This window comes from Bacillus sp. L_1B0_5 (genome assembly GCF_000836715.1).
GTDB lineage: Bacteria > Bacillota > Bacilli > Bacillales > Bacillaceae_G > Bacillus_A > Bacillus_A thuringiensis_S.
The window spans coordinates 1-57,671 of the sequence record NZ_JXIS01000052.1 but is presented as its reverse complement, the minus strand read 5'-3'; the positions used below and the strand labels follow the sequence as shown (position 1 = coordinate 57,671).

The window sequence follows — 57,671 nt, the reverse complement described above, 5'->3', positions numbered from 1 at the left end:
ACCGAAAACAACGAATCAAAGAAATTGCAGATCATATTGTAAAGCTAAACTTAATCTATCCAACAAGAGTTGGAGTAAGTGGTATTACAGCATCAGGAAAAACAACATTTGCAAACGAACTAGCGGAAGAAATAAAAAAACGAGGATTACCAGTAACACGCGCCAGCATTGATGATTTTCATAATCCAAGAGTGATTCGCTATGCAAAAGGAAAAGAATCTGCAAGAGGGTATTATGAAGATGCACACGATTATACAGCTTTCAAAGAAAGATTATTAATGCCTTTAGGACCTAACGGGAATTTACAGTATGAAACGATTTCTCATAACTTAATAACGGATATGTCTGTACATAATGAGCCGCTATTGGCCACGCAAAACATGATATTAATAGTAGATGGAACGTTTCTATTGAAAAAAGACGTTGCGTATTTATTTGATTACAAAATCTTTGTAGATACAAATTTTGAGATTGCGAGAAAACGTGGTGCTAAGCGGGAAACTGAAGCTTTTGGAAGTTATGAAGAAGCAGAGAAGATGTTTTTGAACAGATATCATGCGGCCTGTAAGATGTATATAGATGAGCATAATCCAAAAGAGTGTGCGAATGTTATAGTTAAGAATAGTGATTTAGGAAATCCAGAAGTTATATTTCATGAAAGAGCGTAATACATAATCAGAAATATATGTATAGCCTTTTGTTTATTGTTATAATTAAATTAATTTTATGAAGCAAATAAAAGGGGATAAGACAATAAAAAACGCAAAAAGGGGACAAGAAATATAATGAATGAAGTACTCGAACTAAAAGAAGAACTACTACAAATTAAAAATAATAATTATGCTGTACCAGAAGACGTAGATGCATATCCATATGCGCAGTGGATGCTAGATTATATCGGATCACCTGATGCTGAACTGCGTGATGATTTGATATATAGTACGCTTCACAAATGGATTACAAATGATGTATTTAGACAAAAAGAGTTACGAGGATTAATGCTGCAAGCAATTAGCCCTGATTATTTATTTTATAAAATTGGTGAAAAGGGAACAGACTCTGTTTTTAAACGTGCATTCTCCGTATTAATTCCACCACTTATTTTATCTGTTCATGAAAGAGAACCACTGTTATCTGAAGAACAACTGTACAGTGTGGCAGAACAAGTGCTGGAATATGTATATTTAGAAGAAGATGTAAGAGGCTACGTAGAAGAAAAAGGCTGGGCACACTCTACTGCACATGCAGCAGATGCGCTCGATGCTTTAGCACGTACAATCCAAAATCGTGAGTTCTCATATGCAATACTAGCTGCCGTTCGTCAGAAGGTACGCTTACATGACTACGTATACATTCACTTTGAGGATGAGAGATTAGTAGCACCAATTATGTCGTTACGTAACCAAAATCTTTTAACTGAAGAAGAGTGGAGCAACTGGTTACATAGTATAGCAACTGTTGAAGACATCCGACATCCGCAGCATGCTATTTTAGTACAAAATATTAGAGCTTTCTTAAGAAGTTTATATTTTAGAGTTTTAGAGACAGAGGGTAATACAGCCTTTACAGATGATGTATTGGAGACTTTGAAAGGGTTGTGTAGGTATTAAAAATACGTTTTTCTAAGAGAAAAGTACATAAAACCACTACATCCCAACCATACTAATAAAATGTGTTGGAGGTGAGTTTTATGGATAAAAAAGACTTTGAAAAAGTTTATAATGATTACTTACATCAAGGAGATGAACGAGCTCAATTTGAAATAGGCCATGAAGTCAATTCAGGAGCAGAACAAATTGTTGCCGTTCGTAAAAATGATGAAGGTGATTTAATTGCTTTTAAAACAAGCAGCGGGAGAGAGTTAGATTATATGACTGCTCTTAATGAAGCAAAATCAGGGAAGTTAGCTCATGTGGACGTATTTCATAAGTATGGTAGAGATATTATACGTAGTGAACCGGATGGTATAAAGGAAAATAACTTAGATAATTTACCTTCATTTTAAAAGGGTAAACCTCAAGAAGAGAATGTTCATTTGGATATTCTCTTCTTTTCTTTCTCTACAAATAGAAGGTTTATTTCTGAAGTGCAATCATACTTTTAAAGAGCACTCTAAATTTCTCTTTATCTTCTGCTGTAAATGGTTTCGGTCCCTTTGTACGCTTACCGCTTTTTCGAACCATTGCACTTAAATATCTTGTTTGTAACAATTGCTCAATGTTTTCATTCGTATACTTATAGCCTTTATGATGTAGTACGATACAGCCTTTTGCTAAAGCGAGCGAAGCAAGACCGTAATCTTGCGTTACAATTAAATCTTCTTTTTTTGCTAACTGCATAATTCGGTAATCTGCAGCATCTGCTCCAGAATCAACATAAATTGTTTCTACACCTTTTGGTTGCTGAGCATTAGAATAATGAGAAAAGCTAGTAACGAGGGTTACAGGGATTTCTGCATTCGTAGCCTCTAAAATAATCACATCTTTTACAGGACAAGCATCTGCATCAACGTAGATTTTCATTTTATCACTCCTAAAACTAGGTTCGTGTTGATAATAATGGTAGATTTTTCTTTTGTCAAACGAGAAAGCTTTATGTAAAGTTATTTTCCACAAACCAAAATAGCTTCACGCAAACGAGAAATACCTTCCTCAATTTGATTAATATTCACTTTTCCATAAGATAAACGAATATAACCATCTTTCGCACCAAAAATACTACCTGGCATAAATGCGATTTCTTGTTTTAAACTTTGCATAATGAGTTGTTTTTCGTTTATAGGTTCTTTTAATTTCCCCCAAATGTATATACCGCCGGTCGGGTTTGAAAAAGAGATTTTATCGTGAAGTTGCTCGTTTAGGGCGTGGACGATAACGTCTCTTTTTTCTGCTAGTTGTTTTCGTAACGGTACGATATGCGACTGAAATGGTACAGTTTCAAAAAATTGTTGCATAAGCCACTGTGGGAAAATGCTCATACCTAATTCCATTTGGTGCCTTGCGTCGGATAACCGTTCGACTACAGACTGCGGAGCGACAAGCCAACCAACTCGTAAGCCTGGTGCAATCATTTTTGATAAGGAATGTACATAAATGACAGTTCCATTTTCATCAATTGATTTCAAAGTAGGGCAAGGTTGTTTCTTTTCTAGCGTAAGTAAACTAGAAGGATCATCTTCAACAATCGCAATTCGTAAGTCTGCGCAAAGTGATAACAGTTTTTTTCTACGGTTTGGATGAAGCATTGTTCCCGTAGGATTTTGGAAGTTTGGATTTAAAAAGATCATTTTTATACGATGCTTTCTATATAATTCTTGCACATCGTCTGGGTTAATACCGTGTTCATCGACAGGTAAAGGGAAAATACGAATACCTGCTGATTGGAATAACGGTAAGGAATAACAGTGTGAAGGACTTTCGAAAGCGACTGCATCACCGGGATTTAATAAACATTGTACGATAAGGTGAAGTGCTTGCTGTGCGCCAGATGTAATCATAATGGATTGCTCAGTCGCTTCAACTTTTAAATATTCCTTCATATATTTTACTACCGCTTGTCTTAGCGGGAGATAGCCTTGCGGATGATCATAACTTAATGAATGTGTTAACGGTTGTTCTCGTAAAATCGTTTGTAGTTGATCGTGCGGATAGAGGTTACAACCGAGCTCTCCGTTTGCGAAATCAATGATATTTTCATTTTGTTGTACTTCCGCACGAATATGGCGAAGTAACGGTAAGTTTGGTAAAAAAGTACCACCTTCTACGAAATTTCTCCAGTTCGGCGTTAATGTTGGAGAAACGCCCCACATATGTGTACTCACACGTGTACCTTTACCAGTCGTACTTTCTACAATTCCCATAGCACGTAGTTCATTATAAGCAGTCGTTACTGTACTTCTGTTTACATTTAACTGCGTAGCTAATTTCCGTTCTGAAGGGAGGAAGCTTCCTGGAGGAAGTTCTCCATATGTAATACGTTTTTCAATAAAGTCAACAACTTGCTGATAAATAGGGATTTTACTGTCACTATCTAGCTTCCATTCCATAAAAAACGCCTCCGTATCTCTTATATACATCCAGTATAGCAAATTGGCTGGGTAAAAAAACAGCCAATTGGACGGTGTTATATCCAGCCAATTTTACTATGCTAAATATGGAAGGGGAGATTCGGATGAAACGATGGCAAATGGAATGGCTCCTAGTATCAGTTGCATTAGTATGGGGAGCAAATTATACAATAGGAAAGTATGGCGTGGCATTTATGTCATCCATTCAATTTAATAGTTTACGATTTTTAGTAGCATCACCGGTATTATTACTTATTACTTTTATAATGGAACGCTCATTACGTATTGAAAGAAAAGATTGGTTACGATTAGTAGCAGTCGGTATCGTTGGTACGACAATGTATCAAACGATGTTTATGCTATCTGTGAAATATACTTCAGCAACGAACGCCTCATTATTAATTGCGATGTCACCTATTTTTACAGGGATATTAGCAGTATTGCACAAACAAGAACGTTTTTCGATGAAGGTACAAATTGGTTCAATAGTAGCGTTTATTGGTGCAGCATTCGTTTTATTAACAGGACATACAGGAGGAACTACTTACGAATATGCGTGGCTCGGAAACATAATTGGATTAGTCGCAGCGATTGCGTGGGGATGGTATCCAATATTAGCGCAACCTCTTATAACAAAATATTCCGCAATGAGAGTCACATCTTGGTCAACTTTAATTGGAATTGTACCTCTCGTTGTATATTGTTTATTCAACGTAAATACATTAACGTGGCCAGTAGACATGCCAAGCTGGGGGTCTCTAGCATATTCAATCGTCTTCGCGACAATCTTCGGACTTGCAATGTGGTATGTCGGTATTAGTAAAATAGGCTCAACGAAAGTAATGGTTTATATGTATCTCGTACCATTGTTCGCAGTTATCTTCGCGGCAGTAACTATCGGAGAGCAAATCAACATGATACAACTCGTTGGCGGACTTATAATCTTTATCGGCTTATATGTTGTAAAAAAGGGTGGAATTCAAAAGCCAGCTCTCAATTTGAAAAAAGTAAGTTAACAATAAAAAGGATCTCTTTCATATAGAAGGAGATTCTTTTGGTTTTTGTAATAAAAGTGCTTGTTCAACAGCCCATTTTTGATGATCATGAATGAGAAGCTCTACAGCAAGTAAAGGAGACATCCACCGCAAAACATGATCTTCCTCACAGTTTTCAGTTTGTGTCTGCACCATGTTCGCAATATAAAAGAACCCATCGTTTAAATAATATGTATCTTCTTTCTCTGCATAAAAATATCGTGCCGCATTACCGATATACTGATCAATTTCAATTGCCCATCCTAATTCCTCTAGTAGTTCACGATGTAAGCATTCATCTTTTGTTTCGGTACCTTCCATACCACCACCAGGTAAAAAATAACGGTCTCCTTTTTGGATAATAACAATCTTTGAAGAAGATGATTGAAAAATAATCGCATAACAACTAGGTCTTAATTCATAATGAACAGTAGGTTTTTTCAAGCCAAACGTGAGTTTTGAAATCATAAAACACGACCTTTCTCTATAAAATACATAAAAGGGATATTAAGGTAAATATAGAATTGTATAAGTATAATCTTAATAGATTGGAGTGGTAACAACATGATAAATCGAAAATGTTCAAGGTGTAAAGAAATTACAGGTACATTGCACGGTGGTAAAAAAATTAAGGAAGAATTTCTATGTGAGGACTGTTTGCAAAAAGGAATTGCGAGCGGTGAAATCGAATTATCACAAGTGGAGCAAGAACAAACTTCGTATCTTTCTATAAAAATATTAAAAATAATGAGTGTGATTTATTTAATAGGATCTATTTTAATGGCTTTTTCAACTGGTCCATTTATACATAACCTGGGGTTTGATGAAATGTCCATTTCAGGATCAGAATTAGGTTTAATAAGTATTGTTATGCTAGGTTCTTTATTCCAGTCTGTTCTTGTATTTTGCGGGATATGGGTATTCATCCTTTTAGTAGAAACGGTCATTAAAATTTATGAAAAAATGAAGTGAGTGAGAGGGAGAAACATATGCGAGTAAGAAACATCAAAGGGGAAGATTATGTAAAAATTCATTCTGTTTTAAATGATTGGTGGGGCGGGAGAGATATGACTGGTATGTTGCCAAAATTGTTTTTCGTTCACTTTCAAGAAACGAGTTTTATTATTGAAGAAGAGGGAGAAACGTTAGGTTTCTTATGCGGTTTTTTTTCACAAACATATAAAGATGAAGCATACGTTCATTTTATCGGTGTGAATCCGAAGTATAGAAGAAGAGGAATTGCATCGACATTGTATTCTTATTTCTTTGATATTGCTCGTGCAAATAACCGTAAAGTTGTAAAAGCAATCACGTCACCAGTAAATAAAAAATCAATACAGTTTCATAGGGAGATTGGCTTTCGAATTGAGGCTGGGGATGATGAAATAGAGGGTGTATCGGTACATACAAATTATGATGGGAATGGTGGTAGTAGAGTATTATTTTTGAAAAATGTGTAAAATTAGGCTAGCACAAAGTTAGCCTTTTTGTTGTGAGGAGCTAGAAATATGGAGAGTAAACAAAGTAGAAATGAGTATTTAAGACGCATACATAAGGTTCAAGATTATATAGAATCAAACATAGACAGTTCACTATCCATTGAAAAGCTAGCGGATATAGCAGGATTTTCGAAGTTTCATTTTCATAGAATTTTTAAAGGAATAGTAGACGAGCCGTTATCACGATATGTAAATCGATTGAAGTTAGAAAGGGCAACAAACCTTCTTACATATCGATTGGATATGACGATTACGGATATCGCTTACCATTTTGGTTTCACAGATTCAGCAGTTTTCTCCCGAACATTTAAAAATTATTACGGTGTAAGTCCGTCTCAATATCGAAATGACAATAGCAAGAATTGCAAAGACGTAAGGTGAATTCCTCAATACAATGAATGTAAGAAGGTTCGAGGAAATGTTGAAATTGTAACAGCGGACGATATAAACGTCGCATACATAAGACATATCGGTACATATGAAGAGTTAACGCTAGCTTTTCCAAACATGATAGAGAAATTATTTCATTACGCAGCAGAGGAAAACTATCATGTATTTGAGGATACGAAAGTATTAACCATTTACCACGATCATCATGAATTTACTGAGGACAATCATTTAAGAACTAGTTTATGTATAACAATTCCCGATGAATCCACAGTAGAAACGAACGACATAGGAATAATGGTAATACCTTCAGGGAAATATGCGGTAGGTCATTTTGAAATACGCCAAGATGAATATAAAGGGGCGTGGGATTACTTATACGGTGAATGGTTGCCAAATAGCGGATATAAACCGAGAGACTCATATCCTTTTGAAGTGTATAAAAATAATCCAGAGCAGCACCCAGAAAAGAAACATATAGTTGATATATATGTACCTATCGAACCTTTTTAATTACAGGTTAAAGGGGAATGAATGATGAAAAATGCTGAAAAGTTAAATCAGATTATAAAAGAAGAATATGAAAATATGAATGGTATGTTAGTAGTGCAGAAAGGTAATGTTATTTTTGAAAAATATTATAACGGTTACGGTCCAGATGATGCATTTCACATAGCGTCAGTCACAAAAACGATAATCTCTGCGCTAATTGGGATATGTATAGATAAGGGCTATATAAAAAGCGTTGATCAAAGAGTAATAGAATTTTTCCCGGAATATAACGTTAATTCATCTGAAGTAACAGTAAGCCATCTTCTAACGATGACAGCTCCACATCCATTCGTAGACTGGCAGGAACCGTTAGAAGAACTATGTACACAACAAGATTGGATACAATATACGTTAAATAGGATAGGAAGCGGCGGAGAAATTGGATCTTTTAAATATTCATCTGCAGGAGCTCATATACTATCAGCGATCATAACGAACGCAACAGGAAAAAATGCGCGTGAATTTGCGAATGAATACTTATTTCAGCCACTGGGCATGAGAGAAATTCCAAACTATAATATGAAAGCATTTGGATTTGATGACTTATTCGGAAAAGATGTGAAAGGATGGGTTCACGATCCAAATGGTATTTCGACGGGCGGCTGGGGACTAACGTTAACGGTTAGAGATATGGCGAAGTTTGCACAGATTTATTTGAATGAAGGTATTCATAATGGAAAACAAATACTATCAAAATCATGGATAAAAGAATCGACAGAAATGAACCAAAATCAATATGGTTATTTATGGCGGTTACGAGAAGAAGAGGGAATCTTTTCATACTGTGCTATGGGTGACGGTGGGAATATGATTTGTTGTATTCCGGAGAAGGATTTGGTTATAGTAATTGCTTCTGAAATTATGCCGAATGCACGGGATAGATGGGAATTGATTGTGAAATATATTCTTCCTTGTATACAGTCAAATCAATAATGATAGCAAAAAGATGGTGTGAATTGGAGTTTCATACCATCTTTTTGTTTTATGACGGAAAGTTCAGGGGAATGTAAGAATAGTGTTAATAAATGTAAATATTAAGTTTTATCGATATATGATTATTTTTTTATGTATAATGAGGACAAGGCCTAAAAATACTTAAATATTTAAGTGAATATTTTAAAAAGGGAGATTAAGGATATATGAAAAGCTTACTTCAAAAAACTTTAGCTGTTACAGGATTAACTGCTTCTTTATTAGGTATGGTTTCTTCCGTTTCATTTGCTTCGATTAGTTGGGATAATAATGCAACGTGGACAGGAAGCGGAGCAAAAGCTAAGGCAACTGCCTATACTGCGAAAAAGAACGAACCTCATTTTTACAAGATGACTGTAAGAGCTAGCTTTGATGATGGGACTTCTAAAGAGTTAGCATTGTATGATGCTAAAATTTCAGATCGTATAAACGTTAGCGTTGCATCCAAAGGACCGGTGACCAGAGGTTATTCGGGTCATGAATGGATAATGGTAGGGGATAGTGCGTACACTTCTAAGGAAATGGTAATTAAATAAAAATCAACAAAAACCGTGAAAAAGGATAAATACCATTTTCACGGTTTTTAAAATGAGGAGGATATATGAATCTAGTATTAAAAGAAATAGTGGTGAACAAAACAATATTCATTATGTTATTTATTGGATTTGTATTGACAATATGGCCAATCCTGATTGCAATATCGACGCGAGATTATTATGATGAGAAATTTTATGATAGTAAGAATGGTTATTTTAATTATTACTATTCTGTTCGACTTACTAATATGGGGGAAATCAATTTCGAACAATTTCAGACGTTAGTAGAATCTGATTTTAAAAACGCTAGTGTGATTACAAATGATATTCATATTACTATTCCGGATATCGGCCACGTAATAATGAATGGTCTCCTTAATAAAAATTGGACTCCACCTTTGTTAAAAGGTTCTCAGATGGGACAAGATGAAAAAAATAGTGTAATAGTGGGGAAGAAAATTTATAAGGATATGGAAACAATAAAATTATTTAATAAGGAATATACAGTTAAAGGCATAGCTGGAGAAAATACTGGATATGAGTATAATATTAAAATTTACGTCTCTCTAAATGACATGCCAAATGAAGTGAAACAGATGATACAAAAAGATAATACATTCCAAATGATTGTTCGTTCTAACGAAAACCCTATCAAGGAAATAGAAACTTTCATACAGCATATGAAACAGAACAATAAAGATATAAATGCCAAAGTAATTAGTGAAAAAGAGAACTATGAGAAGGAAAAAAACTCAAGTGAAGCCGTAGAAGAGTTACTCAGTTTTCCATATAGGCTTTTATGTATAGCTTTCATTACCAGTATAATAGTAAGTTATTATTGGATTTATACGAAGAAAAAAAGTTTGTCGTTAAGGAAAGCTTTGGGAGCAAGTAATGTAAATCTTTTTATTTTTATATTTAGTCAATTATTTTTATGTGCAATCACTGCATCAGCCTGTGCAATATGCATACAATGGATTTTTAGCATTTTGAGTGAAAATATTATAGAGTTTACAAGTTATAGTATTAGTTTACAGTCTACTCATATTGTAATGTGTGTATTTCTTTCACTTACTATAGCTTTTATCCTCTCTGTAATACCATTTGTATATGTGATTAAAAGTGAACCTGCTAAAGCATTAAAGGAGTAAACATGATGAGAATAAAAAGTGCGTTCCTAGCATTAAAAAAGAGATTTCTATTTTCGGTACTTCTTCTAATACAGATTACATTTGGATTAGCAACTATAACGAGTTCAATTAATGTATTTTATAATTTACACCATCTGAATGATAAATCCAGCTCGGTATTAAATGCGGATAAAACATATTTAGTTACTTTTGAAATGACGACAGATAAGTTACAAAGCAATAAATTTAATAAAGAGCAAATTCAAGAAGTTTATAAAACGATTCAACAAAATAAAGATGTGATTTCGTATGGTACATACGAGGCGAGAGTTATTGAAATAGAGTCAAGTAATAGACCATTTCAAAATAGTATGATTACTGATTTGAAACATAAAACGTTTCGCGATGACAGACCTACTATTACAACAATTTTTGTAGATGAAAATTACTATAAAATGTTACAGTTACCTTTAAAATCTGAAGAAGGTTTCTTGCATGAAGATTTTCAAAAAAATAGTGAAGAGAAAACAAAGGTTTTAATGGGTTCATACTTTAAGAAATATTTTCAAGTTGGAGATACAATTAATAATCAATATACAATTACAGGCTTTTTGCCGGAGAATAAATTTATCGTAAATAATAATACGACGAACGCATATTCGAAGTTGGATTACGTAATGATAATACCTATGTCATCTAATAGAGTTGAAAAATATGAAGCAATGTTTTTAAGACTACATCAAAGTACAGTTTTATATTTACGAAAAGATGCAGATGTAAAGAAACTAGAAGAATCAATTCAACTTAAAGGAAACGGCGGTACGTTTTATTTAAAAAATTTGGGTGATGAAATAAATGAAGATGTTACTTTTAACAGCTATTCTGAAATACCTCAACTGATAGTCGGAATCTTATTTATTTTATTCTCAATCGTCGGAATTGTAGTAACGACTATTATTTCTATCTTGATGAGAAAGCGGGAATTTGGTATAAAAATAGCTTTTGGCGAAAGTAAATTTGGAATGTTTATTCAAATTGTTCTAGAGAACATTATTGTAGCAATAGTTGGCTTAGGGATGTCACTAGTTTACTTTTCATGGAGATATGGGGTTCTATTACAAATGTCGAAGGATTTAAAGGAATCAACGGTATTAGACTTTAAATTGAATATGCCTATATTATTTTTAGTATTTCTATTCTTATTATTGATCATCGTTGTCTCAAATGTAATTGTCTTCTTATTTATTAGAAAGCTTGAACCAAAAACATTAATAGGTGGGATGGAATAATGAGTTTAATTGTATTGAAAGACATTAAGAAGGTGTATAGTAACAAGAACCATAATACGTTCGCGTTAAATGGTATAAACTTAACGATAAATAAGGGCGAAATTATAGCGATAATGGGTCGATCAGGGTCGGGGAAAAGTACGCTATTAAATGTTATCGGGTTAATTGATTTGCCAAATGAGGGTGAATATACGTTAAATGAAAAAACATTAACTGAAATTAGAGCAAATAAAGTTCATAAAACAAGAAATGAAATGATCGGATTTATTTTTCAATATTTTGCATTGTTAAAAGAACATACTGTACTGGATAATGTAGCGCTACCACTCACATATAGAAAGCTAAAGCAACGGGAAAGAAAAAATAAGGCGAAGTTCTATTTAGAAAAAGTAGGTTTAAAAGAACATATGCATAAAACACCGGACGAGCTATCAGGTGGACAACAGCAGCGAGTCGCAATTGCAAGAGCGTTAGTAGGTGAACCAGAATTAATTTTGGCTGATGAACCGACCGGAAATTTAGATAGAAAAACAGGAGAAGAAATTATGAACTTGCTATTACAACTGAATGAAGAAGGACGAACGATTATTATTGTAACCCATGATATAGAAGTAGCGAATAAGTGTAATAGAATTATTGAGTTAGTTGATGGGGAAGTTGTGCGGAGTTAGTAATTCAACAATTATATCTAATTTAAGAATCCGTATTGATTAATTTTTCAAGATGGATTCTTTTTATTTGTAGGATTAAAGTAAAATAAAAAATCCCCCGTAACTTTTTATGATAGAAATTCGTTTAACAAAAGAAACGATTTTTAATGATGAATGGGGGAGAACCATGAAAATGTTAATATTAGGTGGTACACGATTTTTAGGAAGAGCTGTTGTAGAAGAGGCTTTGAACAGAGGGCATGAAGTTACATTATTTAACCGCGGAACAAACAAAGAAATTTTTCCTGAAGTGGAGCAGTTAATCGGTGACAGAAATGATGATGTTTCAAGTTTAGTAAATCGAAAATGGGATGTTATCGTGGATACATGTGGGTTTTCTCCGCATCACATTAGAAATGTTGGAGAAGTACTTCAAGATAATATTGAACACTATATATTCATCTCTAGCCTTTCCGTATATAAAGATTGGATTCCGCATGACATAAAAGAAGACTATATATTACAACCTGAACCAACGGAAGAGCAAATAAAGGCTGTAGAAAATGGTGAAATATCTCCTTATGAGCATTATGGTGCACTGAAAGTATTATGTGAAAAAGAAGCAGAGAAGTATTGGCCGGGGCGTGTATTACACGTAAGAGCAGGACTGCTTTCAGGAATGTTTGATTATACAGATCGACTTCCATACTGGATTCAGCGTGTAGTAAAAGGAGGTAAAGTGTTAGTTCCAGGAAGAAAAAATCGTCCAGTGCAATTCGTTGATATAAAAGATGTCGCGAGATTTGGACTCGACATGGCAGAAAATAATAAAGCAGGTACATTCAATATAACAGGTCCGAATGATGAATTGACGATGGAAGAACTATTAAATACGTGTAAAAAGGTTACGAATAGCAATGCTGAATTTGTTTGGGTAGACGAATCGTTTATGAGTGAACATAATGTGCAGCCTTGGACAGAAATGCCTTTATGGATTCCAGAAACTTTTCCATTAGAAGGGGAAACGAAGCCGTGGAAAGGTGGGTTTTCTATTAGTATTGCAAGTGCTGTTAAAGAAGGACTTACTTTTAGAAGTTTAGAACATACAGTTACAGATGTGTATGATTGGATGAAGAGTTTGGACGAATGGGAGTTAAAAGCAGGTATTTCAGTTGAAAGGGAGAAGAAGTTGTTAGAAAAGTGGTATCAATAAATTAAGAATAGCCTTTTATATATAGGTGCTTGAACATAAGGGGGAGAAAAGGTGATGTGGAAAGAGATCATTCACAGTATTTCATCAAACTTAAGTTTGAAAAAACCAGCAACGAAGGATGAACTTGCTGATATACAAAAATGTTTACATGTGGAGTTACCTAATGATTTAAATCAATTATTACAGGAAACAAACGGTATAGAAGGTGAATATGGGGACTTTATTTGGTCTGTTTCAAAAATTAAAACTGAAAATATGAATATGAGAAATATAGTTGATTTTAAGGATTTATACATGCCTTTTGACTGTTTATTATTTTTTGCTGATGGCGGAAATGGTGATTTGTTTGGTTATTCCATTTTGAACGAAATCGTGCAAAGAGATGATATATATGTATGGAATCATGAAAATGATAGTAGAACTTGGGTTGCTCCTTCGTTAGAAACTTTCATGAAGTGGTGGGAAAGTGGGAAGATACCAATTTAAACATAGCATCATGAAAAACGCCTTGTTACGAAAGAAACAAGGCGTTTTTGGCAATTAACAAATCTACCAATCTATCGATTCTTCCCCATACATGTCCCATAACTTAGGAAACATCTTTTTTAATCCTTCTTCGTCATCTTCATTCCATTCTAACTTGATATCAACTTCCTCAGATTTTTCTTCTGTTTCAAACTCTTTTGCTTTCACACTATCAGCTGTGCCAATTTCTCCGTAAAACACAACGTAGTCTTTATACCGCATTAGATAGCAGTAAGACCTCCACCTCAAAATCGAGCAAATACGAGGAAGACCCGTATAAATAAGTTGTATGAATTACATTTATTATTAGATTGTGTTTGTGACTGTATTTTGGGAATTTTCTGTTGATTCGCAATGTGCGATAGTATATATTGTATATAAAGTATATATACAATATTTTTAAAAAGAGGTATTTGCATGCAAATCGTTATTACGAACACTTCAAAGGAACCTATTTATGAACAAATTGGTGTCCAAATAAAAAAACTTATTTTACTAGGTGATTTAAAGCAAGGAGATGCTCTTCCTTCAATGCGTCAGTTAGCAAAAGATTTAAGAGTAAGTATTATTACAACGAAAAGAGCATATGAAGAACTGGAAAAAGACGGTTTTATTTATTCAATTGTCGGAAGGGGGTCCTTTGTAGCAGAACAAAACATTGAAACTATGAAAGAAAAAAAATTAAAGACAGTTGAAGAAAAGTTGTGTGAAGCGATTCAAAATGCTAAGCAAATGGATGTTTCTTTAAATGATCTAAAAGAAATGCTTACAATTTTATACGAGGAGGAAAACTCTTGGAAAACGTAATAGAACTTCAAAATGTCAGTAAATCTTTTAAAGGATTTCAAATTAAAAATTTTTCGATGGAAGTAAAAAAAGGATTTGTTACGGGTTTTATTGGGGGAAATGGATCAGGTAAATCTACAACGATTAAAATGATTATGAATCTAATGAACCCGGATAGTGGAAATGTCTCCTTATTTGGCATGAACTATTCGACTGATGCGAAGCGAATTAAAGAAAGAATTGGTTTCGTTTATGATGACAATGTGTTTTATGATGAACTCACATTAAAGGAAATTACTAAAATTATTGCGCCTGCTTATAAAAAATGGGATTTTAACCAATTTACATATTATAAAGATCTGTTCGAATTACCATTAAATAAAAAAATGAAAACATTCTCCAAAGGAATGAAAATGAAAGCCTCTCTTGCAATTGCCCTTTCACATCATGCTGAACTAATTATTATGGATGAGCCTACTTCCGGACTCGATCCGATATTTAGAAGAGAATTATTGGATGTTTTACAAAATATTATGCAGGATGGTGAGAAAACAATCTTTTTCTCATCACATATTACAACGGATTTAGACCGCATTGCCGATTATATTACATTTATTCAAAATGGGAAGCATATTTTTACAAAAGATATTTATGCCATTGCAGAAGATTATATTTTGGTCAAAGGACCACTAGATATGTTAGATTTTGATACTGAGCGTGAATTTATATCTGTATGTAAGGCAAATACAGGTTTCGAGGGATTGATTGAAAATGTAAATTCTATCGAAACTTTATTTAATAAAGAAGTGGTGATTGAAAAACCAAGTTTAGAGGATATTATGTATTTCATGAAAAAGGGGGAGTCAAGATGCTTAATTTAATTAAAAAGGATTTGATTTTACAAAAAACTTTTTTACCTGCTTATCTCTTATTTCTAGTTACCTATTTGTGGGCCGGCATGGATGTAGCATATGTCATAATCATTTGTAGTGCCGTTTTTGTAATTAACACATATCAATCTGATGATAAAGATAATGCTAATATTTTAGTAAACTCATTACCGTATACTAGGAAGGAAATTATAAGTTCAAAATACGTTGGAACCTTATTTTTTACAATAGTAATCATCCCATTTTGTTTAGTTGGAAAATATTTCATTTTAGACAGCATGGAATTTCAACTTTCCTTAGAAAGTTACATCCTAGGCTTCTTGGCAGTCATGCTGATTACTGCATTTTACATCCCATTTTTTGTTGCATTTAAAGTGAAAACACTTGTACCAGTTTTTATATTTTTATCTATTGGAGTTATATATTTAATGCGAAATACTCCATATTTATTAAATAAATATGCTAATGGCGTACTGACCTTTTTAAAAGAGATTTCAGATTTGAAATTATTTCTTATATTTGCTGTTATAGCAGTGGGGTGCTATGGGATTTCATGGATATTATCTATTCGTATCTATCAGAACAAGGCTCTTTAATAGCAAGTTCTAAAAGGAGGATCATTTAAATGACATCAAAAAAAGGGCGTCCTATTCGAATGCGAAATTGGCTGAAAACTCTTGGAGCATTTTTCGTTATGCAACTAATTTTTATCATCCTTGATATGAATTCGTGGATACCGAACTTCAAGGAAGGAGGAGTTGGGGAGCGTCTCGTTAATTCAGAGTTCTTTACGGAATGGTTCGCTCCTTATAAAACAAAGCAATTTAACGTATTAACGGTAGTTATGGCTATTTTATTATTCCTAAATGTATTAACAAGTGCAATAAAAGACGCTTTTTCTAGAAAAAGAATTAATTAGCACATAAGTTGATCTTGCGTCTTTTTTAATAATGTCTTAACAATATTTAAAAACAACAGGTGAAAGATAGAGTAAAACTCCATTTATTGAAGTTTTACTCTATCTTTCACAACGATTTTCCAAAACTTATTTGATTTTTCAGTTTGCTGGATTAATAACGTTTCCATTCGTACCCTCATAATGTTTTTCTAGTGTGTCCTGTGATTGCATCATATATATACCTGTAATGATAAAGGATAAGTATAATTATCGGAAAGTTCAAAACTTATTGAATGGAATAGAAAAATTTAGTAATCTTATTTGTACAGCACATACATAATAGTTTTATAGCGATTTTAAAATAAAGTATAGGGGGCAATCGGTATGGATCTAACATTTAAAGTTGAAGAAACATGTTTTAATTATCGCGTTGGAGCAATTTGTAAACAGAATAATAAAATACTTATTCTTCAAAACAAAGGGGAAGATTATTGGTATGTACCAGGTGGAAGAGTGAAAATGCTAGAAAATAGTGAAGCTGCGTTAAAACGAGAACTTGCAGAAGAACTAGCTGTTCCTATGAAAGGGAAGAGATTAATATGGACAGTAGAAAATTTCTTTACACTTTCTGAGCGAAAGTTTCATGAGATTAGTTTTTATTATGAAGTAAAGCTACAGGAGTTACCTGCAAATGGAGCGGATCAATATATTTTGGAAGAAGAGGGTGGAATATATCTATTTAAGTGGGTACCGGTAGAAGAGTTACATGCATATAACTTACAGCCAGCGTTTATAAAAGAGAAAGTAAAGGGTATCGCAGTTCATACAGAACATATCGTTTTACAAAAATAAACGTATTCGGAGGGGAAAAGGGTGAAGGGGACTAAAAAAGAAATACATATAGATGATAAAGTAATTCGTTACACACATATCGAAAAAGGTTCCAGTACGGTTTGCTTTATGTTCTCAGGTTCAGGATACAATTACGATAAACCGTTATTTTATTATGCAACGATGTTAATGCTTGAACATAAAATAGATGTTATACATATTCATTATTCCTTTGGTGGACAATTAATGAATAAACCAATGGAAGAAGTAACGAAAGTAATGATGGATGATATTAATCCTGTAATAAATGAAGTATTAAAAGATGAGCAATACAACTATATTATGTTTTTAGGGAAATCACTCGGAACAATTCCGATTGCAAATGATTTAATGAAGAGAGAAGAATTCGCGCAGTCAAAAATGATGCTACTTACACCTTTACTGACGTTTGATACAATTTTTGATTCTATCTTACATAGTCGACACGAAGGGCTTTTAGTTATTGGGGATAAAGATCACCAATACAATGCAGATCAAATTGATCAGTTATATAAAACAACTTTAACGATTGATGTTGTTAAAAACGCAAATCATTCTGTAAATGTTGGGGAATATGAAACAAAGAATTCAATTGAAGCGATAGCAAATATAATAGAAAAGCTTAAAGAAGTTGTTAGGAAAAAATAACTTATCAATACATGCAAAAAGAGGTGCGAATTGCACCTCTTTTACTTTTAATAAGCCTTCAACACATGAAGCAAATAATCTTTCCGGTTCAGCGGATTATAATCAACACGTTTTCGAGTAGGGAAGGGAGCCATAAGCTTTGTGAAACCAGCTGGCTTCGTTGTAAATATGCCTTCTCCTTCTGTAAATGAATGTAGTATTCGTTTGAAACTCTCTGTTTTCGCAACAGGTAATGATCCTGTTAACTGATAAGAATTGTAATTGAATATAGGCTCTGCAAAAGTTGCTGGAACGGCAGCGAGCTTATACATCGCGGTACTAATTGCGTGCTCCGGTACAGTTAATTCAAACTCGTTTATTGGTTCATATACATGTGTTTCAGCTTGCTTTAAAGCATCCATTAATACGAGCGGTGTTAAGTTTCTAAAGTCACTCGCTGTTGTAACAGGACTAGCATAACCGGTATGTGTTAATGTGACGATAATATCTGTAACTTCCCAACCATATAAACCTTGTTTTAACGTTTGAAATACCGTATCTTCAATCGCTTTATGGAATGCTAAAGGTAGTGATCCGAGTTCAACCCCTAAGTGATATGTTACGCCAGAGTTAAGTTCACCACGTTCAACTTTGAATCCGACTGTTGCGTAAAATGGATTCTCTTTTTCACCCATTACTTCAACAGAATTGCCTAAGCCAATTGGTTTCTCGATACATACAACTCGCGTATTTGAAAAAGTAACTTGCAAATTATATTTCTCATAAAGTGTTGTTTCAATTATTTCTTTTTGTACCTCACCGAAAAGGCGAATGTATAGTTCATTATGAACATCATCTTTCCACACTTTAATAAGTGGATCTTCTTCACATAGCTCCATAAGTGCAGCGTATAAATCATGAATTCTTTCTTTTGATACTGCATCAATGGAAGCTTCCATTTGTGGTTCGGCAAAGTGAATATCTTTTATATAATCCGTACGTTCACCAATAATATCACCAATTTTAATATCATTCAGTCCCCACACTTTACAAAATTCACTACTAGGAACGGTAGTAGTTTGAACGGCATCTCCATTATGAAATAGGCACAGTTTTTTAATCTTTTCTTTATGGGATAGAGATTTACAGCGCTGTATATCAACATATTTTCTAACATGTAAGCTACCTGAAAAAACTCTTATATACGCAACCTTTTCTCCAGAAGGTTCACGTTCAATTTTAAAAACAACACCGGATAATGGTTCCTCTTGTGCCGATGTAAGAGCTGGCATTAGGGCCGGAAGTTTTTCAAGTATTTCAGTTACTCCTATACCTGTCATTGCTGAACCGAAAAAGATTGGATACACATTTGCTTGCTGTATTTGCTGTTCTAGTTTTTCTCTTAATAGTGCGTCCGGTATTATTTCGTTATTTACATATGATTCAAGTAATGATTCATTAAATGATGCTAACAGTTCCATACAACCGTCATATGATTTGTATTCAATGATCCGGGCTTCTTTCGTTCCTTCGTTTAGAACAGAATAGAAGGGGAATGCTTCATTTGAAAGAACCTCTTTTATTTGTTTCATAACTTTTTCAGTGTTTGCTCCACTACGATCAATTTTATTAACGAATAAAATAGTCGGTATGTTTAGTTTCTGTAATGTTCGCATTAAAATTTTTGTTTGTGCTTGCACACCTTCAACGGCAGAGATAACTAAAATCGCACCGTCTAGAACGCGGAATGATCGCTCCACTTCAGCGATAAAATCAGCGTGTCCAGGTGTATCAATGACATTTACTTTTACATCATCAATAAAGAAAGAAACGACAGATGCTTTAATCGTAATTCCGCGTTGTCTTTCTAATTCCATTGAGTCAGTTTGTGTATTACCACTATCAACTCGGCCAATTTCTTTAATCACATTCGTTTCATAAAGAATACGCTCAGTCAAACTCGTCTTGCCAGCGTCTACGTGCGCGACAATCCCTATATTTATTGTTGTCATTTGTGAATATCCTCATTTCATTTTCCATTTTCATTTCCTCATTTCTATTTGTGTATTGCCGCATTATCAATCACTCTCCAGTCATTTAAATTATTACTATTATAGTGCAATTAACATTATTTGTAACGCTACAAAGCGCCTTAATTTGGAAAAAATAAAATGAAAACAAAATGCTTGCATTCTAAATCGATATAGATTATATTAATTGACATATCAACTATTGATACATCAAATGTTTTTATTTTGATTGTAAAGGAGGGTTAATTTGACAAGTTCATGCTCAAAAGAAGCGATTATTTTATATAAATTACACTTTCTAAATAAAGAAGTAAGTTCGAAATTTGAAGGGTGTACGGGTATGAGCCAGTCTCGATTAGAGCTTATACTTCAATTATTTGAAGTAGGTGAAATTAGTCAAAAAGCACTTCAGCAAGAAGTGAATATTGATAATGCTGCGATAACAAGGCATTTAAAGCAGCTTGAGGCCAATGAAATGATTGTAAGACGTAAAAATCCAGATGATAACAGAATTACGTTAGTTTCTCTTACTGAAGAGGGACGAAATAAAATTCAGGCGTTTCAAGAGGAAAAAGAACGTTTTGCCGCATCTGCATTTAAAGGATTAAGTGAGGAAGAACGCGATAATCTTTTAAATATGTTAAATCACATTCAAGAAAATATAAAAGAATTATAAAAAAGGGAGAATACAACTATGACTAACTCAGTAAAAACAAATGATTTTAACGAAATTTTAACAGGACGTCGTTCAATTCGTAAGTACGACCCTTCAGTGAAAATTAGCAAAGAAGAAATGACAGAAATTCTTACAGAAGCAACACTTGCACCATCTTCAGTAAACATGCAACCATGGAGATTCGTAGTGATTGAAAGTGACGAAGCGAAAGCAACACTTGCGCCACTTGCGAAATTCAATCAATCTCAAGTAGAAACGTCTTCAGCAATGATTGCTTTATTTGGTGATTTAAACAACTTTGATAACGCAGAAGAAATTTACGGTACAGCAGTAGAGCGTGGACTTATGCCAGCAGAAGTAAAAGAAGATCAAATGAAAAAACTTTCAGCTTACTTCTCTATGGTTACACCAGAAGTAATGAAAGACACAGTACTAATTGACGGTGGTCTTGTAGCAATGCAATTTATGTTAGCAGCTCGTGCGCACGGCTATGACACTTGTCCAATTGGTGGTTTTGAGAAAGATCAAATCGCAGAAGCTTTCGGACTAGATAAAGACCGTCACGTACCAGTTATGTTAATTTCAATCGGAAAAGCTGCTGACAGTGGTTACCAATCAGTACGTCTTCCAATTGAAAAAGTTGCAGAGTGGAAGTAATTTTAAAGAAATAAGTGGAATATGAAAGGGGAAACACCATGATTATTATTCACGCAATATTTCAAGTAGATCCAGCAAAACAACAAGCATTTTTAGAAGAAATTCAGCCACTCATTCATGGTTCAAGAGAAGAAAGTGGAAATGTATCTTATGACTTATATAAAGATACAGAAAAAGAAAGTGTTTATACGATGGTAGAAGTATGGAAAGATGAAGCAGCAGTTGCGAGCCATAATACGAGTGAACACTTCACATCTTTCGTTAGTAAAGCAGCACAATTTTTAACTGCTCCTCTTGATATAAAAGCTTATAATGGAGAGTTAGTAAAATAATAAGGTAGAAAAAGATGACTTTAGCATATGGCTGAAGTCATCTTTTTTGTATAAGTAGAATCCATTTTGGACTCAGTTATGTTGATTGATAAGTGTTGCTCGTATCCTCAGTAACTGTGGTGAATTGTATGTTAAATTCGAACATTTGGTTTATTGGGATATTTTTCCGTGTTATAATTTTCTTGTAAATAAAAGGTAGAGGGGAGCAAGTAATGGGAGAATTTCAAAGTAATTTGCATACGGCAACGCAACTTGCAACGAAAATGAGAAATGCTTCAGATAGAATGAAAAGTGCTACTAGTCGCTCTATAAATAAGGCAACGCGTACTACACTAACTGTGAACTTCAAGGCACAAGAAGCAAATCAACAAAATTTACAGATCACGACACAATTTTGTACTGCTTTTCAACAAACAATTGATAATATCCATTCCGTAGCAAATGAATTTGAGAAAATGGATACCGGACTTCAAAAGACTTTTCAATAATGTAACAACCTACGTAAAGGGGAAAAGGTAGGGAGAAAAGATGAGTCAAGAAATTGAAACGAGAATCAGTCAATGTAATCAAAAATTACGAATTATATTTGAAGAACAAAATGAAAACCGAATCGCGCTGCAAAATCAAGAACGAGCTGAGGCTAGTTTTCATGAATGGAAAAATAGAAATAATCGTTTATTTAACCGAATACTAGAAACTTGGTATGGCGACAAAGAAGTGTTTCACCTTTTTACGAATATGCGGCAAGAGATCGGGCAGTACGAAAGAAAACTTACATTCGAATTAGAAAACGAAAAAGAGACGTTGCTTAAAGAAAAACGGCATCTCAGCGAGAAAGAAAATGACCTTTCCTCTGAACAGCAGCAACTACAAAGGGAGGCCAATACATGAGTTTAAACATGTATTTGGGAGAAGTACAAAGTCAAACTCAAAGTATGAACGCTATATGTAATGCTACGATTCAAAGTATGGAACAAGCCATTCAATCTATTGATGCATTTGCGGTAGATACAGTATTACAAGGACAAACATACAGTAGTGCAAAAGCCTACCTTGTCCAAACATTTCGGCCATTAGCGCAAGGAATCATATGCTTATGTGAAGAATTAATTCGCCAAAACGAAGCATTCCTAAATGAGTTCCAAGCAAAAGTTGCTTCAACAGATGTGATCGAACATGAAATAAGACAACAAATACAGGAAATTAATCAATCGATTGCAAGTATAGAAGCAATCGAAGTACTTACACCGATGCCTGGAGTAGACGCAATTGTAACGGTATTAAGAGAAATGAGAAAAAAACTGGAAGAAAAACTAGAGCATTTATATGAATTCAATCATTCATCCAGCAACAACTACAGCACCGCCCTCCAATTAGCAGCTAGCATCACAGCCGGACTCTCTGAAGTGCAAAGCGGGAAAGGATTTAGTCCTGTGAGTGGTACGTTTCATAGTGAAAGGTTAAATATGGAATGGGCAAAGCAAATTCAAATAACTATAGAAGAGAAAATACGGAAATCTGACAATGGTATTGGAAAAAGCGTAGACTTAGAGCACAATGTGTATAACGAAACGGAAGGAATAAGTAGCGAAAATCAATCTATCAACAATAGATTTACAAAAGAAGAGATACAAGCGACACAAAAATATCTTGAAGGGATTAAAAATGGTACAATAAAAGGGAATATAGGTGAGGATTTCCATGTTGAAACCGATGATTATGAAATGGAGCATAACATCTTTGGCCAGCCAGTCGGTGGTAGAAGGCCAGTACTCGATCCTTTTTTAATCGGTGTGGCGAAGTTTGGATTCGATTTTCTCTTTGGTGATCTTTTCACACTCTTTGACTCAGAAGCTACCTATGGTGAAAAACTCCTAGCAGTTGGAATGATGTCCCCATATGGAAAGGGTGTAAAAATAGTTGATAAACTTCATGATTTAAAAAAGGTTGGAGATGTGAAGAAAGCAACGTCTGGGAGTGTGGGGGTTACTAAGGGTACGGGTAAGACTACAGAACCATACGATGTAGTACCGTATAGGCCAAGCAATTCACCACTAGAAAATCATCATGGCGTTATGGATGTATGGGCTAAACATAATGTCCCCGATTATGTTAGTAGAGGGGCGAATACTCCAACTATAGCTTTAACTAAAGAGCAACACAATGCTACTAAAGCTGTTTATAGGCAATGGCTCTTTGATAAAACAGGGAAAAAGGTTGGAGGTAAAGTAGATTGGAAATCTGTTTCACCAAAGGAAATACAAGAATTGACGGAAAAAATGTTTGATGCTGCGAATGTACCACGTTTAGCTAGGCAAGAATATTATAGGGCTTTTAATCAATATAATTTTAGGGAGTAGTTCAGATGGAAAATATTAATCAGTTGATTAAAAAAGTAAAATCATTACCTAATTGTCGAGTTCAGGAGCCTACAGAATTACCGATAATTGATAAGAATAAGCATATGCTACCAGATGATTTAAAAGAGTTTTATAGTCTTTGTGGTGGTCTAACTTTATTTGAAAATGAGGAATATTCTATTCAAATTATTACCCCAGAGGAGTTTATTTTGGCTAATCCCGTAATTGTAGGAGAGTTATGTGAAGAAGATATTTCATCAAATTGGTATATTATATGCAATGATGGCAAGGATGAATATTTAACAATAGATCTTAGTGAAGAGAGATTAGGTAGATGTTATGATAGTTTCTTTGATCGACATGGAATAGTTGGAGAGACGCAAATTATCGCAACTTCATTCACTGACTTACTTGAAAAACTTATTAAGAACAATGGACAATATTGGTATTGGCTAAAGAGTGAATTTGAATCACTTGGAGATGCTTATGATGATCAAGAGTGAAAAAGAGAGTCTTTTAAGTGGGATAAGAAAGTGAAAAGGTGTTTGAAAGTAGGTACTCTATGATAGTTGAACCATCATGGAGTACTGTGAATGATAGAATAGAAAAAGAAGTACGAGCTTAGGCGAGATGACATTTTACTGTACGACGAATATAAAGACATGGAATGGGCATAAAACTAACGAACTCGTACAAACTCGTAAGGTTTAACGTAGTAATTGTCATAACATACAAAAGGTGTCATGATAACTACTACAATACTTACAAATTTATGTTACTTAAAAACATATGAACTTAAAGCACTTGATGTCAATTAAAGGCAACAAGTGCTTTTTATTTTAAGATTACAACATAGGGTAAGGCTGATACTAGATTTGCCTATAAGAATAATCCTATGGATAATCCAAAAGCGGTAAAAGATATACTTGAAAATTCAAGTGCAGTTTATGCGTTTTCTCCAAGTCAAAAATCGGAGAGTATAGCTGGATTTACTGATTCACTAGACTAGATAAACTCAGAACAAGTGGCTCAGGCAACAGGGGTATCATGATAAAAATGATGGAGTAAGTATGGATATGGAACACCATCATCCAGGAAAAAGGGGAAGAAACCGTCAAACTGACTGGAAAGAAATTAGGTGCCTAACTTAACCGTGAACCACGTGATGCTTTAGCTCGGGAGATAATTGATGCAAGGAATATTTATATAAAAGAAGGACTTTACACTCCTGAGATACGTTCAGGACTATTAGAAGTAATAAAATTAAATAAAACAAAGTACCCAAATATTTTTGACAGACAATAGGAGGTGGGGAAAGTTGGACATTTTAGTCGAACTTACCGAATTAAAGAATAATCGTTTATTAAGAGATGAGAATGAAGTAGAAAAATTTGAAAAATCTATTGGGAATATTTTAGAAATGGAGGATGTTAACCATATAGAAGTATTGTGTCAAGGCTTTGATGATTTAACTGAAAATGATGAAGTAATGTTTGGTTTAATTCATGCTATAGAGTCGTATGACAAGATTGTTAGTTCTGAAGTTTCACTGAAAGTGTTAGCTAATTCTATTCCTAAGATGATTCCTCATGCTAAGGAATGGTTAAAGATACTTCACAAAAGAATATTGAATCATGAACCATCGAGGAATATTTATAAAAAAATCATCCCTACATTAAACAATGATATTCAGAAATATGTTGTTTCTCAATTAACTAGTATTAAAGAAAGAAACCCAAGTCGTTTTGAAGAAAGTGTAAATTCAATATTAGATTTTTTAAAGTAAGTTAAAAACCTTGACTGGCTAAATGCCTTTCAAGGTTTTTTAGTAAACTAAAAGGTTTTACTTTTTGAAGATTTCACATGTAAATCAAAACTTATAATAGTAAATTGATATTCAAATATAGCGACAAAACTTACAGAATAATAGTTATCTATTAAATGAAACTACAATTCATAAGTGTTGATTTCTTTTTCTACCATTTTAAAACAAATATTATATTACTCCTGAGATTAACGCAAATAGCTACCACAATATTAGGCGATAAGGTACTAAATAAAGTAGGACATATCGCAAAAGGAGCAAAAGCATAAAGTGGAGTAAGTACATTTGCTAATGCAGTAAAACTAGCAAAAGAATTGAAGCCTACCCTTGAAATGTTACAATCATTTAAGAGAAATGCTTCCTATGCATTCTCTAGTGTTGGTGGAACTATTGTAACTAAAATACCTCAAGGCGAATTATTAGAAGCTTTTTATAAGTTTGCGAAGTCTAAAGATGGTGGTAAGGGTAAACCTAGCAGTAACAAAAATACAAATGTAGACAATTTTGATGCAAAAACAGCTACAAATAAGCAAAAAGGGAATTATGGTGAAATAAAATCTAGTGACAATTTATTGAATAATCAAAGTTTAAAAGAAGCTGGATTTGATTTAAAGCCAGTCGGAAAAAGTGCACCAACAGGTATAAATGATAAAATAGTAAAAGGAATTGATGGATTATACGAAAATGCAAATCCAAATTCAAATATTAAATATGTTATTGATGAAGCTAAGTTTGGTAGTTCACAATTGGGGAAAACTAAAGATGGACGACAAATGTCAAATGATTGGTTGAACGGTTCTGAAACTGGAAAAAGTAGAATATTGAAAGCTGTTGATGGAGATGAAGTATTAGCAGAAAAGATTGCGAATGCATTGGAAGATAGTGAAGTTGAAAGAGTATTATCAAAAGTCGATAGTAGTGGAAACGTAAAAACATATAGGTTAGATGAAGAAGGAAACAATATTGGAGAATGGCCATAATTTAGAAGCTAGGAGGAATTAAATAGAATGAGAGATCAATTGTGCATAGAAGAAAAATGTAAAAAAGGAATAGAACTCCATAAAAAGTTTATTGAAGATAATAGAGAGGAGATTAGAAGTTTAGAAGAAGATGAAAAGAATGGTATACAAAGAAAGCCTAAAGATAATATAAGTATTATAGAAGGAAGATATTTAAGGAATTTTATACATGAGATGAACGACATTAGAGCAATGTATTCTTTAGGAGAAGACATTAGCACAATGGAAGTATATTTTTATAATGCAATGGATGATTTAGAGCATACAGGGACTAGCAAAGTGGGTTATATATATATGCTTTGGATAATTTCTTTAGGAATTTTGTTAGAGACGGATAAAAAGAATATAGAAAGATTAAAAAAGATAGTTGATAAAAAAAATGTGAACGACGCAGTAATTGATTTCCTCTTATGCGCTAGTGATATCGGATACACAAAAGTGACGAATAGATATTATAAAGAAAATCCATATGCAAAAACGAGAGAGATTATAGAACTTGCACAAACAGATAAAAAAGAAGCATCTAAAAGATTACAAACGTACATGGAGAAAGAATGGTTTAAAGGCCATTATGATTATGAATGGAAAAATGCGCATAAAGAACCTGGATATGTAGGGTATTGGAGCTTTGAGACAGCTGCAATAGTAAAGATACTCGAACTTGATGATACAAGTTTAAAAGGTAATAACCATTATCCATATGATTTGGCACATTATAAAAATGAAATGAAATTCAAGCATATAGACCTAAGTGAATATCACTATGAAGATGAGACAGAAGAAATCGAGGATATAGTAGAAGGAATTGAACATAATCCTGCATTGGAAAATATTATTCCGCCAAAATGGCATTCATTAGTCAATGAATTAATACATGATTATGAGAATATGGATGATAGTAGTTTTTATGAGAAATACAAAAAAACAATAGGAATAGGTCAAGTGTGGTTCTTACCACAAGAGTATGAAGAAGAAAATGAGCAAAAAAATCTATTAGGAAGTTTAATTGTGTTTGCCCTGACGGTAAGAGATTATATATTACAATTGGACTATAAAGAAGATTTAGAGGACTACATTGATAATCTTAAAAATTTCTGGAATGGATCAGAAACAAAGTTAATTCAATTTATGTTAGAGAATGATCAAAATTATTATGCATGGGTACCAAAAGAAGCAAACATCCCAAATATGTATGAAGTAAAGATTGAGAGTGTCGATGTAGAGGAAGTTCTATAACGATAAAATAGAAATAGTTTTCATTATATGTAATATTAGAATGCATTTTACTAGTTAATTGAAAATAATGCATGCGTGGGAGAAAAAAGGATGTATTGTTACTAAAAATTAGAGGGAAAGAAGGCTGTTGGATTGAGTTAAGCACCTCATTGTAAATATACGGCAATAGGTGCTTTTTTGCGTGCAATGAAGAAAAAATAAAAGATTCATTTTCACTATATTTCATCTTCGAATTACATGTTATAATTTGGAAAAAATATATTCTTAATTTTTAGAAAATTAAAAGGTGTAGATAATATATGAGTACATTAAACAAGATTACTAACAATATTTCGAAAGTTATTATAGGAAAAGATGAATCGATTGAACTGGCAGCTATAGCTCTTATAGCAAGAGGACACATTTTATTAGAGGATGTACCTGGGACAGGAAAAACAACATTAGCGAAAAGTTTGGCTAAAAGTGTGGACGCTAAATTTCAAAGAATACAATTTACAGCGGATACTTTGCCTGGAGATGTTATTGGCCTTGAATATTTTCATGTGAAGGAATCGGATTTTAAAACGAGATTAGGTCCTATTTTTGCAAATATCGTATTAGTGGATGAAATTAATCGAGCTGTACCGAGAACACAATCTTCGTTACTTGAGGTTATGGAAGAGCGTACTGTTACAATTGCGAAACAGACATATTCATTACCAGAATCTTTTTTAGTTATAGCAACGCAAAATCCACTCGAATCAGCGGGCGCATTTCCTTTACCAGATGCTCAGTTAGACCGGTTTTTACTCACAATACGCCAAGGTTATCCTACGAGAGAAGCTGAAAAGGAAATGATGAATCGGTTTCAAATGAATGATCCATTAGAAACGTTACATTCTATTATTTCAAGTGAAGAAATTATTACGATGCAAAAGCGTGCAAGAGAAGTGTTAGTAGGGAATGATGTGCAAGATTATCTTCTTGAAATTATTGAAGCAACTCGTAACCATGAGTTAATTGAAATTGGTGTAAGCCCCCGGGGAACGTTGGCATTTATGAGAGCGATTCAAGCACGTGCAATATTAAATGAAAGAGATTATTGTACGCCAGATGATATTAAGACGCTCGCTGCATCCGTTTGTGCTCATCGTTTAACGTTAACAATTGAGAGAGAGATGAAAACGACGAAAGAACAAATTATGAAAGAAATTCTTCATACGATTAGTGTGCCAGTGGAGAATGTACGATGAATCAACAGCTTGTGTATACACCTTTAGCGGAGCCTTTCGTAATGGGGGTTATGTCAGTTGTAGCCGTTATTTTAAGTGTATTTTCAAGTAATCTACTGTTTTTATCTCTCGCATTTTTATATGTAATTTTAATAGGTGCTATGCATGTATACATGCGTAAAGTATCTCGTGTTGTATGGGAATACAGTCAAGGGAATTCGAATGTTTTTATAGGTGAAACGAATATGTGCAAAATGAAAATTTCAAACAGGTCGATATTTCCTATTCTTAATATCGTATTTCGATTTAAATGTGAAAATAAGCTAACTTGGAATCATGATGAAATAAACAAAAATCATAGTACAGGTTCAAATTATTATATGAATTTTAATTTAAAAGGAAGGGAGTCAGTTTCATTTGATTTTCAAGCTGTAGCGTTAAAAAGAGGCATCGCGAAATGGGAAGAAGTTGAAATTGTTATTACTGATCTCTTTGGATTTATAACGAACCATATAACATATAAACAAGTTGATACGCCCTCTTATTTAGTCTTACCAGCTGTTCCGAAAATACAAGTTCCTGAATTACAAGAATGGTTACGAGGATTTCGAAAAGCGATTTCTTCACCCTTATATGATGAAACGAAAGTAATGGGAGTAAAGTCTTATGAAAATGAAGATTTTCGTTCCATCCACTGGAGTGCAACAGCGAAAGCAGGGATGATAATTGCGAAAAAGTATGAGCGAACACAATGTGATAAATACGCGATTTATCTCAACTTGCAAAATAAAAGTGGTGTTTCTTTGCGAAATGATACAGAGGAACTAATTGAATTAACAGCGGGTATATGCAAACAACTTCTTATGCAAAACTGTTCGTTTGAAGTATGGATCAATAGTGTAAAAGATAACGGTTTGCTACATATAAAAAATGGGGATAATCGGAAACATTTGCAAAATGTATTAAGGGTACTTGCCTCGATATCAGACCAAGATACGCCTATATCTTCTTCTTACTTTTACACAGCTGGTTTTCGTCGAAAGGAACTGGATGCGGTTCCTTTAATTATTGGTACTTCACCAAAGAAATACAGTAGAACGAATAAATGGATTGTAATTAAAGAATAAGAAGGGGTTTATGTCATGGTTAATAAAGAGAGACATATGGAAGTAAAGTTGTGGAGTGTTAGAGTATTAATACTACTTTTCTTTACGGTTAGTGCGATAACGTTTTCACAAGGTGTTGTGCATGTACAAGACATAGTAAAAGGGCTTTTTTCTAGTAAGACGGAGACAATATCAGAAAGAAATTATGATTTTACTAGTGTAGACTCACAGTTTGATGAACCTGAAAGAATTATAGATGAAGAAACAGGAGTTGTAGATACAAGAACAAAAATAGATAGGGAAATTCCACTTTTTGTACGAAAAAATTCATGGACTGATGTGTTTTCTGTTCTTTCAAATTCATGGATTAGTGTCGTTTTTTATGTAATTATTGCAGTGGTTATTCTATATGTTTTTTATAAATTATTGAGGAAAAAGGTAACGAAATCAGAAATACAACAGGATAAACAATCGATAACAAAAGAAAACACGGATAGAACTGAAAAGAACAAGAAAGTGAAGCATCAGTTTGAACAGCCGTTACCGACAGATACGATAAGAAAAACGTTAGTTGAATGGGAAAGAACATTACCATTTCATGAACAGAGAAGATCCTATGAAACGATGCAACAGTGGTTAAAAAGAATTAGTAGAACGAGAAATATTACTTCGCTATATGAGTCTGTTCGTTATGGTGAAAAGACGTATACGGAGTTAGATGTGGAAAAAATAATGAAGTGGGTAGAGGGAGATGGGAAGGTGGATATGTAAATATCCACCTTTACTTTTTAGTATAGAAATTTGATTATCATGAATCATTTTCAAATATAAAACTGCCTTCAAATAAGAAAATGAAATTAACTGTAAATTAACTTTATTTACTTATACTTCATTACATGTTAACCTATACTTAATTTTTATAAATTATAATTAATTTTTGATTTTTTAAGGGTGTGAAAATGTAATGAAATCGGTATTAAAAAGCATACTTATTTCCTTTGTTTTTTCAGCAGTAGGTATGTGTTGGTTGCTGTTCTTATTATTTCAAGGGGACGGTGATTGGTTATTATCTTGGATAGGCGTATTAATGTCATATTTATCTTTATATACTTTAATAGATTTATACTGTAAAAATACATACGATAAAAAATTAAATAAATGGCTTATAAAAACAGCGGTAACTAGCTTTAGTTTTGCAGTATTAGGAATCTCATTTTGCATCATACATGAGCTATTGACACCATGGAGTCTTAGTTTAATGGTGTGGTATTGGTTGCTAATGTTAGTATTATTTTTAACGACTATAATATCATTAATCAGTTTAGTATTTGTTAATCGTAAAAATCACAATTTCAACGTTGGATATAGAATGCTCATACTTCTAAATGTATTTCTTACATTAGGACCAGTATTATGGCCGTTATTACTTTCTATTATTGGAAATGGTATGAATGCTAGTGCGGGCTGGTAAAAAGGAATTTAGATTAGTTGTGTAAAGAATAGGATGAAAAGTTGATATAGAATTTTAAATGTTTATGAGAACATGTTTACATAAAAAATGAAAACATGTTCTCTTTTTATTTGCATGCATAACTCTACCTCAATTTACCCTATTTAAATTTAAACGTAAGTATTTTGTAAGGAATGAATAAGAAAAAAGAGAGATTTATCGTATAGGATGAAAGTATAGCTTGAATCAATACGATATTAATAGAGGAGAGAAAGCCTTATGAAAACACGTAATCAAATTAAGTTGGCAAGTTTAGCAGTTTTATTAGCGGGTACTACTTTATTTACACCTGGTTTTACTGTGAAAGCAGAGTCTACTCAAAATATTTCTAATTCGTCACAAGAACCTAATCAAAAGAATCGGAATGGATGGAAACAAGTAATGCAGGAAACAATACAAATTGGGGCACCAGGGGTATTAGCTAAGACGTCTAATAAAGGGAAAGTTAATAGTTATACTGCTGGCGTGGCGGATTTAATTACAAAGAAACCGGTGAAATCGGATTTTCGCTTTCGGATTGGTAGTGTGACGAAAACTTTTACCGCCACGACTGTTCTTCAATTAGTAGGAGAAAATCGCGTACAACTTGACGATCCAATTGAAAAGTGGCTGCCGGGTCTCGTGCAAGGAAATGGGTATGATGGAAATCAAATTACGATACGACAACTTTTGAATCATACGAGTGGTATCGCTGAATATTTAAAGTCAAAAGACGCTGACGTAATGAATTCGAAAAAAACGTATACAGCAGAAGAAATAGTGAAAATAGGCCTTTCTCTGCCTCCAGATTTCTCGCCCGGCAAAGACTGGTTGTATTCAAACACAGGATATGTAATATTGGGAATGCTTATTGAAAAAATAACTGGTAATAGTTATGCGGAAGAAATTGAAAAGCGAATTATTGAACCTCTGGACTTGCCAAATACGTTTTTACCAGGAAATTCACCCGTCATCCCAGGAAAGAATCATGCTCGTGGATATGTGAAAATGGAAGAAACAGGCGAGTTGAAAGACATTACGTATTATAATCCGAGTTTAGCTAATGCAGCTGGAGATATGATTTCTAATGCGGATGATTTAAACAAATTCTTTTCATCTTTACTCGGTGGTAAGTTACTGAAGGAACGCGAGCTAAAAGAAATGCTTACTACAGTTCCTGTAGAAGGAAAAGGGGTTGGGGATGGATATGGTCTTGGAATCTATGAGACTAAACTTCCAAATGGTGTCTCAGTATGGGGGCACGGAGGATCAATTCCTGGGTTTATGACTTTTGCTGGTGGAGTAATTGGAGGCAAGCATACATTTGCTGTCAATGTTAATTCTTTAGGTCCGGTTGATATTCTTACACAGTTTGATAAAATGATGCAAGTTGAATTTAATAAATAGATGAAGAAAAAGCGAATAGGTTTCTGCAATAGCTGTAAATAAAAGAGATGCTTTTTAAATTTCACAAATAAGGACAGTATTAACATTCATAATATGGTATTAAGTATATGTAGAACATAAATATGATACAAGTGTATTTCAAAGTGCAATTCAATCTTATAGTTTAGTTTAAAAAGGATGTCAGTTGCATGACATCTTTTTTGTTGTGGGACAAAGAGGTGTTGTTTGTTTTGAAAATTGTTATTTTTGAGAGTATTCCATATAATGAGAAGTATAGGGGCTATACAGGGGAGTTATGAATGGATAATACTTTAGTTTGTTAATTATTTTGTTTTAATAAAAAAGTAAATTGATTTGGAGTGAAATACATTGGGACAAAATCAGTTTAGATGGAGTAACAAGCAATTACGAGAACATGTTGAAATAATAGACGGTACAAGAAGTCCACACAAATTATTAAAGAATGCAACATACTTAAATTCCTATATACGTGAATGGATGCAAGCAAATATTTGGATTTATGATGACCGTATTATATATGTAGGAGAAAAGTTGCCAGAGCAACTATATAAATGTGAAGTCATTGATTGTGATGGAAAGTATGTCGTTCCCAGTTACATAGAACCGCATGCACATCCATATCAGTTGTATAACCCAGAGACGCTAGCAAATCATGCGATGCAATTTGGGACAACGACTTTTATTAGTGATAATTTAACTCTATTTTTCACATTAAAACGTGAAGAATCATTTCGTTTATTAGAGGAATTTAAAAAGATTCCAGCTACTATGTATTGGTGGTGCCGTTTTGATGGACAGACTGAATTGCAAAACGGGGAATCTTTGTTTAATAGTAAAGAAATAATAGAATGGCTGAAACAAGAAGCTGTTCTTCAAGGTGGGGAGTTAACAGCATGGCCAAAATTATTACATGGTGATGATGAAATGTTAACTTGGGTGCAGGAAACGAAGCGATTGCAGAAGAAAGTAGAAGGCCATTTTCCAGGTGCATCTGAAACGACTTTAGCGAAGTTAAAACTGTTAGGTACAGATTGTGATCATGAAGCGATGACAGGGCAGGAAGCTTTCACTCGTCTTATGCAAGGTTACACCGTTTCTCTTAGAAATTCTTCCATTAGACCGGATTTAGAAGTTTTATTAAAAGAATTGTTGGAATTAGGCGTGAAACAGTTTGATAGATTTATACTTACTACAGACGGCTCACATCCTTCGTTTTATGAAAATGGAATGACAAACGTAATGATTTCTACCGCGATAAAACAAGGAGTGCCAGTAATAGATGCATACCATATGGCAAGTTATAATATTGCTCGCTATTATAATATGGAACATGTACATGGTTCGATTGCGACAGGTAGAATTGCTAATATCAATATTTTAGAAAGTAAAGAAAACCCAGTACCAATTAGTGTCCTTGCAAAGGGGAAATGGGTGAAGCGTGACGGTGTAAATACGCATGAAGCATTACATATAGACTGGAGTAAATATAAAGTAACTCCATTATCATTAGATTGGTCAATAGAAAAAGAGGATATGATTTTCTCTAATAAAACGGGGATACACTTATTAAATAACGTTATTACAAAACCATATACTAGTGAAATCAATATAGACTGTGATGAATTATCCACAGATCATGATGAATGCTTCCTCATGATGATTGCTCGTGATGGTACTTGGCGAGTAAATACAGTTGTAAAAGGTTTTGCGAAAGAATTAGGTGGTCTTGCTAGTTCTTATTCCGGCACAGGTGATATGATTCTCATTGGAAAAAGTAAAGAAGATATGCTTACAGCTTTTCGTAGAGTAAAAGAGCTCGGTGGTGGAATGGTCGTAGCAGAAAACAATGAAGTGTTACACGAAATAGCATTACCATTGCTCGGGATTATGTCTAATTTAAAAATGAGTGAATTAATACAGGAAGAGAAACAGATGGTGAAATTACTACAAGAGCGTGGCTACGCGTATGATGATCCAGCATTTACAATTTTATTCTTTTCTGCGACGCACTTGCCTTTTATACGAGTAACACCTATAGGATTATATGATGTGAAAAGTAGTAAGGTACTGGCTTCGCCGGTGAATTTAATAAAGCAATATTAAAAGGAAAGGCCCTATAATAGTCTAAATTATAGGGCCTTTTACATTATTAGTATAAGAATATTGTAAGCCTCAAATGATATAGTATCTAAATCATTTGAGGTGATATGTAAATATGAAAAAAATATTTTACATTTTAAGCATATTTATTCTGTGTGTATCGATACAACACGTTGTACATTCCCAATCAGATGCACCAAGGTTATCTTCGGATTGTCTCGAAGAAAGAAAAGTTCGAGATGAAAAGTATGTGAAGAATATAATACAGGACATTAAATCCACATTTAATTTAAATATTGATGAACATAGTTTTTGGGAAGTAAGTAAAAGAGATCTGGAGGCTGCCCATTTGATGTATGGTGGAAAGGAAAATGATTCTTATTATAATTCGCTAACTAAAATTTATGATAGTGGTGGATTTAGCGAACAGCCCAGCTTATTTGTGAGGGCGCAAGAAGCATTTTTACTTTATAAAGAAAAAGATAATATCAATGTAATGAAACGCCTAAAACTAGACGTTGAAAAAGGGGAATGGCTCGTTATAAAAACGAAAAAGAAGAAAGGGAAAAAAGTGAAATTCAAGCCTTTGCAATGTGAAAAAGATTATATGAAAAAGAGAAATGAATAACAAAATACTTATTCATGCTGTTTTTATTCAACGATATTTTGCTGTTGATTTGAAATAGAAAAAGGTAAACGAACATATTAGCTTTATGGAATATGTTTGTTTACCTTTTTTTGAGAGATTTAAAAATTGGGGATGTTTTTAGTTGGAAATTATGTACTGGCTAATGAACTTATAACATTCAATGAATTTGTTCTTCATAAACATTAGATTTTGTGTCAAATGATTTATACATTGCCGAACCACCTATGTATATTTTATTCTACAGTATTTATAAAAGAATATTGGCCATGCATAAGAAATATGATTGGCACAGTTTTTGCTTGTATTAAATGTAAGGAAGGGAGATTGTATGTAAGGAATCTGTACTCGTAATAGTATAAAACAAGCTACTATTGCATTATTAATCATAGTTGTATTTATAGCGGAACTGTAAATACATACAAATAAGTAGGTTTTCGTTTTAAAAATTCTGAATTTTCTTTTAAATTATTAGGGGGCAATGGTATGGTTAAATATTCGAAAATTTCTAAGTGGATTCTTGGTGTTGGACTAGTGACAATAACATGTAATGGTTTGCAAATTCAAGCAGAGACAAAAGAGAAAAATCTGAAGAACGTATTACAAATGGAGCCGGTAGGAATACAGAAATCTGTTGATGAATTGGCGCACCCTTCAAAAGTACAAGAAAATGCATCTTTTACAAAACGGTTAAAATTAGCGGATTTATCGCAGCGTCCACTAGCACCAAACGATAATATTAAACCGTTAGCTGAAGAAAAAAAGTATTCAATGGCTGAGTTAAATCAATTAAATAATAAACAATTAACTGATCTTCTTGTGACAATTAAATGGTATCAAATTCCAGAATTATTTCAGTTTAATAGTGATAGTCTTAAATTCTATCAAGATGATAGTCGAATGCAAGCAATTATTAATAAACTAGCAGAACAAGGACAAGCTTATACGAAAGATGATTCAAAAGGGATTGAAACATTAGTAGAAGCTCTACGTGCAGCATTTTATTTAGGTTTTTACCATGATGAATTAAGCAAACTAAATGAGCGTAGCTACCATGATAAATGTTTACCAGCTTTAAAAACAATTGCAAAAAATCCAAATTTCAAACTTGGTACATCAGAACAAAATAAAGTAATTGCATCATATGGAAAATTAATTGGAAATGCATCAGCAGATGTTGAAACGGTTTTATATGCAGGTGAAATTTTTAAACAATATAACGATAATCTTGCAACTTTCATTGAAGACCGAACAAAAGGAGACGCTATATATGAGTTGATGAAGGGAATTGACTTTGATATTCAGACGGATATGTACACGACTGGAAAAGAGCCTAAAGATACGATGTGGTTTCGAAATATTGATAACTTTATTAATGAAGTAAATCGTTTTGCACTACTTGGTACAGTAACAAATAAAAACGGATGGTTAATTAATAATGGAATTTACTATGCTGGCCGATTGGGCAAGCTTCATAGCACGCCGACAAAAGGACAACAAGTTGTTACAGATGCAATGCGAATTTATCCATATTTAGGAGAGCAATACTTTGTTGCGGCAGAACAAATTACTACAAATTATGGAGGAATAGATGCAAACGGAAAAACTGTAAATTTAGATCAAATTCGAGAAGAGGGTAAAAAGAAATATTTACCGAAAACGTATACGTTTGATGATGGAGCAATTGTCTTTAAAGCTGGGGATAAAGTTAGCGAAGAGAAAATTAAACGTCTATACTGGGCGGCAAAAGAAGTGCGTTCTCAATTTTATCGTACAGTTGGTAGCGATAAACCACTTGAAAGTGGACATGCTGATGATGTGTTAACGATGGTTATTTATAATAGCCCAGATGAGTATCAATTTAATCGTCAACTGTACGGATATGAAACGAATAATGGTGGGATTTATATTGAAGGGACAGGGACTTTCTTTACATATGAACGTACACCAGAGCAAAGTATTTATAGTTTGGAAGAATTATTCCGCCATGAATTTACGCACTACTTACAGGGAAGGTACGAAGTTCAGGGATTATGGGGACAAGGAGAAATGTATCAAAATGAACGTTTAACATGGTTTGAAGAAGGAAACGCAGAGTTCTTTGCAGGTGCAACGCGATTAGATAGTGTAGTACCGCGAAAAAGTATAATTGGTGGGTTATCTAATGATCCTGCAAAACGTTATACAGCATCACAAACATTAAATGCGAAATATGGAACGTGGGATTTTTATAATTATTCGTTTGCGCTGCAATCATATATGTATAATAAGCGCCCTGAAATGTTCGATAAAGTGCATGATTTGATTCGCGCAAATGATGTTTCAAGTTACGATGCATACCGTGCTACATTAAGCAAAGATAATAAGTTAAATGAAGAATATCAATCTTATATGCAAATGCTTATTGATAATCGCGATAAGTATACAATTCCACAAGTATCAGGTGAGTATTTAACTCAGCATGATCCAAAATCGCTTTCGGACATTACTTCAGATATTACGAATGAAGCGAAATTAAAAGATGTGAAAGTAACAAAGAATAAATCACAATTCTTTAATACATTTACACTACAGGGGACATATACAGGAAGTGCGGCTAAAGGAGAAGTTGAGGACTGGAAAGTGATGAATGAAGCAACAAATGATATGTTGAAACGTCTTTCAGGAAAAGAGTGGACTGGATATAAAACATTGACTGCTTATTTTGTAAATTACCGTGTAAATAATGCTGGGCAATTTGAATATGATGTTGTGTTTAGCGGAGTGAATACGGAAGAAGGTACGGCTGTAGAAAAAGAACCAAATAATTCATTTGAAACAGCAAACCCACTATCTTTGAATATTTTGTTAAGAGGAACCTTGAGCGATCAAGATCAGGGGGATAAATTTGTTATTGATGTAAAGGATCAAAAAGATTTACAAATTTCTGTTACGAACGAACAAAATCTTGGACTGAACTGGGTATTATATTCTGAATCAGATTTAAATAATTATGTAGCTTATGCAACAAAACGTGATGGAAACAAATTGCTTGGAAATTATAATGCAAAGCCAGGGAAATATTACTTAAGTGTATATAAGTATGGTGGTGGAACAGGGAATTATACGGTACAAGTAAAATAGTTTACTATAGTTTGTTTTGAAAGGCTACTTATCGCATTTTTTAGCGAAATAAAGTATGTAATGTTAAACATTAAACTAAGCCAACATATCCCTGTTCTAATTATAGAACAGGGATATGTTGGCTTTATATTTTCAAATTAAATAACCTCATTGGATTTTGACAAGAAAATAATTAATATAGATTTGAATTCTCATTCGTAAAGCATGTTTTAATCTTCTTAATGCTCTTTCATTTTTGTCTCAATGCTTGTTTTCAAATCAGTTGATACTTGATTGAAATACCCCAAAACGATCTCCCTAATATCATCGGATATAACTTTCAAATCACTAGCTAAGTTTTCAGCGAGATGTTCTTTTTCTATTGGCTGTAACTTCGTATAAAATTCACCAGCCTGCGTAAAGTCATTCTGTTTTGTTATAGAAGTTCTTTCAAGTTTACCTTCAACGTACCTTCCGTCACCGCTTGTAATTTGATTAGCGGGTGTCCAATCTTGTTGTTGGTTAATCGTTAATTTGCGAAATTCGGGACCAATTCTTCTTCTTTGTGAATCACTGTAAATGTTAGCGCGCCCTTGAAGCATTTTATCATCTGATAGTTCTGCGCCATCCAGTAAATTAGAAGGGGAGAATGCGACTTTTTCTACTTGTTCCATAAAATTTTCAGGGTTTTTATTTAATACCATTTTCCCGACTGGTATGAGAGGATACGTCTGTTCATCCCATACTTTTGTGTCATCTAAAGGATCATAAGAAAGGTGCGCTTCATTTTTCGGATCCATGAGCTGGACGTATAAACCATACTCCACTGGTTTACCATTTTCAATTGCATCATATAAATCTTTCCCGCTATAATCAGGATTTTCGGCAGCTAGTTTAATTGCTTCTTTACTAGTAATGTACTGTACACCTTCAAATGGGTACCAATGATACTTTACATACTTTCGATTACCTTCCGCATTTCTCCAAACGTATGTATTTACACTATGTCCTGGTATGTGGCGAAGACTTTTGGCTGTACCATTATTAGAGTATAAATGGACAACAAAATGAATAGATTCAGGTGCTTTAGCGACAAAACTCCAAAATCTATCAGGGTCTATTAAGTTATTTTTAGGTGAAGGCAATAATGCTTGAATCGTTTCAGGGAAACGCATCGGATCACGAACAGAAAAAACAGGGATGTGATTGCATAAAAGGTCAAAAATGCCTTCTTTTGTATAAAATTTTGTGGAAAAACCGCGTACATTTCTAGAAGTATCCGGTGTTCCTTTCGTACTAACAGCTAACGAAAATCGCACCATAACAGGAACTTTCTCATTAGAATTTTGTAAAAAACTTAATTTAGTATGTTCAGACATCGAATATATCGTTTGAAAATAACCGAACGCACCAAATCCTTTTACATGAACGGGTCTTTCTAAAATTTTTTCATGAATAAATTGTTGTAATGACTCATGCAGTACACTATCTTGCTCTAGTACGGGTCCACGTGAACCAACTGTTTGAGAGTGAAGTTTAGCTTGTTCATTACGTTCGTCATTTTCATTAAAGTCTTTCCCTAGTATAGGTTGCCCTTGTTTATCATAGTTTTCATCCATCGATATAGCCTCCAAATCTTTTTTGTCCATTGTTACTAAATATGATTCTATAGCCCTAATTATGTACGACATGCAAAGTTCAAAGCAGTAACATACCGCTAGATGAAAAAAACACATATGTAGTGGACCTGTTGAAATAGAAGAAATTATGGAAAAATGAATATCGGGAAGAGAAAGCACACGTTTTACTAAAAAAGTGGAAAAAAACAACTATTAAAATTTCAATCTTAAAACTTAATTTATAAACGATTATATAGAGAATGAACGTTAAAAAAGGGAAAATAACTAGGAGGAATTTAACATGTCGGATTGGTTTCAATTAGATAAAGAATATATGATGTCTACATATTGTCGTACAGAGGTTGCAATGGAAAGAGGAGAAGGGTGTAAACTGTATGATGTAGATGGTAAAGAGTATTTAGATTTATTTTCTGGCGTAGGAGTAAATGTATTAGGATACAATCATCCTAAAATTGTCCAAACGACAATGGAGCAAGTTGCGAAATCGTTACATTTACCGTTTCATTTCTTAAACCCAGTTGCAATTGAATATGCAAAGAAATTAGTTGATTGCTCTTTAAAAAACGGAAAAGTCTTTTTTACAAACTCTGGTACGGAAGCGACAGAAACAACGTTGAAATTAATTGATAAATATAGAGCTAATAAGGGTGAAGAACGTGAAGGAATTGTAGTACTGAAGAATAGTTTCCACGGGCGTACGTTAGGAGCACTTCATTTTACGAGACAGGAAAGTGTATATCAAAATTTCCCTAAAACATCGATTCCAGTATATGAAGTAGAGCGCGAGAATATAGAGCAATTAGAAGAAACAATTGTTAGAGAAAATCCAATTGCGATTATGCTAGAGCCTGTATTAGGAAGCGGGGGGATATACCCTTTATCAAGTGAATATTTACATGGTGTTCAAAACTTATGTGAGAAATATAATGTACTACTGATCGTCGATGAAGTACAAAGTGGTATGGGGAGAACTGGCAAACTATTTGCTTATCAAAATTTCAATATTACACCGGATATTATTCAAATTGGTAAAGGTGCAGGAGGCGGGATACCGCTTGGCGGAATTATTGTAGGTGAAAAGTTATGTGATGTATTCGCACCAGGAGATCACGGCACAACATTTGCTCATTCATCAATGGGAACGGCTTTAGGGTTAACGGTATTAAACGCATTGATTGACGATGGTTTAATGCAAGAAGCGTATGAAACGTCACTTTATTTGAATGATAAATTGCAAGAAATTCAGAAAGAAAATTCTTATTATATTGGGGAAGTACGTCATGCTGGCATGATGTTTGGAATTAGTTTGAATGATACGAATGAAAATGTGAAGAAATTACAGGTAGAGCTAATGGAGAAGGGGATATTAGTTGATGTTACACAAGGGAACATCATTCGTTTACTTCCTCCATATATAATTACAAAAGAAGAAATTGATGCATTTGTTAAGGAGTTTATCACTTGTATGTATAGTTTAGCAGCTACAAGTGTTTAAAAACTTTAATGAAAAAGTACCTTGATTTCTATTCAAATAGGAAGAAAATAAGGGTGAAAAAAATAAATTTACAAATTAAATTAAAAAGCTGAAAAAGGTACTCATATAGCGCCTTCTTCAGCTTTTTAATTTTAATAAATTACTTAACCTATGGAGCATCTCATTGGACAAATATTTAATTATGTGAAACAATAATAACAGATAAGGAGACGTTAATTTTCCTTAAGTGCTTCGAATTAATTTATTCAATAAGAGAAGGTGTGCTTAAAGAAGTTAAATTAAATAAGGAGCTGTTTTATTATATGCAACAAAATAATGATTTAAATTTTGAACCTCAAGACGTTAATATTGTCAATCCTAAACAAGCCAGGAAAGCAGTAGTTGCTACTGGCATAGGGAATGCAATGGAGTGGTTTGACTTCGGATTATACGCGTATTTAGCGGTAATTTTAAGTCAATTATTCTTCTCAGGTGTTGATAATAGTGGGTTGCAACTTGTACTTACATTTGCTACTTTTGCAGTGGCCTTTCTCGTTCGACCAATCGGAGGTGTATTCTTTGGTAGAATAGGAGATAAGTACGGCCGAAAAATCGTGTTAAGTACTACTATTATTTTAATGGCACTTTCTACATTATTCATCGCATTACTACCAACCTATGAACAAATTGGTGTATGGGCACCAATACTTCTTTTAGTTGCCCGAATGATTCAAGGCTTCTCTACAGGCGGCGAATATTCAGGAGCAATGGTTTATATCGCAGAATCTTCTCCAGATAAAAAGCGTGGTATACTCGGTAGTGGTCTTGAAATTGGAACACTCTCAGGTTACATTGCTGCATCGGTAATTGTTACCATTTTGACGTTATTGTTAACAGATGAACAAATGCTCAGCTGGGGCTGGCGTATTCCTTTCTTAATAGCTGCACCAATTGGTTTGGTCGGTTTATATTTACGCCGTCATTTAGATGAATCTCCCATCTTTGAAGAGATGGAAAAAGCACAAGAGGAATCTGAAGACAACGAACAATTTTCATTTATAGATATATTAAAATATCACAAAAAAGACTTCTTATTAAGCACAGTAATTGTCGCCTTCTTTAATATTACGAATTATATGATTCTTTCGTATATTCCTTCTTATCTAACTCAAGTACTTAAAGTCAAAGAAACAACTGGCTTATTAATTATTTCAATTACGATGGCACTTATGATTCCGCTATCACTTTATTTCGGTAAATTAAGTGATAAAATTGGTAATAAACGCGTCGTGCAAATTGGTTTACTTGGTTTAACTGTATTTGCAATTCCGGCATTTTTACTAATAGGTAACGGACATATTGCAGCTATATTTGCAGGTATTTTCATTTTAGGATTCTTCCTAAGTGTATATGAAGGAACGCTACCTTCATTATTACCATCACTATTTTTCACCGATGTACGTTATCGAGCACTTTCGATCTCATTTAATATTTCTGTATCGATATTCGGTGGTACAACACCGCTCGTATGTTCATACTTAGTTCATGCAACCGGTAACCCGCTTGCACCGGCATTTTATTTAGCAGGTGTAAGTATTATTGGATTAGTCGTATTTAGTGTATTATTCGTTACAACTTCAGGACGTGCGCTAAAAGGTTCATATCCTACAGTAGAATCGAAAAAAGAAGCACACCTAATTGCTAAAGAAGATCCTGAAGAAACACTTTGGTGGCATGAAGAGTCATTAGAAATTGAAGCAGGGAAGAATGCTTCAATTTAAAAAGCAACGTAGAAGTATAAAAAGACTCCTATGAATATAGGAGTCTTTTTGTTACGTTATTTCTTTCGTTTCTTCAAACTTTTCTGATAGGCATAAAGCTTTTGAATCTCTTCCTTAAATTCATGCAGAAGTACAATGCTTTTACCATTTGAATAACGCACCGTATTATAAGCATCTATAATAATATCACTTTGAATATTTACATCTTCTTCATCATTTATTCTTTCTAGCCAAGCCTCAACAGTTTCTCCCCGTTTTCTATTTAAAGGAGGGGTTAACTTACTCTCTAGCTTGAAAATTTCCTTCCGAATTTCGTTATGCGGCGGTTTATTTCGTTTAAAACGATTTTGGTTCGTTCCTTCTTTATTAGTAATGATAGTAGATTCGAAGGCAGGCATATTTGGTAAACTGAATTGTTTTCGTCTTTTTATTATTTTCCAAACAACGTAAATAGCAATGGTTGTACATACTATTATGGTAATGCTATTTATGAGAGTTGGATCAAAAGCACGCTGTCCAAATTCATCTTTAATTTGAGGGTCCTTTAAATTCCCTTTATTCGCCCAAAAATCGTCTGTTTCTTTTGATTCAGCTGCCGAAAATAAGGGATTAATGGCGTATCCAAATCCTAAAGCAACTACTTGTACGGCATAAGAAAAAAGAAGCCGAATGTATGGGAAAATAGGAATGAGGAAAGCACTAATTATTCCAATCGTAATAAGAGAAGCGAAACGTAATAACTGCTGATTACGATTTGCCCCGGTTAACCAAAATGTAATCATTATGTGTAAGACTAACAGTAACAGTTTCCACAAAGGTGGAAAGGGCGAATAAAATATAGCTGAAACACCAAACCAAACAATACCGCCTAACGATTTTTGAACCGGATATCCTGGTCCGACCACATGTACGATAAAGAAGAAAAGTGGTAACATTATTGTGCCAAATAGAGAGAAAGAGAGAAAGAGAGAACAACCGATTATTTGAGTAAGTAACAGTATGACAAATCCTGTTGTTTTTTTCTTCATAAATTTATGAAGAAGAAATACGCCTACATAGCCTGTTGCTAAAAATATGGAAATAGCAACAAGGTCATCCCTTTCTGTTAATAATGAAAGGAGGAGAAGCAAAATAAAGTCATTAACGTGATAGAGCCAAGTTTTCAACCGATTCCACCATCCCTTCGCTATTAATGAGGAACGTTGGCTGCGAGAGAAGAGGGAGTTCATTTTTCTGTAAACCAATGTATATCATTGTAGACGAACGTTCTCTCTTTCTCATTACATAATGAAGGAATCCTTGTTTCGGCAGTAACGTACTATCATCTGAAACACGTGCTAATTCTTCTAAAGCTTTTGCATATTGTGTTTGCCCTTCATGTAACGATAAATGTAATGCACCACCTTCTGCTAATACACTAATAAATAATTCAAACGGTATGTGATGCTTCGTTGCATATTGGCAAATGTATGTTGCGAATGAAATTAAATCTTCAACATTATCTTTCCAACCAAATCCACGATCGGCAGCTAAAGAAAGACAAATCGTCCAACTATAATTTTTTACAGGTTCAAATTGCTTCGCTTGTAATTCTTGCATTTTAGCAGATGCCTTCCAATGAATAGAGCGGAAAGACTCACGCTCATATCGCTTTACACCGATAATAGATGTTTCATCATTGTAAAAAGAAAAATTAGTTCGATAAGAACCAGTTAGAAGTTGCTGAAGTTCTTGCAAACCTGCTACTTCTTTAGGAGAAGGATACACAATAATTTCAGTTTTTAACTTATCGAAAACAGGTAAGTGTACATTTAATAAATGAAAAGGATCTTTTAAAACGCATTCGAACTGTTCAATTTGAAACACACCACGTTTCGTTGCGGTTAATGTTAAATCCCATTTTTGCGCCGAATGTGCAGGTTGTGAAAATGGAAAAGAGAATAACGTTTTTGATATTCGTTCAATTCCTTGATCTTTATGCTGTATAAGAGACGAATCTAAATGGAAATAACAAACACCATTAACGAGAGGGATATTTGCACCGTTTTTCAAATGAATAAAAAACTTTCCAGATTCATCAGGGAAAAGCCGAGTTGTTTGTCTCTCGTTTATAACTTCAAATTTTTTCTCTATGTAAGCGACATATTTATAAATGAAAACCGCAAATAAATAATAGGAGAAAAAGAGAAACATTATAATTCGTTGCGGCATAAAAAACGTAAATAGTATAGCGCCTGGCACAGTTAGTTGAATAATATGGAGTTGAAAAAATAAAGGTACAGTTACAACACGCTGTCCATTCATGCTTGCTCAATCTCCACAGGTACGTCAACTTCTTTTAAAATACTTTGCATAATATCATTTTTAGTCGTGCGCAGGGCACCTTCCATTGATAAGAAAATACGGTGATTCCAAACAGAAGGAGCTAAAAATTGTATATCTTCAGGGGTGCAATATTCTCTCCCGCGTAAGAAGGCTAATGCTTGAACTGCGCGCACTAAAGAAAGTGTGGCACGTGGGCTTACACCATTAGCGATATAATCGTGATTTCTTGTAGCATGAGCAAGTTTAATAATGTAATGTTCTAACGGTTCCGAAACAAATATTTCTTTTACTCGTTTTTGAGCTTCTAAAATATCTTCTAATGAGATGACAGATGTGACACTTTCTAATGGTAAATCGTTACGAAAACGTCGCATCATTTGTAACTCATCTTCAGGAGTTGGATAACCGATTGAAATCGTCATTAAAAAGCGATCAAGCTGTGCATCTGGAAGAGGGAAAGTCCCTTGTGATTCAATTGGGTTTTGCGTTGCAATAACAAAGAACGGTTTCGGGAGAGGAGTAGACTGTTTTTCAAGCGTCACTTGTCGCTCTTCCATCGCTTCTAACAAACTAGACTGTGTTCTCGGCATTGCACGGTTAATTTCATCTGCTAGCAAAATATTGGTCATGACTGGTCCAAGTCTTAATTCGAATTCACTCGTTTTCGGATTGAAATATTCAATACCTGTCACATCACTTGGAAGTACATCAGGGGTAAATTGAACACGAGAAAAACTACCGCCAATACTTTTTGAAATGGTTTTCGCCAGTAACGTTTTCCCAGTACCAGGCACGTCTTCGAGTAGTACATGTCCATCAGCAAGCAGTGAAACAAGCAGTAGATCAATAACATTTTCTTTACCAACAAACACAGATCCTATGTTTTCTTTCAATTTATTTATCATATGTACCATTCCTTTCAGTATAAAAGAGCTAATATTTCTATATTTTAACAAATTATTCAGAAAATTGGTATCATTTTTAAATTCAAAGAAATAGATATTTAATTATTAAATTACTCTTGCATATTTTGGAATATGATTATACAATATCGGTATACGATGTATCGCGAGTCGATATATCATGAGGCGATGTATCGGAGGTAGTTATAATGAATGTGAAGGCGCAAAAATATATTCCGTTAACTGAGGCGACATACTACATATTATTGTCACTTGTAAAGCCGATGCATGGTTATGGAATTATGCAAATGGTAGAAGAGATGACAAATGGAGAAGTAAAACTCGGTCCTGGTACGTTATACGGGAATACGACGAAATTACTTAAAGAAAAATTAATTGTTGAAGTTGCCTCTACAGATAGAAAGAAGTGCTATGAGTTAACAACGTTTGGGAGAGAAGTGTTAGAGCTCGAGTATAACAGGTTACAGAGATCTGTAAGGAATGGGAATAGTATATTAGGGGAGTGAATGGAATATGGAGACAAAGAAGGTATTCAAACCTTTCGCGATATGGAGCTTGGAAAAAGAAGAAGCTTTTTTAAGAAAAATGCATCAAAAAGGATGGGCTTTACAAAAGTATAATGTAATGTATACGTTTAAGAAAACTGAACCGAAAGATGTAATATATAAAGCGGATTTTAGACTGGATTATAAAGATTCGAAAGAAAAACAACTAGAATATATTGATATATATGAAATGTGTGGCTGGAAACATGTAACGAGTTTTGCGAAATGGAATTATTTCTGTAAAGAAGTAGACGAGGAAAATGAGTTACCTGATATTTATTCAGACAAAGAAACGAAGATACAAAAACTTGTTGAATTGATACAGTTCGTTGCAATTATGTTTGTAACGTTAATTCCAGTGCTTTACTTATGTTTTCTTGGAGTATCAGAATCAGGATTATATAGAGGTATGGTAGGGTTTTTAGTTTGTATATATTCATATGCGTTTATTAATTTATTTAGAAAGCTTAAAAAAATGAAAAAGGAAATATTTTAACAAAGGGTGATATTCTTAGAGGAGATATATAATTGGGAAATCATCTTCTCTAATCTTTATATATATTTATTTTGTTAACTATTTTTTATATAATAAAAATAAATATTTAATTCATAGAACTAACAGTTACAAAGATAATACCAGTAACAATACCTAAAAAAATCATAAATGAAGAAGAAATAATTAATAATAAAGAATTAGCAATAAATATCACTTTATTAGATTTTTGATTTTTAAAATGGTAATAAAGTAAAAGACCACAAATAGTAGAAACAATCCATATTGTTAGACCGTAAGGAGTCGTTATTTTTTCCAAATCGAAGATCAAAAAGTAAAAGATGACTATGTGGCAAGTTACTAGTAGAAATGTTGATGGAAGCATTATCTTTTTATTTAAAATCATTTGTTTTACCTCACTTATGTAAATATTACCAAAAGGGTGTGGGTTTTAATATATAATAAGGAAGAAATACATCTTTAATTAACTTATTAAATGGAAAAATCCCTTATAGAAAAATCTATTTCTACAAGGGATAATAATGTTTTTATTAGAAAGACTGATTTTGCGCAGGTTTAATAAATTGTTCTGGGTTTTCAACAAGCCCACATACAGCGCATTGGACGCGATAAGTAGGTCCTTGATAGGCCATATGAAAAGCATTCATCGTTTCATTTGTGTATTCCTCTTCTACTTGACCAGTTTGTGGGTTTAATTTGACTGGTTTTACTTGTTGCTCAAGAATATTAAAGCGAGTACGGTTCGTTTTACAGCTTGGACATAGCATTGGTTCCATATGTATACACCTCCATTTGTATCATTTCTTAAAATCTTTAATTTTATGCAAGCAAAAAACTTTCTCAATATAAATAGGTGTTTAATGTATTTAAAATTCAGAAAAAATAAAATATAATAAAAGTACGAACTGGTTATGTCCAAACCAAATCTCCTGTTTTATGCCAATAAGCTGGGGGGCCGAGAAATCGGCCTCATTTTTTTTGCTCATTACTACAAGGAACAAGGTTTTTGTGAGACTTTTGTCGAAATTTTAGGGATAGATATAAAGGGGGATGTAAAATGGATTTGAAAATGAAGTACATCATTTTATATGTAGAAAAGTTTGAGGAATGTTTAAAATTCTATAAAGATATTTTACAGTTACCTATAAAAGCAGAGCACGGTACATATATTGAATTTAATACTGGAACTACCATTTTAGCGATGAATACGCGGCAAGATGTGAAAGAATTAACAGGACTACCGCTTACAGAAGGTGAATTAAAGTCTTCTCATTTCGAATTAGGATTCGTTGTTGAGAATGTACAAGAAACGATTGAGCAATTTGGAGAACAAGGAATCAAGATTTTAGTTGAACCTATTGTAAAACCGTGGGGACAAACAATTGCCTACATTGCTGATCCAGATGGAAATTATATTGAAATTTGCAGTTCATTAGAATAGAGGGAGAAAGAGAGATGGGATTTCCAAAACTAGAAACAGAACGTTTACGACTAAGAGAACTTACACTATTAGATGCAGAAACGATGTTCCAATATTTTTCGAAAGAATCAGTTATACGTTATTTCGGAATGGATTCTTTTGAAAATATTGAGCAAGCGAAAACAACGATTCAAACGTTTAAAAATCGTTATGAAGAGGGCAGTGTATTTCGCTGGGGAATCGAGAAAAAAGGGACGGGCCAATTAATCGGAACGTGCGGATTTCATTTAATTAATAATAATCATAAACGAGCTGAAATTGGTTATGAATTAGATGATACATATTGGGGACAAGGATATGCATCGGAAGCATTACAAGCGATTTTAGCTTACGGATTTGAAATGCTGCAACTGATAAGAATCGCAGCGGTTGTATATGTAGAAAATAAAGCTTCTCAAAAGTTGTTAATAAAAGCAGGATTTCAAGAAGAAGGATTACTTCGAAAACATATGATTCAAAATGGAGTTGCTCACGATACCATTTTATATTCTTTATTAAAAGAAGAGTGGAAGAAGTAATGGGTACAAACGAACTTATAACGATTATGAAGAATCATAGGGAAAATAGATTCATTTTAGGTATAGATGGTTTAAGTCGTTCAGGAAAAACAACATTCGTAGCAAATTTAAAAGAAAATATGAAACAAGAAGGCATTCCGTTTCATATTTTCCATATTGATGATCATATAGTGGAGCGTAATAAACGATATCATACTGGATATGAAGAATGGTATGAGTATTATTATTTACAATGGGACATTGAATGGCTAAGGCAGAAATTTTTTCAAAAGCTACAACATGAAACAAAATTGAAATTACCTTTCTTTCATGAAGAAACAGATATATGTGAAATGGAAAAAGTACAGATTCCTATTGTAGGCGTAATTGTTATTGAAGGAGTTTTTCTGCAGCGAAAAGAATGGAGAGATTTCTTTCATTATATGGTCTATTTGGACTGTCCAAGAGAGACAAGGTTTCTACGTGAGAGTGAGGAGACACAGAAAAACCTTTCAAAGTTTGAAAATAGGTATTGGAAAGCAGAGGATTATTACTTAGAAATGGAATCGCCGAGGGATAGGGCGGATTTAGTCATTAAATGATTTGAACATAGAAGGTGAATAGAATGAATATTTTATGGGATTTTGATGGGACGTTATTTGATACGTATCCTGCATATACAATGATGCTTTCTGAAATATTAGGTGATTCAGTAGAAAAACAAGAAATATACAAAAACTTAAAAATATCATACTCTCATGCAATTCAGTATTATAATATTTCATGCGAGCAGGAAGAAAAGATTAAAGTTTTGAAGGGAAAATTCACGCCAAAAGATATGAAACCTTTTGCAGGTGTCGAAGAGATTTTGAAATTTGCAGATAAAAATGTGATTATGACCCATAAACATAGGGCTGGAGTTATGGATATTTTAAAATATTATGGCTGGGAAAAATACTTTGTAGATATGGTTACAATTGACGATGGCTTTCCCCGAAAGCCGAACTCTTTAGCTTACGATCATCTGCATAAAAAATATAATATTGATTTAGCTATTGGAGATAGAGAATTAGATTTATTACCTGCAAAAGAATTAGGTATTTCAACATGTATGTTTCAAGGTAATTGTGATGTAGCGGATTATTCTTTATCACATTACTCGGAGTTTTTTAAGGTATTGAGTGATAGAGAGTTTTCTTTATAAAAAAGTTATTAATAAAGACTGTATCTTTCATTTTAAAGGTACAGTCTTTATTTTTTAGAGCTATTATATACCAATTGCCGTGGATTAAAGAATGATTGTCTATCTTTAGTAAAGAAATAGTCAGGTTAGTTGTTAGATAGAAATAAACTGACAGATAAAGTGATAGTGTCCATTTTATCTGCTTTTTATTATAACCAAATTATGGTTATTCATGCTAATATAAACTCATAGCTATATAGAAGGGGTGGGATTAGTATGAAAACAGAAATAGTTCCTAAAAAGAAGTACAGTATAATAAGCTATATATCTTTACTCATCGGCATTTTGTGTTTTCTATTCGTTTTTATAACGCCAACAAGGATAGCGAATGCAGGTAATATAGTTGGAGATTATATTACAATTGCCCTGACAGGTGTAGGTATCATGCTTTCAATAATCACAATGACGAAAAAAACAGAAAAGAAGGGGGTTGCTATTCTTTCATTAATACTGTCCTCATCATTTTTTATATTTTGGATTATAGCAATTATCCTATTGTTTACTGGTCAAATTAGTTTTGCACCGTAATGTGAAATAAAAAGAGTCCTTTTCGTATGATAACGGGTTCAGTTACCGGAGAGAAAATATAAAATAACACACAAATTAGGGATGTAAATCACATATGATTTAGCAACCCTTTTTTTATTGTTAGTACAGTGTTTAAGCAATTTTATATAGTTAAATAGTGTTCTAAATAACAAGATAAATGGAAAATTTATGTTAAAATAATTATAGAGATTGTGAAAAAATGTTCTTAAACTAGCGGTCAGATTACTTTAAGAAAGTTTTTTCAAAGGAAATGGTAAATATCATATTTTGAAGGGGTGATTGTAGTGGAGTAAGTGATTTTTTTAATCTTGGTTAAATACTTTGAAGATAGGGGTTTATAACTATGAATACAAAACTAATAATAGTAGAAGGGTTACCTGGATTTGGAAAATCAACCACTGCAAAGCTAATAAATGAAATTCTAAGCCAAAATAAAATTGAAGTTGAACTATTTTTAGAGGGAAATTTGAACCACCCAGCCGACTATGATGGTGTATCTTGTTTTAATAAATTTGAGTTCGATAGATTATTATCTAACAGTGGAGGTTTTAAAGAAGTGCTCCTTAAGAAAGTTCTAAAAAAAGGAAGCAATTATTTATTACCATACAGAAAGATAAAAAATGAGTTTGGTGACCAGTTTTCGGACGAATTATTTAACATTATTTTAAAAAATGATATATATGAATTACCATTCGATAAAAATGTTGAATTAATTGCTGATAAATGGAATGACTTTGCTGAAATTGCTCTAGAAGACAATAAGGTTTATATTTTTGAATGTTGTTTCATACAAAATCCATTAACTATTGGGATGATTAAATATGGTGAACAAAAAGAAAAAATGATAAATTATGTAATGAAAGTTGCAAAAATCATAGAGAATTTAAATCCAATGTTATTGTATGTAGAACAAGATAATCTTGAATTTTCATTTAGGAAGGCGTTAAAAGAAAGAACTCCAGAATGGTCCACAGGAATTATCGACTATTACACTAACCAAGGCTATGGAAAAGAACATAACCATTCAGGTGTAGAAGGAGCGATAAAAGTTCTTGAAGCTAGAAGGAATTTAGAATTAGAAATATTCGATATGTTAAAAATGAAAAAAGAAAAAATCAATAATACAAAATATGAAATTGACTCATATAGGTCAATGTTAAAAGATAAGTTAGCCATACAAATGGTGAAATAGCTTTTTACACTAACTGGTGCTTTAGTTGAAGAGGGAAATAAAAAACGCTCAGAATATTTTCTGAGCGTTTTAGTTTGTTATTTCTAATGTTTATTAGCATTTTTCTCTTCCTAAACTGAACCCATTATTCATATGAAGGACTCTTTTTATTCGGTATCTTCAGGTTGATATTCTAAAATATCCCCCGGTTGGCATTCTAATGCCTTGCAAATGGCTTCTAAAGTTGAAAAACGGACTGCTTTTGCTTTTCCATTTTTCAAGATAGAAAGGTTAGCCATTGTAATTCCAACCTTCTCCGAAAGTTCTGTTACACTCATTTTTCTTTTTGCTAACATTACATCAATATTAATAATAATTGCCATATTATTCACCTCAGACCGTTAAATCATTTTCTGATTTTATATCTATAGCATCTTTTAATAGTCTTTGGAGAACGGCAGCAAAGACCGCGATTACCATTGAAGCAAAAATCATAATCATTCCGATAATAATAATGCCAGGGGCGTCATCTCTCTCTGCCACGAGATAGAAAAGTGGCATACCTAATACATATAATACACTAATTGCCAATGCGCTGTACTTAATATTTTTTAAAGCTTTTACAGATAACTCTGAGAATGCGTTGTTTTTATCAATATAGTTTAAAAGCTTAAATGTTTGGTACAGTGCGAAGTAATAAGGTATTGCTGTTGCGTATAAATTGATAAATACAAGATATTTAATATATGCAATATCCGGATATAATTCTGCGGCGAAATTTCCTATTTTAGGGACTAAAAAAATGCACATAGCAAGAACAGGGATACCGATCAGAATCACAACGGTCTTTAAAAAGAGTGTTGATCCTTGTTTCATAAAAAGCACCTCATTTATTTATTATCTTATTAATTTAACATGAAATTTATTGTTTAACAATAAATTTTTATTTCTTTTAATCGAGGATTTATTGTTAAACAAGTAATTAATGAAAAGGATGCTAAATCTTTTTTATAAGATAGATGACACATACCGGTATTTAATTAAGGAAAGAAAGAGAAAGTAACTATTGTTAGCTTTATGAGAATTGGGAACTAATAAAACATATGTAGGTTGTGGAATGAAAAAGGAAATAAGGTGTATTTAAATGAATGTAAAGTTTATGGAGGAACAATCATGGTGAATTATGGTGTGAAGATGAAAAAATTACTATTAGTGGGAGCTATAATAGTAAGCATATTAAGTACGGAAAGTATGATGAATTATCATGCGGCCAAAGCTAAGGTGAAAAAAGTAGAACACCAGCCTAAAAATATAATTATGATGGTTATGGACGGAACGAGTTCAACGGCGACAACATTGGCTCGCTGGTATAAAGGGGCACCGCTTACGTTAGATCAAATTGTAACAGGAGGTGTTCGTACGTTTTCGGCGGAATCAGCTATTACAGACTCAGCGCCAGCAGCAACAGCATTAGCAACTGGAAATAAATCGAATTCAGGATATGTAGGCGTACTACCTTCTATTGTAAATTCACCTAACTTAAAGCCAATAAAAGAAGAGGACAAGTTACGGCCGGTCGCAAACGTATTGGAAGGTGCAAAACGTACTGGTCGTGCAACTGGAATTGTTGCTACATCTGAAATTCAGCATGCTACTCCGGCGGGATTCTCGGCTCACCATGTCAATCGCAAGCAATTTGACGTAATTGCGAAGCAGCAAGTATATCAAAATATAGATGTCGTATTAGGCGGGGGAAAAGCGGCGCTGCTACCTATGAAAAGTAATGGAATCCGAAAAGATGGTGAAAATTTAGTAAAGGTGATTCAAGACAAAGGATACGATTTTGTTGAAACGAAAGATGCGTTATTGAACTCCAAATCTAATAAAATTTGGGGCTCTTTCTCAAATCATGCTCTTGCGTTTGATATAGATCGTATAGCAACAAATCCAGAACAACCAACACTTTCTCAAATGACAGAAAAAGCAATTCAAACATTATCAAAAGACAAAGATGGTTTCTTTTTATTTGTAGAAGGTAGTAAGCCTGATTGGGCAGCCCATGCTAATGATCCAATTGGGATGATTAGTGATGTATTGGCATTTGATGAAGCGGTAGCAAAGGCGTTACAATTTGCGAAGAAAGATGGGGATACGATGCTTATAGCTTTAACTGATCATGGTAACAGTGGTATCTCTATAGGGAATAGGAATACGACAAAAGGATACAATACTACACCAGTTTCTGCATACATCGATCCATTGAAAAAGGCGGAAATGACACTTGAAGGAACTATAAATAAACTGAAATCTGATTTATCAAATGTAGAAAATGTAGCTAAACTATACGGTTTGGACAATTTAACTCATGATGAAAAAGAAAAATTAAAAGCGGCAAAAAAGAAAATGGATGTAGGACGAATCCTTACTATATTATTGGCTAATCGTGCAAATATCGGCTTTACGACAGGAGGACATACAGGTGAGGATGTATTCTTACATTCTTATGGACCTCAAAAACCAGAAGGCTTAATCCAAAATACAGACATTGCGAAGACGATGGCGAAAGCGATGGGCTTTAACTTAGAAGAAGTAACGAATAAAATATTTTTAGAGAGTGAACAAGCCTTTAAGAAAATCGGTGCAACTGTAACAGCCGACAAAACCGAAGGAGCAAACCCGTTACTCGTGGTAAAACATAATAAAGTAGAAGCACAACTATTTGGTAACAAAAATATAATTCGTATCAATGGTAAAGGGTATGAATTAGGAAGTATTATTGTAGAGAGTAATGGAAAGTGCTATGTACCAGAAGAAGCAATTCAACTATTTGTAAAGCATTCTCGTTAAAAAATTGCCAACCAGTTAAGCTAACTGGTGGCAATTTTTTGCGTTTATTCTAAATATAAGGGTTCGGATCGTTTTGGAAATTTTTCCAGATGAGACTTGTATAAACGTTAAAGGGGAATTATATTTTTTTCTTACATTAAAAAATTTCGTTTTGTAGAATAGAGAATTTATACATATAGTAAAGTCTAATGTATTATCAATTAATATTTACGAAAAATATATTAATACTTTAGAATTTCTTTAATTTTCATTATTTTTTATTTAATATTATTCGTTATATTTATAATGTGTTTATTTCAATTTATCGTATTGCAGCGCAGTTTCATATAATTATAAAGCAATCCTCAAAATAAAATCTCCACTAGAGTAAATTTATTATTTTTTTGCGTCTTTTTTATCACGCTATTTGCCGGGCAGTAAGACCCCCACCTCAAAAATCAGCGAAAGCAAAGAAGTTAGGTGGGGGTCGGGCTGCCTGTAAAAGCCCGATTGGTGAGGGCTGATTAAAGTTTCACTTTATTTACGAAAATTATTATGCAGCTAAGAAAACTGTAGTTTATTGGATTAGAGGTATATTAGAATTTAGTTGAAGAAAGAGAGAGGGAATAAAATGAATATAGTGCATTTACGTCCTAAACAGCGGTCTAAGTATCGCATTATGCTAGGGACGTGGTATTACTCTACAAAGAGATACATTCAGTGGTTAGTAGACGGAAAAACATATGCAAAAAGGCTCCAACAAGAAAAGCTACCTTGTACAGCAATTCAGCACCGAACGATATTACTTCGTAAGCTCAAAGATGTAGATATGTGGTATCAACAGAATAAGGTTGTTAATTTGAAAATTGCTGTTGAAAAACTAAATGGTATCGTCATTAGACCAGGAGAAACATTTTCTTACTGGCGTTTAATAGGTAAGCCTACGAGGAAAAAAGGGTATGTAGAAGGTATGGTATTACACTACGGATCTTTTAAAACAGGTATTGGAGGAGGTCTTTGTCAGCTTTCGAATTTAATATATTGGATGACTTTACATACACCACTGACAGTAACAGAACGATATCGTCATAGCTTTGATGTCTTTCCTGATTCTAGGCGAACTCAACCGTTTGGGAGTGGAGCGACTTGTTCCTATAACTATTTGGATTTACAAATTAAAAATGAAACGGACCAACCGTATCAACTTCACCTTTATATGACAGATGAATATTTAGTTGGTGAATGGAGAACAGTCTATCCGCAACTTTATCAATATGAAGTGTATGAGAAAGAACACTCAATTCAACCTGCATACTGGGGCGGTTATATACGACATAATGTGATTCAACGTAAAGTATATAATCAACAGAAACAGTTAATAGAAGATCAATATGTAACGGAGAATCACGCTATAATGATGTATGAACCACTATTAGCTTGTAATAATGAGAATAGTGAGTAATATGGTAATCCATAGATTAAATAGTATAGAAAATATTTAATTCTTATTTTTATTAAAAAAATATAAATCTCAGATTGAAGTGAACCCGAATAGTGGTACA

The 57,671-nt window shown here is 33.5% G+C and carries 61 protein-coding genes and 3 pseudogenes (1 of these 64 running past the window's edge); 50 read left to right on the top strand and 14 right to left on the bottom strand.

Annotated elements, in window-relative coordinates; all coding sequences use genetic code 11:
- The 3 genes from RT27_RS18785 to RT27_RS18775 form a co-directional block, all read left to right on the top strand.
- Positions 1-668 carry the 3' portion of a uridine kinase gene (locus RT27_RS18785; RefSeq protein ID WP_029442693.1) on the top strand. The gene continues 4 nt to the left of window position 1, outside the view, so the window shows 668 of its 672 coding nt (coding positions 5-672); its start codon lies off the left edge, out of view; it ends in the stop codon at positions 666-668.
- 117 nt (positions 669-785) lie between these two features.
- Complete coding sequence (locus tag RT27_RS18780; RefSeq protein WP_043937002.1) at positions 786-1,610, top strand: DUF2785 domain-containing protein; 825 nt, start codon at positions 786-788, stop codon at positions 1,608-1,610.
- Positions 1,611-1,690: 80 nt separating this feature from the next.
- Complete coding sequence (locus tag RT27_RS18775; protein WP_016081097.1) at positions 1,691-2,005, top strand: DUF3892 domain-containing protein; 315 nt, start codon at positions 1,691-1,693, stop codon at positions 2,003-2,005.
- Between the two features lie 70 nt (positions 2,006-2,075).
- Here RT27_RS18775 and RT27_RS18770 read toward each other — a convergent pair whose 3' ends face one another.
- Together RT27_RS18770 and RT27_RS18765 are read right to left on the bottom strand one after the other, a co-directional pair.
- Positions 2,076-2,522 (bottom strand): YaiI/YqxD family protein, encoded by a 447-nt coding sequence (locus RT27_RS18770; protein ID WP_043937000.1) that lies wholly within the window; start codon positions 2,520-2,522, stop codon positions 2,076-2,078.
- Positions 2,523-2,602: 80 nt separating this feature from the next.
- Entirely contained in the window at positions 2,603-4,045 is a 1,443-nt protein-coding gene (locus tag RT27_RS18765) for a PLP-dependent aminotransferase family protein (RefSeq protein WP_043936999.1), read from the bottom strand.
- A gap of 125 nt (positions 4,046-4,170) precedes the next feature.
- Between RT27_RS18765 and RT27_RS18760 the strand changes: the two genes are divergently transcribed.
- The gene (locus RT27_RS18760) at positions 4,171-5,082 is read left to right on the top strand and encodes a DMT family transporter (RefSeq protein WP_029442689.1); all 912 of its coding nucleotides are present in this window, start codon (positions 4,171-4,173) and stop codon (positions 5,080-5,082) included.
- Positions 5,083-5,100: 18 nt separating this feature from the next.
- On the opposite strand, the gene RT27_RS18755 is transcribed toward RT27_RS18760, so the two are convergent.
- Positions 5,101-5,568, bottom strand: a complete 468-nt coding sequence (locus RT27_RS18755; protein WP_043936997.1) for an NUDIX hydrolase — start codon at positions 5,566-5,568, stop codon at positions 5,101-5,103.
- A 96-nt stretch (positions 5,569-5,664) separates the two neighbouring features.
- Here RT27_RS18755 and RT27_RS18750 point away from each other — a divergent pair, with 96 nt between their 5' ends.
- The 10 genes and pseudogenes from RT27_RS18750 (at position 5,665) to RT27_RS18705 (ending at position 13,814) form a co-directional block, all read left to right on the top strand.
- Complete coding sequence (locus RT27_RS18750; protein ID WP_043936996.1) at positions 5,665-6,072, top strand: DUF3980 domain-containing protein; 408 nt, start codon at positions 5,665-5,667, stop codon at positions 6,070-6,072.
- Between the two features lie 17 nt (positions 6,073-6,089).
- Positions 6,090-6,560: a GNAT family N-acetyltransferase gene (locus RT27_RS18745; protein WP_016081102.1), complete on the top strand. Its 471-nt coding sequence runs from the start codon at positions 6,090-6,092 to the stop codon at positions 6,558-6,560.
- Between the two features lie 48 nt (positions 6,561-6,608).
- Positions 6,609-7,499: pseudogene (locus tag RT27_RS18740) on the top strand (GyrI-like domain-containing protein).
- A gap of 24 nt (positions 7,500-7,523) precedes the next feature.
- The gene (locus RT27_RS18735; protein ID WP_029442685.1) at positions 7,524-8,471 is read left to right on the top strand and encodes a serine hydrolase; all 948 of its coding nucleotides are present in this window, start codon (positions 7,524-7,526) and stop codon (positions 8,469-8,471) included.
- Between the two features lie 206 nt (positions 8,472-8,677).
- The gene (locus RT27_RS18730; RefSeq protein WP_023522327.1) at positions 8,678-9,046 is read left to right on the top strand and encodes a hypothetical protein; all 369 of its coding nucleotides are present in this window, start codon (positions 8,678-8,680) and stop codon (positions 9,044-9,046) included.
- A gap of 65 nt (positions 9,047-9,111) precedes the next feature.
- Entirely contained in the window at positions 9,112-10,197 is a 1,086-nt protein-coding gene (locus RT27_RS18725; RefSeq protein ID WP_043936995.1) for an ABC transporter permease, read from the top strand.
- Between the two features lie 2 nt (positions 10,198-10,199).
- Positions 10,200-11,465: an ABC transporter permease gene (locus RT27_RS18720; RefSeq protein WP_042968976.1), complete on the top strand. Its 1,266-nt coding sequence runs from the start codon at positions 10,200-10,202 to the stop codon at positions 11,463-11,465.
- Complete coding sequence (locus tag RT27_RS18715) at positions 11,465-12,136, top strand: ABC transporter ATP-binding protein (protein WP_043936994.1); 672 nt, start codon at positions 11,465-11,467, stop codon at positions 12,134-12,136. Before RT27_RS18720 ends, RT27_RS18715 begins: the two co-directional genes overlap by 1 nt.
- Before the next feature lie 166 nt (positions 12,137-12,302).
- Positions 12,303-13,328 (top strand): SDR family oxidoreductase, encoded by a 1,026-nt coding sequence (locus RT27_RS18710; RefSeq protein WP_043936992.1) that lies wholly within the window; start codon positions 12,303-12,305, stop codon positions 13,326-13,328.
- Positions 13,329-13,382: 54 nt separating this feature from the next.
- Positions 13,383-13,814: an SMI1/KNR4 family protein gene (locus RT27_RS18705; RefSeq protein ID WP_016081110.1), complete on the top strand. Its 432-nt coding sequence runs from the start codon at positions 13,383-13,385 to the stop codon at positions 13,812-13,814.
- Between the two features lie 63 nt (positions 13,815-13,877).
- On the opposite strand, the gene RT27_RS18700 is transcribed toward RT27_RS18705, so the two are convergent.
- A complete protein-coding gene (locus RT27_RS18700; RefSeq protein WP_016081111.1) occupies positions 13,878-14,075 on the bottom strand; it encodes a hypothetical protein in 198 nt (65 codons plus the stop codon).
- A 195-nt stretch (positions 14,076-14,270) separates the two neighbouring features.
- Between RT27_RS18700 and RT27_RS18695 the strand changes: the two genes are divergently transcribed.
- From RT27_RS18695 to RT27_RS18680, 4 genes are read left to right on the top strand one after another with little or no spacing between them, the layout of a single operon-like run.
- Positions 14,271-14,660, top strand: coding sequence for a GntR family transcriptional regulator (locus tag RT27_RS18695; protein ID WP_001167593.1), 390 nt, complete (start codon positions 14,271-14,273; stop codon positions 14,658-14,660).
- Positions 14,648-15,520: an ABC transporter ATP-binding protein gene (locus RT27_RS18690; RefSeq protein ID WP_043936988.1), complete on the top strand. Its 873-nt coding sequence runs from the start codon at positions 14,648-14,650 to the stop codon at positions 15,518-15,520. Before RT27_RS18695 ends, RT27_RS18690 begins: the two co-directional genes overlap by 13 nt.
- Positions 15,508-16,125, top strand: a complete 618-nt coding sequence (locus RT27_RS18685; RefSeq protein ID WP_016081112.1) for an ABC-2 transporter permease — start codon at positions 15,508-15,510, stop codon at positions 16,123-16,125. Before RT27_RS18690 ends, RT27_RS18685 begins: the two co-directional genes overlap by 13 nt.
- Positions 16,126-16,154: 29 nt before the next feature.
- Positions 16,155-16,448: a YfzA family protein gene (locus RT27_RS18680; protein ID WP_029442680.1), complete on the top strand. Its 294-nt coding sequence runs from the start codon at positions 16,155-16,157 to the stop codon at positions 16,446-16,448.
- Between the two features lie 98 nt (positions 16,449-16,546).
- Here RT27_RS18680 and RT27_RS33730 read toward each other — a convergent pair.
- Positions 16,547-16,615 (bottom strand): annotated as a pseudogene (locus RT27_RS33730) (molybdenum metabolism regulator); the annotation flags it as partial.
- A 196-nt stretch (positions 16,616-16,811) separates the two neighbouring features.
- Here RT27_RS33730 and RT27_RS18675 point away from each other — a divergent pair.
- Both RT27_RS18675 and RT27_RS18670 read left to right on the top strand, forming a co-directional pair.
- Entirely contained in the window at positions 16,812-17,279 is a 468-nt protein-coding gene (locus RT27_RS18675) for an NUDIX hydrolase (protein WP_043936986.1), read from the top strand.
- A 21-nt stretch (positions 17,280-17,300) separates the two neighbouring features.
- Entirely contained in the window at positions 17,301-17,945 is a 645-nt protein-coding gene (locus RT27_RS18670; protein WP_043936984.1) for a hypothetical protein, read from the top strand.
- 47 nt (positions 17,946-17,992) lie between these two features.
- Here the strand turns inward: RT27_RS18670 and RT27_RS18665 are convergent, their stop codons facing one another.
- Positions 17,993-19,936, bottom strand: coding sequence for a TetM/TetW/TetO/TetS family tetracycline resistance ribosomal protection protein (locus RT27_RS18665; protein ID WP_043936983.1), 1,944 nt, complete (start codon positions 19,934-19,936; stop codon positions 17,993-17,995).
- Positions 19,937-20,201: 265 nt separating this feature from the next.
- On the opposite strand from RT27_RS18665, the gene RT27_RS18660 reads away from it, so the two are divergent.
- From RT27_RS18660 to colA, 18 genes and pseudogenes are all read left to right on the top strand, one after another.
- Complete coding sequence (locus tag RT27_RS18660; protein ID WP_000204162.1) at positions 20,202-20,630, top strand: MarR family transcriptional regulator; 429 nt, start codon at positions 20,202-20,204, stop codon at positions 20,628-20,630.
- A gap of 18 nt (positions 20,631-20,648) precedes the next feature.
- Positions 20,649-21,287, top strand: a complete 639-nt coding sequence (locus RT27_RS18655) for a nitroreductase family protein (RefSeq protein ID WP_016122744.1) — start codon at positions 20,649-20,651, stop codon at positions 21,285-21,287.
- Between the two features lie 38 nt (positions 21,288-21,325).
- A complete protein-coding gene (locus RT27_RS18650) occupies positions 21,326-21,619 on the top strand; it encodes a putative quinol monooxygenase (protein ID WP_000583804.1) in 294 nt (97 codons plus the stop codon).
- A 212-nt stretch (positions 21,620-21,831) separates the two neighbouring features.
- Positions 21,832-22,107, top strand: a complete 276-nt coding sequence (locus RT27_RS18645) for a TIGR04197 family type VII secretion effector (protein WP_043936979.1) — start codon at positions 21,832-21,834, stop codon at positions 22,105-22,107.
- Positions 22,108-22,147: 40 nt separating this feature from the next.
- Entirely contained in the window at positions 22,148-22,510 is a 363-nt protein-coding gene (locus tag RT27_RS18640; RefSeq protein WP_029442674.1) for a DUF3958 family protein, read from the top strand.
- Entirely contained in the window at positions 22,507-23,979 is a 1,473-nt protein-coding gene (locus RT27_RS18635) for a T7SS effector LXG polymorphic toxin (protein ID WP_043936978.1), read from the top strand. The genes RT27_RS18640 and RT27_RS18635 overlap by 4 nt, the downstream gene beginning before the upstream one ends.
- Positions 23,980-23,984: 5 nt before the next feature.
- Entirely contained in the window at positions 23,985-24,482 is a 498-nt protein-coding gene (locus RT27_RS18630) for an SMI1/KNR4 family protein (protein ID WP_043936976.1), read from the top strand.
- Positions 24,483-25,297: 815 nt separating this feature from the next.
- The gene (locus RT27_RS18625; protein WP_043936975.1) at positions 25,298-25,765 is read left to right on the top strand and encodes an Imm30 family immunity protein; all 468 of its coding nucleotides are present in this window, start codon (positions 25,298-25,300) and stop codon (positions 25,763-25,765) included.
- Positions 25,766-25,992: 227 nt separating this feature from the next.
- Positions 25,993-26,784 (top strand): annotated as a pseudogene (locus RT27_RS33715) (cytoplasmic protein); the annotation flags it as partial.
- Positions 26,785-26,811: 27 nt separating this feature from the next.
- The gene (locus RT27_RS18615; RefSeq protein WP_043936973.1) at positions 26,812-28,059 is read left to right on the top strand and encodes a PoNi-like cognate immunity protein; all 1,248 of its coding nucleotides are present in this window, start codon (positions 26,812-26,814) and stop codon (positions 28,057-28,059) included.
- Between the two features lie 299 nt (positions 28,060-28,358).
- Complete coding sequence (locus RT27_RS18610) at positions 28,359-29,291, top strand: MoxR family ATPase (RefSeq protein ID WP_043936971.1); 933 nt, start codon at positions 28,359-28,361, stop codon at positions 29,289-29,291.
- Complete coding sequence (locus tag RT27_RS18605) at positions 29,288-30,397, top strand: DUF58 domain-containing protein (RefSeq protein ID WP_043936969.1); 1,110 nt, start codon at positions 29,288-29,290, stop codon at positions 30,395-30,397. The genes RT27_RS18610 and RT27_RS18605 overlap by 4 nt, the downstream gene beginning before the upstream one ends.
- Before the next feature lie 15 nt (positions 30,398-30,412).
- A complete protein-coding gene (locus RT27_RS34835; protein ID WP_043936968.1) occupies positions 30,413-31,147 on the top strand; it encodes a hypothetical protein in 735 nt (244 codons plus the stop codon).
- Positions 31,148-31,340: 193 nt separating this feature from the next.
- The gene (locus RT27_RS18595) at positions 31,341-31,847 is read left to right on the top strand and encodes a DUF3902 family protein (RefSeq protein ID WP_043936966.1); all 507 of its coding nucleotides are present in this window, start codon (positions 31,341-31,343) and stop codon (positions 31,845-31,847) included.
- A 258-nt stretch (positions 31,848-32,105) separates the two neighbouring features.
- On the top strand, positions 32,106-33,272 hold the full coding sequence (locus RT27_RS18590; RefSeq protein ID WP_043936964.1) for a serine hydrolase domain-containing protein: 1,167 nt from the start codon (positions 32,106-32,108) through the stop codon (positions 33,270-33,272).
- A gap of 369 nt (positions 33,273-33,641) precedes the next feature.
- Positions 33,642-35,396 carry an adenine deaminase C-terminal domain-containing protein gene (locus tag RT27_RS18585; protein ID WP_043936963.1) on the top strand — a complete coding sequence of 585 codons (1,755 nt, stop codon included), beginning with the start codon at positions 33,642-33,644 and terminating at the stop codon, positions 35,394-35,396.
- 112 nt (positions 35,397-35,508) lie between these two features.
- On the top strand, positions 35,509-36,021 hold the full coding sequence (locus tag RT27_RS18580) for a hypothetical protein (protein WP_000719367.1): 513 nt from the start codon (positions 35,509-35,511) through the stop codon (positions 36,019-36,021).
- Positions 36,022-36,525: 504 nt separating this feature from the next.
- On the top strand, positions 36,526-39,162 hold the full coding sequence (gene colA, locus RT27_RS18575; protein ID WP_043936962.1) for a collagenase ColA: 2,637 nt from the start codon (positions 36,526-36,528) through the stop codon (positions 39,160-39,162).
- Positions 39,163-39,380: 218 nt separating this feature from the next.
- Here the strand turns inward: colA and RT27_RS18570 are convergent, their stop codons facing one another.
- Complete coding sequence (locus tag RT27_RS18570; RefSeq protein WP_043936960.1) at positions 39,381-40,760, bottom strand: catalase; 1,380 nt, start codon at positions 40,758-40,760, stop codon at positions 39,381-39,383.
- Between the two features lie 301 nt (positions 40,761-41,061).
- On the opposite strand from RT27_RS18570, the gene RT27_RS18565 reads away from it, so the two are divergent.
- Together RT27_RS18565 and RT27_RS18560 are read left to right on the top strand one after the other, a co-directional pair.
- Positions 41,062-42,276: an aminotransferase class III-fold pyridoxal phosphate-dependent enzyme gene (locus RT27_RS18565; protein ID WP_043936959.1), complete on the top strand. Its 1,215-nt coding sequence runs from the start codon at positions 41,062-41,064 to the stop codon at positions 42,274-42,276.
- A gap of 302 nt (positions 42,277-42,578) precedes the next feature.
- Complete coding sequence (locus tag RT27_RS18560; RefSeq protein ID WP_043936957.1) at positions 42,579-44,036, top strand: MFS transporter; 1,458 nt, start codon at positions 42,579-42,581, stop codon at positions 44,034-44,036.
- A gap of 56 nt (positions 44,037-44,092) precedes the next feature.
- On the opposite strand, the gene RT27_RS18555 is transcribed toward RT27_RS18560, so the two are convergent.
- Genes RT27_RS18555 through RT27_RS18545 form a run of 3 tightly spaced genes read right to left on the bottom strand, consistent with a single transcriptional unit; the run spans position 44,093 to position 47,266 of the window.
- Entirely contained in the window at positions 44,093-45,202 is a 1,110-nt protein-coding gene (locus tag RT27_RS18555) for a DUF4018 domain-containing protein (RefSeq protein WP_043936956.1), read from the bottom strand.
- Positions 45,177-46,340 (bottom strand): DUF58 domain-containing protein, encoded by a 1,164-nt coding sequence (locus RT27_RS18550; protein WP_043936955.1) that lies wholly within the window; start codon positions 46,338-46,340, stop codon positions 45,177-45,179. Before RT27_RS18550 ends, RT27_RS18555 begins: the two co-directional genes overlap by 26 nt.
- Positions 46,337-47,266 (bottom strand): MoxR family ATPase, encoded by a 930-nt coding sequence (locus RT27_RS18545; RefSeq protein ID WP_043936954.1) that lies wholly within the window; start codon positions 47,264-47,266, stop codon positions 46,337-46,339. Before RT27_RS18545 ends, RT27_RS18550 begins: the two co-directional genes overlap by 4 nt.
- 206 nt (positions 47,267-47,472) lie before the next feature.
- Here RT27_RS18545 and RT27_RS18540 point away from each other — a divergent pair, with 206 nt between their 5' ends.
- Together RT27_RS18540 and RT27_RS18535 are read left to right on the top strand one after the other, a co-directional pair.
- Entirely contained in the window at positions 47,473-47,790 is a 318-nt protein-coding gene (locus RT27_RS18540) for a PadR family transcriptional regulator (protein WP_043936952.1), read from the top strand.
- Positions 47,791-47,869: 79 nt separating this feature from the next.
- Complete coding sequence (locus tag RT27_RS18535) at positions 47,870-48,325, top strand: DUF2812 domain-containing protein (protein ID WP_306795453.1); 456 nt, start codon at positions 47,870-47,872, stop codon at positions 48,323-48,325.
- A 106-nt stretch (positions 48,326-48,431) separates the two neighbouring features.
- On the opposite strand, the gene RT27_RS35810 is transcribed toward RT27_RS18535, so the two are convergent.
- Entirely contained in the window at positions 48,432-48,728 is a 297-nt protein-coding gene (locus RT27_RS35810) for a hypothetical protein (protein WP_082044886.1), read from the bottom strand.
- Positions 48,729-48,873: 145 nt separating this feature from the next.
- The gene (locus RT27_RS18530) at positions 48,874-49,119 is read right to left on the bottom strand and encodes a hypothetical protein (protein ID WP_000433609.1); all 246 of its coding nucleotides are present in this window, start codon (positions 49,117-49,119) and stop codon (positions 48,874-48,876) included.
- Positions 49,120-49,400: 281 nt separating this feature from the next.
- Between RT27_RS18530 and RT27_RS18525 the strand changes: the two genes are divergently transcribed.
- From RT27_RS18525 to RT27_RS18500, 6 genes are all read left to right on the top strand, one after another.
- Positions 49,401-49,784, top strand: a complete 384-nt coding sequence (locus tag RT27_RS18525) for a VOC family protein (protein WP_043936950.1) — start codon at positions 49,401-49,403, stop codon at positions 49,782-49,784.
- Between the two features lie 14 nt (positions 49,785-49,798).
- Positions 49,799-50,341, top strand: a complete 543-nt coding sequence (locus RT27_RS18520) for a GNAT family protein (protein WP_043936948.1) — start codon at positions 49,799-49,801, stop codon at positions 50,339-50,341.
- A complete protein-coding gene (locus RT27_RS18515; protein WP_043936947.1) occupies positions 50,341-50,922 on the top strand; it encodes a kinase in 582 nt (193 codons plus the stop codon). Before RT27_RS18520 ends, RT27_RS18515 begins: the two co-directional genes overlap by 1 nt.
- Before the next feature lie 23 nt (positions 50,923-50,945).
- The gene (locus tag RT27_RS18510; protein ID WP_043936945.1) at positions 50,946-51,524 is read left to right on the top strand and encodes an HAD-IA family hydrolase; all 579 of its coding nucleotides are present in this window, start codon (positions 50,946-50,948) and stop codon (positions 51,522-51,524) included.
- A 255-nt stretch (positions 51,525-51,779) separates the two neighbouring features.
- Positions 51,780-52,091: a hypothetical protein gene (locus RT27_RS18505; RefSeq protein ID WP_029442651.1), complete on the top strand. Its 312-nt coding sequence runs from the start codon at positions 51,780-51,782 to the stop codon at positions 52,089-52,091.
- Between the two features lie 364 nt (positions 52,092-52,455).
- The gene (locus tag RT27_RS18500) at positions 52,456-53,304 is read left to right on the top strand and encodes a hypothetical protein (RefSeq protein WP_043936943.1); all 849 of its coding nucleotides are present in this window, start codon (positions 52,456-52,458) and stop codon (positions 53,302-53,304) included.
- A gap of 146 nt (positions 53,305-53,450) precedes the next feature.
- Here the strand turns inward: RT27_RS18500 and RT27_RS18495 are convergent, their stop codons facing one another.
- Positions 53,451-53,666 carry a helix-turn-helix transcriptional regulator gene (locus tag RT27_RS18495; RefSeq protein ID WP_000974619.1) on the bottom strand — a complete coding sequence of 72 codons (216 nt, stop codon included), beginning with the start codon at positions 53,664-53,666 and terminating at the stop codon, positions 53,451-53,453.
- Between the two features lie 10 nt (positions 53,667-53,676).
- Positions 53,677-54,159: a DUF2975 domain-containing protein gene (locus RT27_RS18490; RefSeq protein ID WP_001977318.1), complete on the bottom strand. Its 483-nt coding sequence runs from the start codon at positions 54,157-54,159 to the stop codon at positions 53,677-53,679.
- Positions 54,160-54,456: 297 nt separating this feature from the next.
- Between RT27_RS18490 and RT27_RS18485 the strand changes: the two genes are divergently transcribed.
- On the top strand, positions 54,457-56,130 hold the full coding sequence (locus RT27_RS18485; RefSeq protein WP_043936939.1) for an alkaline phosphatase: 1,674 nt from the start codon (positions 54,457-54,459) through the stop codon (positions 56,128-56,130).
- A gap of 610 nt (positions 56,131-56,740) precedes the next feature.
- Positions 56,741-57,571 (top strand): VanW family protein, encoded by an 831-nt coding sequence (locus RT27_RS18480; protein ID WP_043936937.1) that lies wholly within the window; start codon positions 56,741-56,743, stop codon positions 57,569-57,571.
- Positions 57,572-57,671: the final 100 nt, after the last annotated feature.

Bases quoted from the DNA above. Each gene is read 5' to 3' on its own strand.
- RT27_RS18780 (WP_043937002.1), top strand. From the start codon at position 786: ATGAATGAAGTACTCGAACTAAAAGAAGAACTACTACAAATTAAAAAT.
- RT27_RS18775 (WP_016081097.1), top strand. From the start codon at position 1,691: ATGGATAAAAAAGACTTTGAAAAAGTTTATAATGATTACTTACATCAA.
- RT27_RS18770 (WP_043937000.1), bottom strand. From the start codon at position 2,522: ATGAAAATCTACGTTGATGCAGATGCTTGTCCTGTAAAAGATGTGATT.
- RT27_RS18765 (WP_043936999.1), bottom strand. From the start codon at position 4,045: ATGGAATGGAAGCTAGATAGTGACAGTAAAATCCCTATTTATCAGCAA.
- RT27_RS18760 (WP_029442689.1), top strand. From the start codon at position 4,171: ATGAAACGATGGCAAATGGAATGGCTCCTAGTATCAGTTGCATTAGTA.
- RT27_RS18755 (WP_043936997.1), bottom strand. From the start codon at position 5,568: ATGATTTCAAAACTCACGTTTGGCTTGAAAAAACCTACTGTTCATTAT.
- RT27_RS18750 (WP_043936996.1), top strand. From the start codon at position 5,665: ATGATAAATCGAAAATGTTCAAGGTGTAAAGAAATTACAGGTACATTG.
- RT27_RS18745 (WP_016081102.1), top strand. From the start codon at position 6,090: ATGCGAGTAAGAAACATCAAAGGGGAAGATTATGTAAAAATTCATTCT.
- RT27_RS18735 (WP_029442685.1), top strand. From the start codon at position 7,524: ATGAAAAATGCTGAAAAGTTAAATCAGATTATAAAAGAAGAATATGAA.
- RT27_RS18730 (WP_023522327.1), top strand. From the start codon at position 8,678: ATGAAAAGCTTACTTCAAAAAACTTTAGCTGTTACAGGATTAACTGCT.
- RT27_RS18725 (WP_043936995.1), top strand. From the start codon at position 9,112: ATGAATCTAGTATTAAAAGAAATAGTGGTGAACAAAACAATATTCATT.
- RT27_RS18720 (WP_042968976.1), top strand. From the start codon at position 10,200: ATGATGAGAATAAAAAGTGCGTTCCTAGCATTAAAAAAGAGATTTCTA.
- RT27_RS18715 (WP_043936994.1), top strand. From the start codon at position 11,465: ATGAGTTTAATTGTATTGAAAGACATTAAGAAGGTGTATAGTAACAAG.
- RT27_RS18710 (WP_043936992.1), top strand. From the start codon at position 12,303: ATGAAAATGTTAATATTAGGTGGTACACGATTTTTAGGAAGAGCTGTT.
- RT27_RS18705 (WP_016081110.1), top strand. From the start codon at position 13,383: ATGTGGAAAGAGATCATTCACAGTATTTCATCAAACTTAAGTTTGAAA.
- RT27_RS18700 (WP_016081111.1), bottom strand. From the start codon at position 14,075: ATGCGGTATAAAGACTACGTTGTGTTTTACGGAGAAATTGGCACAGCT.
- RT27_RS18695 (WP_001167593.1), top strand. From the start codon at position 14,271: ATGCAAATCGTTATTACGAACACTTCAAAGGAACCTATTTATGAACAA.
- RT27_RS18685 (WP_016081112.1), top strand. From the start codon at position 15,508: ATGCTTAATTTAATTAAAAAGGATTTGATTTTACAAAAAACTTTTTTA.
- RT27_RS18680 (WP_029442680.1), top strand. From the start codon at position 16,155: ATGACATCAAAAAAAGGGCGTCCTATTCGAATGCGAAATTGGCTGAAA.
- RT27_RS18675 (WP_043936986.1), top strand. From the start codon at position 16,812: ATGGATCTAACATTTAAAGTTGAAGAAACATGTTTTAATTATCGCGTT.
- RT27_RS18665 (WP_043936983.1), bottom strand. From the start codon at position 19,936: ATGACAACAATAAATATAGGGATTGTCGCGCACGTAGACGCTGGCAAG.
- RT27_RS18655 (WP_016122744.1), top strand. From the start codon at position 20,649: ATGACTAACTCAGTAAAAACAAATGATTTTAACGAAATTTTAACAGGA.
- RT27_RS18650 (WP_000583804.1), top strand. From the start codon at position 21,326: ATGATTATTATTCACGCAATATTTCAAGTAGATCCAGCAAAACAACAA.
- RT27_RS18645 (WP_043936979.1), top strand. From the start codon at position 21,832: ATGGGAGAATTTCAAAGTAATTTGCATACGGCAACGCAACTTGCAACG.
- RT27_RS18640 (WP_029442674.1), top strand. From the start codon at position 22,148: ATGAGTCAAGAAATTGAAACGAGAATCAGTCAATGTAATCAAAAATTA.
- RT27_RS18635 (WP_043936978.1), top strand. From the start codon at position 22,507: ATGAGTTTAAACATGTATTTGGGAGAAGTACAAAGTCAAACTCAAAGT.
- RT27_RS18630 (WP_043936976.1), top strand. From the start codon at position 23,985: ATGGAAAATATTAATCAGTTGATTAAAAAAGTAAAATCATTACCTAAT.
- RT27_RS18615 (WP_043936973.1), top strand. From the start codon at position 26,812: ATGAGAGATCAATTGTGCATAGAAGAAAAATGTAAAAAAGGAATAGAA.
- RT27_RS18610 (WP_043936971.1), top strand. From the start codon at position 28,359: ATGAGTACATTAAACAAGATTACTAACAATATTTCGAAAGTTATTATA.
- RT27_RS18605 (WP_043936969.1), top strand. From the start codon at position 29,288: ATGAATCAACAGCTTGTGTATACACCTTTAGCGGAGCCTTTCGTAATG.
- RT27_RS34835 (WP_043936968.1), top strand. From the start codon at position 30,413: ATGGTTAATAAAGAGAGACATATGGAAGTAAAGTTGTGGAGTGTTAGA.
- RT27_RS18595 (WP_043936966.1), top strand. From the start codon at position 31,341: ATGAAATCGGTATTAAAAAGCATACTTATTTCCTTTGTTTTTTCAGCA.
- RT27_RS18590 (WP_043936964.1), top strand. From the start codon at position 32,106: ATGAAAACACGTAATCAAATTAAGTTGGCAAGTTTAGCAGTTTTATTA.
- RT27_RS18580 (WP_000719367.1), top strand. From the start codon at position 35,509: ATGAAAAAAATATTTTACATTTTAAGCATATTTATTCTGTGTGTATCG.
- colA (WP_043936962.1), top strand. From the start codon at position 36,526: ATGGTTAAATATTCGAAAATTTCTAAGTGGATTCTTGGTGTTGGACTA.
- RT27_RS18570 (WP_043936960.1), bottom strand. From the start codon at position 40,760: ATGGATGAAAACTATGATAAACAAGGGCAACCTATACTAGGGAAAGAC.
- RT27_RS18565 (WP_043936959.1), top strand. From the start codon at position 41,062: ATGTCGGATTGGTTTCAATTAGATAAAGAATATATGATGTCTACATAT.
- RT27_RS18560 (WP_043936957.1), top strand. From the start codon at position 42,579: ATGCAACAAAATAATGATTTAAATTTTGAACCTCAAGACGTTAATATT.
- RT27_RS18550 (WP_043936955.1), bottom strand. From the start codon at position 46,340: ATGAATGGACAGCGTGTTGTAACTGTACCTTTATTTTTTCAACTCCAT.
- RT27_RS18545 (WP_043936954.1), bottom strand. From the start codon at position 47,266: ATGATAAATAAATTGAAAGAAAACATAGGATCTGTGTTTGTTGGTAAA.
- RT27_RS18540 (WP_043936952.1), top strand. From the start codon at position 47,473: ATGAATGTGAAGGCGCAAAAATATATTCCGTTAACTGAGGCGACATAC.
- RT27_RS18535 (WP_306795453.1), top strand. From the start codon at position 47,870: ATGCATCAAAAAGGATGGGCTTTACAAAAGTATAATGTAATGTATACG.
- RT27_RS35810 (WP_082044886.1), bottom strand. From the start codon at position 48,728: ATGATTTTAAATAAAAAGATAATGCTTCCATCAACATTTCTACTAGTA.
- RT27_RS18530 (WP_000433609.1), bottom strand. From the start codon at position 49,119: ATGGAACCAATGCTATGTCCAAGCTGTAAAACGAACCGTACTCGCTTT.
- RT27_RS18525 (WP_043936950.1), top strand. From the start codon at position 49,401: ATGGATTTGAAAATGAAGTACATCATTTTATATGTAGAAAAGTTTGAG.
- RT27_RS18520 (WP_043936948.1), top strand. From the start codon at position 49,799: ATGGGATTTCCAAAACTAGAAACAGAACGTTTACGACTAAGAGAACTT.
- RT27_RS18515 (WP_043936947.1), top strand. From the start codon at position 50,341: ATGGGTACAAACGAACTTATAACGATTATGAAGAATCATAGGGAAAAT.
- RT27_RS18510 (WP_043936945.1), top strand. From the start codon at position 50,946: ATGAATATTTTATGGGATTTTGATGGGACGTTATTTGATACGTATCCT.
- RT27_RS18505 (WP_029442651.1), top strand. From the start codon at position 51,780: ATGAAAACAGAAATAGTTCCTAAAAAGAAGTACAGTATAATAAGCTAT.
- RT27_RS18500 (WP_043936943.1), top strand. From the start codon at position 52,456: ATGAATACAAAACTAATAATAGTAGAAGGGTTACCTGGATTTGGAAAA.
- RT27_RS18495 (WP_000974619.1), bottom strand. From the start codon at position 53,666: ATGGCAATTATTATTAATATTGATGTAATGTTAGCAAAAAGAAAAATG.
- RT27_RS18490 (WP_001977318.1), bottom strand. From the start codon at position 54,159: ATGAAACAAGGATCAACACTCTTTTTAAAGACCGTTGTGATTCTGATC.
- RT27_RS18485 (WP_043936939.1), top strand. From the start codon at position 54,457: ATGGTGAATTATGGTGTGAAGATGAAAAAATTACTATTAGTGGGAGCT.
- RT27_RS18480 (WP_043936937.1), top strand. From the start codon at position 56,741: ATGAATATAGTGCATTTACGTCCTAAACAGCGGTCTAAGTATCGCATT.